The 57,671-nt window shown below is 37.2% G+C and carries 53 protein-coding genes and 3 pseudogenes (2 of these 56 cut by a window edge); 37 read left to right on the forward strand and 19 right to left on the reverse strand.

Annotated elements, in window-relative coordinates:
- The 3 genes and pseudogenes from CVS97_RS06660 to CVS97_RS09655 form a co-directional block, all read left to right on the forward strand.
- Positions 1-1,205, forward strand: partial view of a saccharopine dehydrogenase family protein gene (locus CVS97_RS06660; protein WP_107785529.1) — the 3' portion only. The gene continues 10 nt to the left of window position 1, outside the view; only the last 1,205 of its 1,215 coding nucleotides appear in the window; its start codon lies off the left edge, out of view; its stop codon occupies positions 1,203-1,205.
- Positions 1,206-1,376: 171 nt separating this feature from the next.
- A complete protein-coding gene (locus tag CVS97_RS06665; protein ID WP_107785530.1) occupies positions 1,377-2,195 on the forward strand; it encodes a hypothetical protein in 819 nt (272 codons plus the stop codon).
- 187 nt (positions 2,196-2,382) lie between these two features.
- A pseudogene (locus CVS97_RS09655) lies at positions 2,383-3,439 on the forward strand (multidrug effflux MFS transporter).
- 99 nt (positions 3,440-3,538) lie between these two features.
- On the opposite strand, the gene CVS97_RS09420 reads toward CVS97_RS09655, so the two are convergent.
- The 10 genes from CVS97_RS09420 to CVS97_RS06720 form a co-directional block, all read right to left on the reverse strand.
- A complete protein-coding gene (locus CVS97_RS09420; RefSeq protein ID WP_234401389.1) occupies positions 3,539-3,718 on the reverse strand; it encodes a hypothetical protein in 180 nt (59 codons plus the stop codon).
- 200 nt (positions 3,719-3,918) lie between these two features.
- Positions 3,919-4,464 (reverse strand): hypothetical protein, encoded by a 546-nt coding sequence (locus CVS97_RS06680; RefSeq protein WP_107785531.1) that lies wholly within the window; start codon positions 4,462-4,464, stop codon positions 3,919-3,921.
- 111 nt (positions 4,465-4,575) lie between these two features.
- Positions 4,576-5,682 carry an NnrS family protein gene (locus CVS97_RS06685; protein ID WP_107785578.1) on the reverse strand — a complete coding sequence of 369 codons (1,107 nt, stop codon included), beginning with the start codon at positions 5,680-5,682 and terminating at the stop codon, positions 4,576-4,578.
- Positions 5,675-6,364, reverse strand: a complete 690-nt coding sequence (locus CVS97_RS06690) for an ABC transporter ATP-binding protein (protein ID WP_107785577.1) — start codon at positions 6,362-6,364, stop codon at positions 5,675-5,677. The genes CVS97_RS06685 and CVS97_RS06690 overlap by 8 nt, the downstream gene beginning before the upstream one ends.
- Positions 6,364-7,161 (reverse strand): ABC transporter permease, encoded by a 798-nt coding sequence (locus CVS97_RS06695; protein ID WP_054196111.1) that lies wholly within the window; start codon positions 7,159-7,161, stop codon positions 6,364-6,366. The genes CVS97_RS06690 and CVS97_RS06695 overlap by 1 nt, the downstream gene beginning before the upstream one ends.
- Positions 7,158-8,123: an ABC transporter substrate-binding protein gene (locus tag CVS97_RS06700; RefSeq protein WP_103629035.1), complete on the reverse strand. Its 966-nt coding sequence runs from the start codon at positions 8,121-8,123 to the stop codon at positions 7,158-7,160. Before CVS97_RS06700 ends, CVS97_RS06695 begins: the two co-directional genes overlap by 4 nt.
- Before the next feature lie 11 nt (positions 8,124-8,134).
- Positions 8,135-9,988: a TonB-dependent receptor domain-containing protein gene (locus CVS97_RS06705; RefSeq protein ID WP_107785532.1), complete on the reverse strand. Its 1,854-nt coding sequence runs from the start codon at positions 9,986-9,988 to the stop codon at positions 8,135-8,137.
- 238 nt (positions 9,989-10,226) lie between these two features.
- The gene (locus CVS97_RS06710; RefSeq protein ID WP_107785533.1) at positions 10,227-10,688 is read right to left on the reverse strand and encodes a molybdate transport repressor; all 462 of its coding nucleotides are present in this window, start codon (positions 10,686-10,688) and stop codon (positions 10,227-10,229) included.
- An 11-nt stretch (positions 10,689-10,699) separates the two neighbouring features.
- Positions 10,700-11,134: a molybdopterin synthase catalytic subunit gene (locus CVS97_RS06715; protein WP_103579706.1), complete on the reverse strand. Its 435-nt coding sequence runs from the start codon at positions 11,132-11,134 to the stop codon at positions 10,700-10,702.
- Between the two features lies 1 nt (position 11,135).
- A complete protein-coding gene (locus CVS97_RS06720; protein WP_107785534.1) occupies positions 11,136-11,357 on the reverse strand; it encodes a MoaD/ThiS family protein in 222 nt (73 codons plus the stop codon).
- Between the two features lie 83 nt (positions 11,358-11,440).
- Here CVS97_RS06720 and nspC point away from each other — a divergent pair, with 83 nt between their 5' ends.
- Complete coding sequence (gene nspC / locus CVS97_RS06725) at positions 11,441-12,580, forward strand: carboxynorspermidine decarboxylase (protein ID WP_107785535.1); 1,140 nt, start codon at positions 11,441-11,443, stop codon at positions 12,578-12,580.
- Between the two features lie 84 nt (positions 12,581-12,664).
- Here nspC and CVS97_RS09425 read toward each other — a convergent pair whose 3' ends face one another.
- Complete coding sequence (locus CVS97_RS09425) at positions 12,665-12,802, reverse strand: hypothetical protein (RefSeq protein ID WP_234401391.1); 138 nt, start codon at positions 12,800-12,802, stop codon at positions 12,665-12,667.
- Between the two features lie 138 nt (positions 12,803-12,940).
- Positions 12,941-13,072 (reverse strand): hypothetical protein, encoded by a 132-nt coding sequence (locus CVS97_RS09525; RefSeq protein ID WP_265094249.1) that lies wholly within the window; start codon positions 13,070-13,072, stop codon positions 12,941-12,943.
- A gap of 290 nt (positions 13,073-13,362) precedes the next feature.
- Here CVS97_RS09525 and CVS97_RS06735 point away from each other — a divergent pair, with 290 nt between their 5' ends.
- From CVS97_RS06735 to CVS97_RS06775, 9 genes are all read left to right on the forward strand, one after another.
- Entirely contained in the window at positions 13,363-14,310 is a 948-nt protein-coding gene (locus tag CVS97_RS06735) for a formate dehydrogenase subunit gamma (RefSeq protein ID WP_021090567.1), read from the forward strand.
- Between the two features lie 151 nt (positions 14,311-14,461).
- Positions 14,462-15,061, forward strand: coding sequence for a sulfurtransferase-like selenium metabolism protein YedF (gene yedF, locus CVS97_RS06740; protein ID WP_107785536.1), 600 nt, complete (start codon positions 14,462-14,464; stop codon positions 15,059-15,061).
- A complete protein-coding gene (gene selD, locus CVS97_RS06745) occupies positions 15,058-16,080 on the forward strand; it encodes a selenide, water dikinase SelD (RefSeq protein WP_413784188.1) in 1,023 nt (340 codons plus the stop codon). Before yedF ends, selD begins: the two co-directional genes overlap by 4 nt.
- Before the next feature lie 92 nt (positions 16,081-16,172).
- Positions 16,173-16,802: an NAD(P)H-dependent oxidoreductase gene (locus CVS97_RS06750; protein ID WP_107785537.1), complete on the forward strand. Its 630-nt coding sequence runs from the start codon at positions 16,173-16,175 to the stop codon at positions 16,800-16,802.
- Positions 16,803-16,948: 146 nt separating this feature from the next.
- Entirely contained in the window at positions 16,949-21,043 is a 4,095-nt protein-coding gene (locus CVS97_RS06755) for a diguanylate cyclase domain-containing protein (protein WP_107785538.1), read from the forward strand.
- Positions 21,043-21,909: an ATP phosphoribosyltransferase regulatory subunit gene (locus CVS97_RS06760; protein WP_107785539.1), complete on the forward strand. Its 867-nt coding sequence runs from the start codon at positions 21,043-21,045 to the stop codon at positions 21,907-21,909. The genes CVS97_RS06755 and CVS97_RS06760 overlap by 1 nt, the downstream gene beginning before the upstream one ends.
- A 2-nt stretch (positions 21,910-21,911) precedes the next feature.
- Positions 21,912-23,162 carry an adenylosuccinate synthase gene (locus tag CVS97_RS06765; RefSeq protein WP_107695555.1) on the forward strand — a complete coding sequence of 417 codons (1,251 nt, stop codon included), beginning with the start codon at positions 21,912-21,914 and terminating at the stop codon, positions 23,160-23,162.
- Positions 23,159-23,581, forward strand: a complete 423-nt coding sequence (locus tag CVS97_RS06770; protein WP_107785540.1) for a flagellar export protein FliJ — start codon at positions 23,159-23,161, stop codon at positions 23,579-23,581. Before CVS97_RS06765 ends, CVS97_RS06770 begins: the two co-directional genes overlap by 4 nt.
- A complete protein-coding gene (locus tag CVS97_RS06775; RefSeq protein WP_107785541.1) occupies positions 23,581-24,144 on the forward strand; it encodes a MotE family protein in 564 nt (187 codons plus the stop codon). The genes CVS97_RS06770 and CVS97_RS06775 overlap by 1 nt, the downstream gene beginning before the upstream one ends.
- 119 nt (positions 24,145-24,263) lie before the next feature.
- Here CVS97_RS06775 and CVS97_RS06780 read toward each other — a convergent pair whose 3' ends face one another.
- Both CVS97_RS06780 and CVS97_RS06785 read right to left on the reverse strand, forming a co-directional pair.
- Entirely contained in the window at positions 24,264-25,265 is a 1,002-nt protein-coding gene (locus CVS97_RS06780) for a TerC/Alx family metal homeostasis membrane protein (protein ID WP_107785542.1), read from the reverse strand.
- Positions 25,266-25,280: 15 nt separating this feature from the next.
- Entirely contained in the window at positions 25,281-26,468 is a 1,188-nt protein-coding gene (locus tag CVS97_RS06785; RefSeq protein WP_234401394.1) for a molybdopterin molybdotransferase MoeA, read from the reverse strand.
- Between the two features lie 145 nt (positions 26,469-26,613).
- Between CVS97_RS06785 and yedE the strand changes: the two genes are divergently transcribed.
- The gene (yedE, locus tag CVS97_RS06790; protein ID WP_103600221.1) at positions 26,614-27,672 is read left to right on the forward strand and encodes a YedE family putative selenium transporter; all 1,059 of its coding nucleotides are present in this window, start codon (positions 26,614-26,616) and stop codon (positions 27,670-27,672) included.
- Between the two features lie 288 nt (positions 27,673-27,960).
- A complete protein-coding gene (locus tag CVS97_RS06795) occupies positions 27,961-30,057 on the forward strand; it encodes a TonB-dependent receptor (protein WP_107785544.1) in 2,097 nt (698 codons plus the stop codon).
- A gap of 92 nt (positions 30,058-30,149) precedes the next feature.
- On the opposite strand, the gene CVS97_RS06800 is transcribed toward CVS97_RS06795, so the two are convergent.
- On the reverse strand, positions 30,150-30,980 hold the full coding sequence (locus tag CVS97_RS06800) for a peptidylprolyl isomerase (protein WP_107785545.1): 831 nt from the start codon (positions 30,978-30,980) through the stop codon (positions 30,150-30,152).
- Positions 30,981-31,050: 70 nt separating this feature from the next.
- Between CVS97_RS06800 and gltX the strand changes: the two genes are divergently transcribed.
- From gltX to CVS97_RS06830, 6 genes are all read left to right on the forward strand, one after another.
- Positions 31,051-32,430 carry a glutamate--tRNA ligase gene (gene gltX, locus CVS97_RS06805; protein WP_107785580.1) on the forward strand — a complete coding sequence of 460 codons (1,380 nt, stop codon included), beginning with the start codon at positions 31,051-31,053 and terminating at the stop codon, positions 32,428-32,430.
- Entirely contained in the window at positions 32,427-33,680 is a 1,254-nt protein-coding gene (locus CVS97_RS06810) for a malic enzyme-like NAD(P)-binding protein (RefSeq protein WP_107785546.1), read from the forward strand. Before gltX ends, CVS97_RS06810 begins: the two co-directional genes overlap by 4 nt.
- Positions 33,681-33,763: 83 nt before the next feature.
- Positions 33,764-34,390, forward strand: a complete 627-nt coding sequence (gene upp / locus CVS97_RS06815; protein ID WP_004317747.1) for a uracil phosphoribosyltransferase — start codon at positions 33,764-33,766, stop codon at positions 34,388-34,390.
- A gap of 9 nt (positions 34,391-34,399) precedes the next feature.
- Complete coding sequence (locus CVS97_RS06820; protein ID WP_107785547.1) at positions 34,400-34,906, forward strand: ribonuclease domain-containing protein; 507 nt, start codon at positions 34,400-34,402, stop codon at positions 34,904-34,906.
- Positions 34,903-35,175: a barstar family protein gene (locus CVS97_RS06825; protein ID WP_107785548.1), complete on the forward strand. Its 273-nt coding sequence runs from the start codon at positions 34,903-34,905 to the stop codon at positions 35,173-35,175. The genes CVS97_RS06820 and CVS97_RS06825 overlap by 4 nt, the downstream gene beginning before the upstream one ends.
- On the forward strand, positions 35,172-35,852 hold the full coding sequence (locus CVS97_RS06830; protein ID WP_107785549.1) for an MqnA/MqnD/SBP family protein: 681 nt from the start codon (positions 35,172-35,174) through the stop codon (positions 35,850-35,852). Before CVS97_RS06825 ends, CVS97_RS06830 begins: the two co-directional genes overlap by 4 nt.
- Positions 35,853-35,893: 41 nt before the next feature.
- Here CVS97_RS06830 and CVS97_RS09545 read toward each other — a convergent pair whose 3' ends face one another.
- The 3 genes from CVS97_RS09545 to CVS97_RS06845 all read right to left on the reverse strand — a co-directional run bounded on the left by CVS97_RS09545 (position 35,894) and on the right by CVS97_RS06845 (position 38,804).
- Positions 35,894-36,325 carry a DUF6803 family protein gene (locus CVS97_RS09545; protein WP_320205001.1) on the reverse strand — a complete coding sequence of 144 codons (432 nt, stop codon included), beginning with the start codon at positions 36,323-36,325 and terminating at the stop codon, positions 35,894-35,896.
- 99 nt (positions 36,326-36,424) lie between these two features.
- Positions 36,425-37,138 carry a molecular chaperone gene (locus tag CVS97_RS06840; RefSeq protein WP_107785550.1) on the reverse strand — a complete coding sequence of 238 codons (714 nt, stop codon included), beginning with the start codon at positions 37,136-37,138 and terminating at the stop codon, positions 36,425-36,427.
- Positions 37,131-38,804, reverse strand: a complete 1,674-nt coding sequence (locus CVS97_RS06845; protein WP_107785551.1) for a 4Fe-4S binding protein — start codon at positions 38,802-38,804, stop codon at positions 37,131-37,133. Before CVS97_RS06845 ends, CVS97_RS06840 begins: the two co-directional genes overlap by 8 nt.
- A 154-nt stretch (positions 38,805-38,958) precedes the next feature.
- Here CVS97_RS06845 and selA point away from each other — a divergent pair, with 154 nt between their 5' ends.
- The 16 genes and pseudogenes from selA to CVS97_RS06925 all read left to right on the forward strand — a co-directional run bounded on the left by selA (position 38,959) and on the right by CVS97_RS06925 (position 56,604).
- On the forward strand, positions 38,959-40,284 hold the full coding sequence (gene selA / locus CVS97_RS06850) for an L-seryl-tRNA(Sec) selenium transferase (protein ID WP_107785552.1): 1,326 nt from the start codon (positions 38,959-38,961) through the stop codon (positions 40,282-40,284).
- The gene (gene selB / locus CVS97_RS06855) at positions 40,281-42,101 is read left to right on the forward strand and encodes a selenocysteine-specific translation elongation factor (protein ID WP_107785553.1); all 1,821 of its coding nucleotides are present in this window, start codon (positions 40,281-40,283) and stop codon (positions 42,099-42,101) included. The genes selA and selB overlap by 4 nt, the downstream gene beginning before the upstream one ends.
- A 53-nt stretch (positions 42,102-42,154) precedes the next feature.
- Positions 42,155-42,895, forward strand: coding sequence for a thioredoxin domain-containing protein (locus tag CVS97_RS06860; RefSeq protein WP_107785554.1), 741 nt, complete (start codon positions 42,155-42,157; stop codon positions 42,893-42,895).
- 303 nt (positions 42,896-43,198) lie between these two features.
- Positions 43,199-43,405 carry a twin-arginine translocation signal domain-containing protein gene (locus tag CVS97_RS06865; protein ID WP_009294906.1) on the forward strand — a complete coding sequence of 69 codons (207 nt, stop codon included), beginning with the start codon at positions 43,199-43,201 and terminating at the stop codon, positions 43,403-43,405.
- Positions 43,406-43,482: 77 nt separating this feature from the next.
- Positions 43,483-43,677 (forward strand): annotated as a pseudogene (locus CVS97_RS09660) (hypothetical protein); the annotation flags it as partial.
- A 60-nt stretch (positions 43,678-43,737) separates the two neighbouring features.
- Positions 43,738-46,392, forward strand: coding sequence for a formate dehydrogenase subunit alpha (locus CVS97_RS06875; protein WP_234401395.1), 2,655 nt, complete (start codon positions 43,738-43,740; stop codon positions 46,390-46,392).
- Between the two features lie 11 nt (positions 46,393-46,403).
- Entirely contained in the window at positions 46,404-46,964 is a 561-nt protein-coding gene (gene fdh3B / locus CVS97_RS06880; protein ID WP_021090689.1) for a formate dehydrogenase FDH3 subunit beta, read from the forward strand.
- A 269-nt stretch (positions 46,965-47,233) separates the two neighbouring features.
- Positions 47,234-49,174 (forward strand): FTR1 family iron permease, encoded by a 1,941-nt coding sequence (locus tag CVS97_RS06885; RefSeq protein ID WP_107785556.1) that lies wholly within the window; start codon positions 47,234-47,236, stop codon positions 49,172-49,174.
- 20 nt (positions 49,175-49,194) lie between these two features.
- The gene (locus tag CVS97_RS06890; RefSeq protein WP_084041674.1) at positions 49,195-49,716 is read left to right on the forward strand and encodes an iron transporter; all 522 of its coding nucleotides are present in this window, start codon (positions 49,195-49,197) and stop codon (positions 49,714-49,716) included.
- Between the two features lie 50 nt (positions 49,717-49,766).
- Positions 49,767-51,146, forward strand: a complete 1,380-nt coding sequence (locus CVS97_RS06895; RefSeq protein ID WP_107785557.1) for a Fe-S-containing protein — start codon at positions 49,767-49,769, stop codon at positions 51,144-51,146.
- Positions 51,143-52,435: an ABC transporter permease gene (locus CVS97_RS06900; RefSeq protein ID WP_107785558.1), complete on the forward strand. Its 1,293-nt coding sequence runs from the start codon at positions 51,143-51,145 to the stop codon at positions 52,433-52,435. Before CVS97_RS06895 ends, CVS97_RS06900 begins: the two co-directional genes overlap by 4 nt.
- Positions 52,422-53,564 (forward strand): ABC transporter permease, encoded by a 1,143-nt coding sequence (locus tag CVS97_RS06905; protein WP_072593884.1) that lies wholly within the window; start codon positions 52,422-52,424, stop codon positions 53,562-53,564. Before CVS97_RS06900 ends, CVS97_RS06905 begins: the two co-directional genes overlap by 14 nt.
- Before the next feature lies 1 nt (position 53,565).
- Complete coding sequence (locus CVS97_RS06910; protein ID WP_054196145.1) at positions 53,566-54,255, forward strand: ABC transporter ATP-binding protein; 690 nt, start codon at positions 53,566-53,568, stop codon at positions 54,253-54,255.
- Positions 54,245-54,739: a TlpA family protein disulfide reductase gene (locus tag CVS97_RS06915; protein ID WP_021090806.1), complete on the forward strand. Its 495-nt coding sequence runs from the start codon at positions 54,245-54,247 to the stop codon at positions 54,737-54,739. Before CVS97_RS06910 ends, CVS97_RS06915 begins: the two co-directional genes overlap by 11 nt.
- An 8-nt stretch (positions 54,740-54,747) precedes the next feature.
- Positions 54,748-55,326 (forward strand): hypothetical protein, encoded by a 579-nt coding sequence (locus tag CVS97_RS06920; RefSeq protein ID WP_107785559.1) that lies wholly within the window; start codon positions 54,748-54,750, stop codon positions 55,324-55,326.
- A gap of 29 nt (positions 55,327-55,355) precedes the next feature.
- A pseudogene (locus CVS97_RS06925) lies at positions 55,356-56,604 on the forward strand (DUF2920 family protein).
- Positions 56,605-56,637: 33 nt separating this feature from the next.
- On the opposite strand, the gene CVS97_RS06930 reads toward CVS97_RS06925, so the two are convergent.
- A protein-coding gene (locus tag CVS97_RS06930; protein ID WP_107785560.1) for a tetratricopeptide repeat protein crosses the window boundary here: on the reverse strand, positions 56,638-57,671 show its end. The gene runs 1,339 nt beyond the window's last position; only the last 1,034 of its 2,373 coding nucleotides appear in the window; its start codon lies beyond the right edge, outside the window; its stop codon occupies positions 56,638-56,640.

Consider the following 57,671-nt stretch of genomic DNA (forward strand, 5'->3'; position numbering starts at 1 on the left):
TCTTAATCATAGGCGCGGGCGGCGTGAGCCAAGTTGCGACCGTAAAATGCGCGATGAACGCGGACGTTTTTAGCAAGATCACCCTTGCAAGCCGCACCAAAAGCAAGTGCGACGCGATCGCTAAATTTATAAAAGACCGCCTAGGCGTCGCTATCAACACCGCCCAGATCGACGCGGACGATACCGATGCCGTGGTTGCGCTCATCAAAAAAACGGGCGCCGATTTGCTTTTAAACGTCGCACTGCCGTATCAGGACCTAACCCTCATGGACGCGTGCTCTCGCGCCGGCATCCCATATATTGACACCGCAAACTACGAGCACCCGGATACCGCTAAATTTGAATACAAGCTACAATGGGCGAAGGACGAGGATTTTAAAAAGGCGGGCACCATGGCGCTGCTGGGAAGCGGCTTTGATCCGGGAGTGACGAACGTATTTTGCGCCTACGCGCAGCAAAATCTCTTTGACGAGATTCATGAGATCGACATCCTAGACTGCAACGCTGGCGATCACGGATATCCGTTTGCGACGAATTTCAACCCAGAAATCAACCTGCGCGAAGTGAGCGCAAAGGGCCGCTACTGGGAGCGCGGCGAGTGGAAAGAGACTGAGCCGATGGAGATAATGTTCAAATGGGACTACCCGAAAGTAGGCGTCAAGGACAGCTACCTGCTCTACCACGAGGAGCTTGAAAGCTTAGTAAAAAACATCAAAGGGCTAAAGCGAATCCGCTTTTTCATGACCTTTGGACAAAGCTACCTCACGCATATGAAGTGCCTAGAAAACGTCGGTATGCTGCGCATCGACGAGGTCGAGCATAACGGCGTCAAGATCGTGCCGATACAGTTTCTAAAGACCTTGCTGCCTGATCCTGCGTCGCTAGGCCCCCGCACGAAGGGCAAAACCAACATCGGCTGCGTGATCCGCGGCTTAAAAGACGGCAAAGAGCGCCAGGTCTACATCTACAATGTCTGCGACCACGAGGCTTGCTACGCCGAAACGGGCGCGCAGGCAGTGAGCTACACGACGGGCGTGCCTGCGATGATCGGCTCGATGATGGTCGCAAAGGGCATCTGGAGTGGTAAGGGCGTCTTTAACATGGAAAATTTCGACGCCAAACCTTTCATGGATGAGCTAAATAAGCAGGGCTTGCCGTGGGAGATGATAGAGATGAAACCCGGCGAGAGGTATGAGGTAAAATAGCAAGGCTTGTCTTTTTCTACTTATACCTCGTTGAAATTTGATTTTTAATGCTCATGTATTACATATACGCTCCGCTTAAAAATCAAATTTCGCCTCGTCTAAGCGAAAAATACATTCACGGAATATATATTTTCAGATGTGACAAAATAACTTATACATAAAAGGTAGCAAATGATATATAAAATTTTAAAAAACTTAGAAGCATTTTTTGTAAGAATTAAAAATAATTTTTTAAATATGAATAAAGAGAAAAAATTTTACTCCATAGCTTTGATTTTTTTTATATTATTTTTTATTATTGGTCTTTTTCCTTTGCCTAATGCGACAAAAGTAACCATTATGTCTTTTTGCAATATTATCGCTGTTGTATTGGTATGTTTGGGTTTTGTGTTTTGGATGGCTTTAATTATAAAAAAATTATGGAATCGTTGGATTGGAAAGATTATAATTGCGTTATTAAATTTTACAACTTTTTTTATTTCCAGAACTTTTTCTAAAATTTTGATTGCAGATACTTTTGGACTCCCCGTTAAAGATTTTGGTATGACATCGGAAATATTAACTCTCGTGCTTTATCTGCCTATATTATTTTTACTACTAAGCATTGTATGTATTCTTGTATATGTACTACAAATGGTATGTATATTTTTATTGGAAATACCGTCAGTAAAAAGTATTTTAGTAAAATTTTTTCCCAATTCAAATTTATCTTCAATGGTCACATTAGCAAGAACTATTGCTCTTGGTATAATGTCTGGCATATTGTGGTATGTTGGTCTTGCTTTTCTTTTTGTAGTCCAAGATGAGAAAGGTTTTGTGAAAGCTAAGATGATGCCATTTTTAGCTTATTGGTGTGATTATCAGATTATGCCAAAATATCCAAATTTGAAAGAAAATCAAAGAGTTATTTTACATGACAACGGAGTTGTATCATATATAAAATATAATGATCAAGATAAAATAGAAATTTTTGTTGAAAAATACAAATAGTTTATTTTTGGTAAAATTATCATTCTCTGAAAGCAGTTTTATCTTGTGGTATAAAATAATATAAAAAAACAAAAAAGAGGAAATCTTGCAATCAACAAAAACATCTATCTGGTTCTTAATCATCCTAAGCGGTCTAATGGCCTGCACCTCGCTATCTACGGACGTATATTTGCCCGCTATGCCTACGATGGAGCGGCAGCTGCACGGAGACTCGGAGCTCACGATAACGGGCTTTTTGATCGGCTTTGCTATAGCGCAGCTCGTCTGGGGGCCTATCAGCGATAGGATCGGGCGTAAAATCCCGCTTTTATTGGTATGGCGCTCTTTGCGATCGGATCAGTAGGATGCGCGATGTCGGACACTATGGCTAGCGTCGTGTTCTGGCGCGTGCTTCAGGCTTTGGGCGCATGCGTAGGACCGATGCTAAGCAGGGCGATGATTAGCGATCTTTTCGGTAGCTCGCAGGCCGCACAGATGCTCTCTACGCTAGTTATTATCATGGTGATAGCGCCAATAGTGGGTCCGTTATTGGGCGGCGCGATACTGGAGTTTGGCTCTTGGCACGGGATATTTTGGCTGATGGCGCTAGCTAGCGCGATTATGTTTGCGATGATTTTTCTCTGCCGGAGACCTTGCTGCCGCAAAAGCGCTCCACAAAGCCCATCGTATCGTCTTTTAGAAACTATCTAAAATTATTACAAGACGCCAAATTTATGCGCTACACTCTTAGCGTGACGTTTTTCTACGTAGCCGCCTATGCCTTTATCACGGGCTCATCGTTTGTATATATCGATTATTTCGGCATTCCTAGCAAATACTACGGATTTTTATTCGACATAAACATCGTGGGCGTCATGGCGCTAAGTTTCGTAAACAAAAAGCTGGTAAAGCGCTATGCGCTAAACCGCCTGCTCATAGTCTCTGCGCTCGTTGCCGCACTTGCTGCCAGCGTGCTGTTTGCGTTTTTCAAAACAGGCGGCGTTCTTGGCGTGATAATCCCGATGTTTTTCGTTTTTAGCATGAACGGCATCATCGCTTCTTGCTCCAATGCCGCCGCTCTTGATAGCGTACCGCAGGAGATGAAGGGCTCGGCCGCTGCGCTCATAGGCTCGCTGCAATACGGTAGCGGCATCCTCTCATCGGCGATGCTTGCGGCGTTTTCTGCGGGTACGCCGTGGACGATGTCTTGGATAATAGCTCTGTTTGTTTGGCTAAGCGCGCTCGCGGCGTATTTTAATAAATAAATTTAGCCTTGCGGGTTTGACTCAAATTTCGGTCAAATTCGCAAATTTTAGGTCACCAAAGACAAAATCAAATTTGAAGCCGACGGGCCTAGCCAAATTTTACTTTTTCTTATTTTCGCTTTTTTGCGCGCTTAGCGCCTCAAATTTCTGCTTTAAAATTTTAAAAATCTCGTGCTTTGGGAGTTCGTATTTGTCGTATATCACGGCGTCATCGTCGCCGATAGGCTGCATGAGCCCATCAGCCGCGTCGCGGTCTAGTTTGCCTCGTTTAAACCTCACGTTTAAAACGTCAATTTTGAGCTTGGCGTCTATCTCGGGGATGCCGATTTCATCGATATCTTTAAAATAAAATTTCGCATTCTTGCCACCTTTTTGTATAAAAAATCCGTCGTCTTCGATTTTTCGGCATCACAGAATAAGAAATGAGGATAAAGAGGTAACTTCGGCGCAAGCTAACTTACTGGCGCCGAAATTGAAAGTTATTTTATCACTGCTTCAAAGCCAACATCTACATCTGGATAGCTCTTTCCGCCGTGAAATGGTTTGGCGGCAGCGGCAAATTTATCAAAGCTCTCATTTAGCTTCAAATCATTTACAAGATCAACTGAAAATTTTGCCATTAGCTTACCATTTTGCACTTCATATTTTGTTTTAAAAATTTTTGAATTGCCATTTATGCTAAGCTCAACATCCATTTCTCCAGCCTTATCGTCGCCATTTACTGCTACGATCTTGCCATCTACTGCCTTGCCATCGAAAATAATGCCAATCCTTTTATCGCGGTCAGGTAGCTTTGTGTCGATATCTTTTGGCTCTAGCTTAAATTCAAAGCTCTTTAAAAAATCAGCAAAATTTGCATTTTCTTGACTTTTAAAATTTATCGTCTTGAAAGTACCTGGTACGGCTGTTTTATTTGCCAGCTTGTAACCAGTAAATGTTACCTTTGGTTCACCTTCTACGCTAAATGCAAGAGCTGAAACTGCAAAAAATGAAGCTACTAAAGCAACAGAAGTAAGTTTGTTCATAAAGTATCCTTTTTATAATATTGATAATAAATATCGCAAATTATATACCCACTTACTTCAAAAAAGACTTAAAAACTCTTTTTAATTAATGAATAAATTTTTAATAGCTTCTTACTCTGGATCATCACTAAAATCGTTATCTCTAAAGATCACATAAAAATTTATGAGCCAAAAAACAAAAGCGACTGCTATGAGTGTTGCTGGTAAATGAATATAAAAGCCACTCCAAAAATAAGCCAAAATTCCTCTACTAATGCCAGCTAAAAGAACTAAAATAAAAGCAATTTTGCTAAGGCGTAAAAACTCAAGTTCTTGTCCGCTGTGACGAAGTCCTGCGACATTAAATATAAGCATTACGCTAAAAATCACTGCATTTATCGCTATTAGATGCATAAAATTTGTTTCAAGATGGAGCTCAAAAATACCGCTAAAGCCGATCCCTAAAAATCCAACCGCTAAAAATAGTTGCATAAAATAGTATAAAAGCACAAAACTATGCCTAAAAAGCTCTTTATAATGCCATTCTTTAAGCTTTGCAAGTACCGCACTTCCGCAAGCTATCGCGGCATAATAGACACCCATGCTTTCTTCAAAAAATATATTTAAAAGCAAAAAAGCACAAACGCAGCAAATAGCGATATTTTTATAGATAAAATTTGGCACAAAAACAGCTTCATCCATACCTTTTTCTCTTTTTAGTGCTTCTTTCCCAAGTACGACACTAACGCGGTAAGAGATGAGTAAGATAGCGATCACGTGGATAAAAACTTGTAAATTTAGAAATTTTTCATTGCCACTTATTAGATAATAAATTTCAAAGCTTAAAATGCCAAACAAAAAGCCAAGTACGCCAAATTGATCATCATTTTTATCTCGCCAGATCATATAAAGGCAAAGCAAAACCAAGTAAAGCCAAAAAAGAGCGATAAAGCAGTGTGCTAAAAATAGGCTAAAAAATGCCAAGATAAAGCTTGTAAAAAAGAGTGAAAATAATATATAGGCGTGTATTTTTAGAGATGCTTGAAAATTTGTCCAATCAGTTAGTCCAGTTAGCAAAAATCCAGCATAAGCAAGCGCTAAGAAAAGTTGCAAAAATATAAATTTATGCAAACTCACAAAATCAGTTGGAGTAAAAAACACACTAGCACCAAGCACCGCACAGGCGGCACTCATTAAGAAAAATATCCTCATAGGATGAGTAAAAAAGTTATTAATCATAATAAATTTGCCCTTTGAAATTTTCATCTATCATCTTGCTAATAAACGTAAAATCGCGCTCTTTGAAATCTTTGTCTATTTCAAGTTCTCTTTGTATGACTGCACCTTTACTTGATAAGAAATAAATTCTATTTGACATCTTTACAGCTTCCATTCTATCGTGTGTGACAAGAATCACACTCATACCTTCACTTACTCTTTGGCTGATAATCTCAATCAAAATTTCTTTCATATCATAATCAAGCCCAGAAAAAGGCTCATCCATTAAAAGTAGATCAGGCTTTGTTACGACCGCTCTTACGAAAGCTACCCTTTGTCTCATGCCGCCACTTAGCTCGCTTGGGTATTTTAAAGTGTCCTTTTGGCTTAATCCAACCTTTTTAAAAAGCTCTAAAACAGCGTTAACATCTGGTTTATCCATAACCAAAAGCACATTTTCAAGAGCATTTTTCCATGTAAGTAGGCGATTTTCTTGAAAAAAATATGTAGTCTTTTTAAAGCTATTAAAAATTTTTCCTTTTCTAGGCTCATTTAGTCCGCTAATAAGCCGAAGTATCGTCGTTTTGCCACATCCAGATGGCCCAAAAAGCGTCACTACCTCGCCACCTTTTACATTTAGGCTAAAATTCCTTACGACCTTATCTCTTAAAATTTCATACTCTACATTTTTAAGCTCAAGCATCATCTTCTCCAAGGCATCAAAGCTATTTTTAGTGGCTCGATGATGAGGTATTCAAAGAGCATGATAAGAGTGATACTTAAAAGAACATACGCCATTACCTCGGTTGTTTCAAGCATTGCCCTTGCATTTGCTATCTTTGCTCCCATACCGTTATTTGCACCCAGTAGCTCAGCCATTATGACTATCTTTACACCCATTGCGACAGCTACGCTAATAGAGCTTATTATGTAGCTTGTAAGATGCGGGATATAAAGGTGTCTTATCTTTTTTAAAATTCCTAGATTATAAGCGTCAAACATCTCTTTTAGCTCCTCATCTACGCTACTCATAGCAACTGCTGAGCTTGCAAAAGTAAGCGGTAAAACGGTTATAAAGATAGTAAAAACGGTGCTAAAATTTCCAAATCCAAACCAAAAAATAGCAAGCACTATCCAAATAATCGGCGGCATTGACAAAAGCAAGGTTATAACAGGCTTTAAAAAGGCTGCAAAACTTTTAAAACTACCTGCTATTAGCCCTAAAAATATACCAAAAAATGTTGCCGAGCAAACTCCAATCAGTGATCTGCAAAGCGTTATATTTATCTCGCTGTTTTTATAATCTTTTAAAATTTCACAGGCTTTTAAAAATACATCTTTTGGTGGCGGAAGCAAGAGTGGGGAGCTAAACTCGCTTCCCACTTGCCAAATGGCTAAGATCAAAAAAACTACGGCAAATCCGCTAAATCCGCCCCAAAAATAGTCAATTATTTTTAAAAAGCTTGAGCGATCTTTTTTGATGCCATCAATTAGTATCATAAAAATAGACCTTTATCTGGCATCTTGCCGCCTAGAAATTTTGGATTAAACTGATAAATTTCTTCAAAAAATGCCATGATCTCATTTTGTAGTTCATTTGCTTTTGTTACTGTTAAATTTGCCTTATCAAAAGCATTTGCAAGTGCTACTTCTGGAGCTGGCAAGTAGCTTGAGCCTATCTTTGCTGCACTTTGTTTGTTTTCAAGTATCCATGAAAGTGCATTTTTAAGATCGCTATGAAGCGTGTCAAATAGACTTAAGTTTTTCTCGTAAAAGCCTCTTTCTACGATAATGCCAGCCATTGGGATTATCGGTTTTGTACCAAAGCTCTCGCCCCAAATTTTTGGAAAATCAACTGAGTAATGCACGCTAACGCCTGCTTTTTTACCGCGCAAAATAGTCGCTTCGCCAAGAGGTTGTGGAACTATTAAAATGTCAAAATCTTTTTGTAAAAATAAAAGCAAAGCCTCAGGTGGCGTTGCTGTGTAGGTGATGTCTATTTTGCTAACGTCTATGCCTCTCTTCTTGCAAAGCGCTCTTAGGACAAGATCAGGCATGTCGCCTCTAAATGGCATGATAAGCTTTTTGCCTACAAAATCCTCTAAATTTTTGATCTTTTCATCCTTAACCATAGCGTTCATAACGCCAAGTGTTAGTAAATTTAACATCGCAAAATCAAGCCCTTGATTTCTTAAATTTGCAGCGACATTTGAAGGCGACATTGTGACTTTAATATCTCCACTAGCGACGCCTGCACGAAGCTGATCTGGTGTTTTCCAGATATTTAGGCTTACATCGTAAGTTTTATTTAACTCGCCTTGCAGCGCAGCAACCGCCATGATAACGCTTGGGATCGCTGGTGCGCCCCACATAGTAAAGCTCTCTTTTGCAAATAAATTTGGTGCAAATGCGCTAACGCCTAAAGCCGTGCTAAGTCCTAAGAATTTTCTTCTATCTAACATCTTTTTCTCCTTTAAAAACTGCTGTGAAAGCTAATGAAAAATGTCCTGCCAGGGGCATGAACGACTACCGGATCAAGTGCTGCTACGTGATCACCGCTGATAAATTCTGCATAATCTTTGTCAAATAAATTTGCTACGCCAAATCTTATGCCAACTTTATTTTTAAACTCTATGCCACCATAAAGATCAAGCAAACCAAATCCTTTTGCGGCCTCTTTTTTGTCGATACCTAGACCATTTTGCTTGCTAAAATCGCCTCTAGTTTGCTTTGAAACTAGTCTTAGTGCAGTGCCAAGATTATAGCTACCAAAGCTTGCATAGTCTTTGTAGTCAAATGCAAAATTTGCCTCAAAAGGCCTTATCTGATAAAGTGGCCTGCCATTGGTTTTATTTTGTCCGTAGTTGTAGTAAAGTGAGCTTTTTAAGCCAAAGTGCCTTGCAAAGCTATATTCTGTATTGAAATTTACACTATAAAGCGTTGCATCAACGTTTCTTGAGATGACAGCATTTTTATTTATTAGTGGCATCGCAGCCTTTGAGTGGCGTCTATCAAAAATGATCAAATTTTTAACGCTATCAGCGATGAAATGTCCTCCAAAGCTAAATGCATCTTTGCTTTGAAGCGAGTTTAGGTATTCTTTATAAAACTCGCTACCAAATTTAAAGCCAAGAACCGCTCTATTGTGTCTTTCTGGCTCTAAATTCGGATTTGCTATCCAGCCGTTATCGCCTGCACCATAAAGTGTATTAAAACGCTCCATATTGCTTGGCAAGCGAGATAAACTCTCAAGTTTTGCAAAGTAGCTATCCTTGTCGTTTGGTGTAAATTTATATTTTAAACTTGCACTAAAAGCGTCTTTTTTGATCTTATCGCTTACGTCCTCACCATAAATTTGGCGAAGTAGTCCGCGAGTCGTGCTAATGTCTAGATTTGGTGCAGAATATTTAGTATCAAGTCCATTAAGCTTACTTTTTTGCTCCTCATATCTTAAGGCAAGAGAGGCTTCGTTTGCTTCATTAAATTTATAAGCAAGTGTATCAAAGAGCATAAATTTATCATTTCTAACATTAGCAAATCTGTATCCGTTAAAGACCCAGTTGTTGCCTTGCTTCATGTATCTTTTGCCGTCATGTTTATCTTTTTCAAAGCCAGCGCCTATTTGATTGTGAAAGCTTGAAAAATCAACATCATACTTTAAATTTGCCTCAAATATATTCCTCTTTAAATCCACTTTTACATTTGGAGTAGCATCTCTTAGATGAAAATTATCAGCTTTTCGCTCAACTTTTTTTAGGATAAATTCGAAATTTAGCGTATTTGAAAGATCTTCCTCGCCTAATCTAATATTTAGCTTGCCGACTTTTCTTGTCGTTTTAAAGGCATCCATCACGTGCTCTGGTTGCTTGTCTTTATCGATATTATCCCTTAAAAACGTAAGCCTAAGCTCGCTAAGATCATTTGGCACGAAGCCTAAGATAGCGCTTTGACCTTGCCTATTGTAGCCATAGTCCCATCTTTTGCCACTTCCATCTTTATAATTATTTGCTTTGGTGAAATTTGCATTTAAAATGGTATAAAAATTTGCGCCGCGATATTTAAAAAGCGATGAATTGTAAAAGCTTTTGCCATACATTCCAGCTGAGATATGAAACATATCAGCTGAGTTATCAAGCAAATTTGTAACAAATGGGTATTCGCCTCTTTGAGTGCGGTCAAATTGATTTTCCACAAAGGCACTTTGTGCAACGTTTGGCGTAATGACTGGTGGCGGAGCAAATTCTCTAATAGGCTTTATAATGTCTAAATTTGCTTCATTTGCTAGAAGCAGTGATGAAAGAACTGCTAGGCTTAAAATGGACCTCATGTAAACTCCTTTTTAAAGATATAATTATGATTTCTTTTATCAGAATTGTAGTAGCAAAACTCTTTATAAAAGTTGATGTAAGTCATCCTTTAAATTTTTAATCCATAATTACGAGCTTATTGTAGATAAAATGCTTGATTTTATTTTTGTAAGAGTAGCTAAATGGTGTAAATTTAATGTGAAAAATGTAAAATTTTGATAATTGTTATATAAAATTTTAAATCGTAGGTCGATTTAATTAGGCTCTAAAATTATTAAGCCTATCTCTTAGCTCTTTTGAAATGGTAAATTTTGAGAGTTCATATTTATCAAAAATGATGATCAAATCATCACCTAGTGGTTGCACTAATCCAAAGCAAGCATCTCTATCAAGACGGTTTTTCTTAAATTTTACGCTTAATGTTTCAACTTTTTTCTTATCACCAAAGCTCTTAATGGCGATCTCTTCGATATCCTTAAAGTAAAATTTTATGCTTTTTGAGCCTTTTGTAATGATAAATCCATCATCTTCAATACGTAAAAAGTTGTTTTGAAAAATTTTTCTAACACAAAAGAACGCTGAGAGAGCGCCAATGATGATGCCAAAGAGAGACACTGCACCAAGAGCTAGATAAAAGTAGCCAACGATGCTAAAGGCAAAAAGCCCAAGCCCAAACGCAAGCGCCCAAAAAACATCTTTTTTACTCTCTTTTGTTATCATCATTTTTCCTTTTAAGCTAAAATTCCAGCACCATTTATCGCTTGGCTGCGCTCTTTTGCATAAATTCTCTCGCCATTTATTACATCGTATTTCCAGATCGGCGCATTGGCCTTAAAGTCCTCGACAAACTCGTTTATAAGCCTTAGCGCGACCTTTCTTTGAGGGCTCACAACGCCTGCTACATAAGAGCTCGTATGCACCGCCACGTCGCCTTTTGAGTGAGCAAAGAGCACGTAGGCATTTTCTTTTTTGGCTCGCTCTTCCCAAGCTTCTAGCCATTTTTTAAGGATCGGCTCATAGATATCAAAGCTAAGCGCCGAAATACCACCTTCTTCTCTTACGATCCCAACAAAAGTGATGAGTGCACCGCAGTTTTTATCCTTAAAGCGTTCATACCACTCGTTTGTGATGCTTTGAACATCCAAGCTTCCATTGTAAATTTGCATCTTAGCCCCCACAAACTGGCGGTAATATAGAAATTTTGTCACCCTCGTTTAGAGCAAAATTTATATCGCTTACGATCTCGTCATTTACGGCAACTGCACAGATATTTAGCCATTTTTTAAGCTCTTCTTTATCGCTTAAAGCCTCTTTTACTTCACCTAAATTTTTTGCTTCTACTTTTATATTTTCAAGCCCGATAGGCCCAAGAAATTCGATCTCTATCACGTTTTATCCTTTGAGATTTTTGCTGATTTTACTTAAAAATAAATTTAGATATACTTATTTAAAAATTTAAAAAGTGAGTAAAAATGAACGAAATTTTAAAAAGTATAAAAACCCCAGCCTACGTCTGCGAAGAGGCAAAAGTACGTAAAAATTTAGAGCTTTTAAAATATGTCAAAGAGCAAAGCGGAGCTAAAATTTTAGTAGCACTTAAGGGCTTTGCATTTAGCGGAGTGATGGATATGGTTGGCTCTTATCTTGACGGTGCGACTTGTAGTGGGCTTCATGAGGCAAAATTTGCAAGTGAATACGTAAAAGGCGAGATCCACACGTATAGCCCAGCGTTTAAAGAGGAGGATTTTGATGAAATTTTAAAAATTTCAAAGCACATTACATTTAACTCTTTTGCGCAGTGGAAAAAATTCAAGGGTATTGCCCTGCAAAACGGCATTATCTGCGGTCTGCGCATAAATCCAGAGGTCTCGCTAGCCCCAACTGACAGTTACAATCCATGCGGTAAATTTAGCAGGCTTGGCATTACAAGGGCAAATTTTAAGTCTGAGCTTCTTGATGGTATTAGTGGGCTTCATTTTCACGCACTTTGCGAGGAGAGTGCGAGCAGCTTGCAGGTCGTGCTGGAGGCGCTTGAGGAGAAATTTGGCGAGTTTATACCAAAGATGAAGTGGATAAATATGGGCGGAGGACATCACATCACGAGGGCTGATTACGATGTGGAGCTGCTTATAAATATCATTAGGCGCTTTCGCGAGAAATATGGCGTAGAGGTCTATCTGGAGCCTGGTGAGGCTGTGGGCTGGCAGACTGGCTTTTTGATAAGTAGTGTGCTTGACATCGTGCACAACGAGAAAGATATCGCCATACTTGACACATCAGCCGAGGCGCACATGCCCGATACTGTGCTTATGCCTTACCGTCCAGCCGTTAGAGGCGAGAGTAAAAATGGCAAATTTGCTTATAGATTTGGCGGGAATACCTGCTTAGCTGGCGATATAGTGGGTCTTGAAGCGGACGATGCGGAGTATAAATTTGATAGTGAGCTAAAAATCGGCGACCGCGTCATCTTTGAAGATCAGATTCACTACACCATCGTGAAAAACACGACATTTAATGGCATTAAGTTGCCTAATTTAGTGCTTTTAAAAGAAAATGGTGAGATAAAGATGATCCGTGAATTCGGATATGAAGAGTATAAACGCAGAAATTAATCACTGGTGTTTTGACTAGCTTTTGGCTGCTAAATGCTAAAAGTTCGTTTTATTTATATCTAAAAATTTTTTACAGATTAGTATCTATAAAATTTTGGCAAATTTATCTATCTTTGAGCTTTTTTGCCTGTTGTATTCGGTCTCGTTTGCGATATTTTGGGCTAGCTCCTTGCCAAAATGATCGCTGATAAAGCCAAGCGCCATGTCCATGCCAGCAGCCACGCCTGAAGCCGTGTAAAATTTATCATCTTTTACCTAGTTGGCGTGGAATTGTCACTATAGCTTTGCCGCAATTTTTTACCCGCTCAAATGATCTTTTATTTGATGTAGCTTTTAGTCCGTCAGGCACTCCAGTGTGAGCTAGCAAGGCTGAGCTAGTACAGACACTAAGGCAAAAATTTGAAGCCAGAATATACTTTTTAAGATACGATATAAACTCGTTGCCATTAGATCAAGCGCCTCATAATCATTAAAAAGATAAAAGAGGTTCATTTCTCTGCCTTTTGGATAGAAATTTTTAAAATTATTGGTGTTCTCGTTTAAATTTTAAAAGCAAAATCTGAAATAATTTTTAACTATAAAATAGGATGAATTTAGATTTAATATTCTTATAAAAATTAACAAAACTTAAATGTTTTTTATAAAATTTTTAGTAATCTTTTTTGCTAAGGTTTGCTTGTGATTAGCTCTGATATAATAGCGACCAAAATAGCGTAGCTATGCGATTTAACGTATTTAACCAATACTTAAATTGTTTAAGCTCAAACTTATAAAGGACTACAATGACGAGAATTCTTACTCTGCTTTTTACATTATTTGTAACAGCAATGGCAACTCAAGGACCAACTGGCGTCAATCAATATAATAGTGCCATTTGGGCGGCTGAAAGGATAGAAAATATCAAGCCATACGAACAAGGTTTGGGGCCGATATTTACTTTTATCCAAGGTAATGATTACTTCGCAATAGCAGCACTTTCTATCATTTTGGCTGTTATTGGAGCATTTGCATTACACTTTTTAATCATTGGACCAAAACATTTTAGTCATGATGGTAAAAAGGTGTTTGCTTTTTCATTGATCATACGTATAGCTCATGGTTTGGCGGCGATCTCATGGATCATTTTAGTGCCAACTGGTATCATCATTATGTGGGGTGCGGAGCTTGGCGGTGGAACATTTGTGCGTTTCTGTAGATACTTGCACGATACAGCAACTGTGATCTTTGCTGTTTCTGTGCTTCCTATGTTATTTACTTGGACAAAGAGAATGCTTCCAGCAATTTATGATATCAGATGGATGATGATAGTTGGTGGCTATTTATCAAAGAAAAAGAGACCTGTTCCAGCTGGTAAATTTAATGCTGGTCAAAAAGCATGGTACTGGATCGCTATCCCTGGTGGTATCGTTATGATAATTACTGGCGCGATTATGTATTTTACGGACTTCAAAGAGCCAGCGGTTGCTTCTTGGTTTGGTCTTACACAAATTGATCTTTTAAGATACAGTGTAATTATCCATAATTGTCTTGGCATTGCATGTGCAGTATTTTTCTTAGTTCATATTTATATGGCAGCTATTGCTATTCATGGTGCTATTTGGTCGATGATTACTGGATATAAAGAGGAAGAAGAAGTTTATGTTCTTCACCACTACTGGTATCAAGAGCTCGTTAGAGAGAATAAAATTCCAGTATCTGATTATGAAAAGTCTTATACAAATTTAAAATAATTAACTTTACTTTGATCTTGCTAGTAAGCGAGGTCAAAGCTCTCTTTTATCTCAAATTTATACATTAAAATTTTTAAAATAATTAATATTTTTTTGGCTATAATCCAAACTAGTTTCAAGGTTTGAAATACTAATTGCAAAAGGAAAAATCATGACAACAATTGATTGTAGAAATTTAGAGTGTCCAAAACCAGTCATAATGGCAAAAAATGCACTTGATAGTTTAAGTGAAGGCGAAAGTTTAGAAATTTTGGTAAATGCACTAGCCCCAAAAGAAAATATTTCAAGATTTTTAAAAAATCAAAATATAAACTTTAGCCTCGAAAGCAATGGCAACGAAACTAAAATTTTAGCTACAAAAGGCAAAAATGCGCTTGAGCTTACAAATTTTGACGAATTTGTCTGCGATATCACACCAAAAAATGAAAAAGTACTCTATCTGAATGAAGAGCGCGCGGGAAGTGGCGAAGTAGGAATAAATTTACTATCAAAATTCTTAGGAGCATTTCTTCAAGTTGAGAAAAAACCAAAGATAATAATCTGCGTAAATAACGCTGTAAAGATGACTACAAACCGCTCACACCCAAGCTTTAAGCCGCTTAAAGATCTTGAAGCTGCTGGTGTTAAAATTTTAAGCTGCGGAAGCTGTTTGGAGGCTTATAAGCTAGTAAGCGATCTTGCGATTGGCGAAATTTCAAATGCTTATGAGATCATCGACATACTCTCAACTCACGAGCAAATCAAATTATGATCTATCACGACAAAAAGCTTACGCAGTTCGTTAGAGCCGCTGGTTGAGCTGCTAAGCTTGACCCGTCGGGTCTAAACAAAACGATTAGTAGTTTAAATTTATCTCATCCAAATCTGCTCTCAAGCACAAATTCTAACGAAGACGCGAGTGTCTTTAGAATTTCAAGTGATCTTGCACTTGTTCAAACGCTTGACTTTATAACGCCTGTGGTAAACGATCCATTTATCTACGGACAAATCGCTGCTGCAAATAGCCTAAGCGACGTCTTTGCAATGGGTGGTGAGGTGATGAATGCACTAAATATCGTAGGTTTTGACAGCTGCAACCTTGCGCCTGAAATTTTGGGCGAAATTTTACAAGGTGGAGCCGATAAAGTAAAAGAGTGTGGCGGTATAATCGTTGGCGGGCATACGATCGAGACACAGCAGATGTATTATGGGCTTAGCGTCACTGGAAGGGTGCATCCTGATAAATTTTGGGCAAATAATACAGCCATAAATGGCAATGTTTTGATACTTACAAAGCCCCTTGGAAGCGGTATTTTAAGTACAGCAATAAAGGCTGATTTATTAAGCATGGAGCAAATAAAAGAGGCTGCAACTATCATGGCACAGCTAAATTTTTATGCATTAAAAGCACTTGATGGCATCAAAGTTTACGGTGCTACTGATGTGACTGGATTTGGCTTTTTGGGGCATTTAAGCGAAATGCTAAATGAAAAGATCAGTTTTGAAATTTATGAAAAAAACGTGCCAATCATTGCAAGCGCAAAGGAATTTGCCGATATGGGTATCATTCCAGAAGGAAGCTATAAAAACCGCGAATTTGCAAAGCATTTTGTAGACAAAGAAGCTGACATTTTGCTATTTGACGCACAAACTTCTGGTGGACTTTTGCTCGCAGTTGGTGAAAAGGATGCAATGCTTGCAGTAAAACGCTTAAAAGAAGTAGGCTATGAGCACTCAGCTATCGTTGGCTCTGCGGTGCCAAAGAGCGAGTTTGGTATATTTTTAAGATAAATTTTTAAAAATAGCATGCTATCCATTGCGTTAGTGAAATCTTTTAATTTACTTAACCATTCTATAATTTCAAAAACTACAAAGGAGAGATGATGAACTATCTTGAAATTTTAAAATTTCGTCATGCTTGCAAGGTTTTTGACGAAAGCAAAAAAATCGGTGCTGGAGAGTTTGATTTTATACTAGAAGCTGGTAGGTTAAGCCCTAGTTCAACTGGCCTTGAGCAGTGGGATATCTTAGTCGTTCAGAATAAAGAGCTTAGAGAAAAAATAAAAGCTCTTTCATGGAATCAAGCACAAATCACATCTTGCTCGCATTTAGTTGTCGTTTTAGCTAAGATCAAAGAGGTGAAATTTGGAAGCGCATACGTTAATAAAATGATCGCTAGAAATACCAATAAAGATCCTGAAGCCATTGCTGCAAGGCAAAAATTTTACCATGACTTTTTGCTAGCAAATTTTAAAAATGATGATGAGCTAACATTTCAGTGGTCACATGAACAATGCATGATAATCGCCACAAATATGATGAATGCAGCTGCAAGTTTGGGCATTGATAGTTGCCCAATAGAAGGCTTTGACAGACACGCTTTAAATGAACTTTTGGGGCTTGATGAGAGTTTTCAAAGAGTGGCTATCATGGTATCATTTGGCTACCGCCTAAATCCACAACCAAAAAAACTTCGCAGAGAAATTTCTGATATCGTTACTTGGATCTATTAAGATATTTGAGCCAAATTTTAAATAAATTTTTGGCTCAATTTTAAATAAATCAATAAATTCTAAATAAATACTTATCTTTATAAACCCAAATCAAGTAAAAATGGGATAAAATCAAAGCCAAAACCTAAACTAACGAGGTGTCTATCGTGCTTGAGAAACAAAAAACCAGCCTTCAGATAGTAAAAATGTTTTATACAAAGGCTATTTTACTTCTACTCTCATTTATATTTTTAGCATTATTTGTAGTTTGTGCCGGTACGAACGATATGAAGTATGATCTTAGCTCAACAAATTCAAATATAAAATCATCAATCTCAAATAGCTTTTTTATAATAAAAAACGATCTATTTTTAAAGTCAAAAATGGTTGAAGCAGGTCTTAGTGATATGTTATTTGATAAAAATTCAACAAAAAACGATCTTTATATAGCTTTTTATGTTTTTGATAAAAATAGAAATTTACTCTATTCAAAGAGATTTTTAGGTGCTGATGACATAGCCGAAAAGGATCTATCTCAGCTTAGTTTAAACGAGATAGATGCCGGGAAATTTACAGTATCAGATCGTGTCTATAAAAATAATCGTTTTAGAGACATTTATGCATCTTATGGACTAAAAAATGGAGGCAGTATTTTAGTTCAAATTGATATAAAATTTTTGCAAAACTACACTAATGTAGATTACGATGAGAAAACCAAAACTTATGCTTATCTGGTAGATAAATATGGAAATTTATCAAGAGATGAGTTTTATAAAAAATTTGATGAATCGATGTTTTTGCCTTATGTGAGTCTTGGCGACGAGTTTAAAGAGGATAAAATAATATTTTCTTTAAGCCATATGGGCTTTTATCTCATAAGCTATATGCCAGAGTATAAAATTTTTGTTATTACTGCCTCAACGAAGCATTTTCATATCTTTATGCAGTTTGTGTTATTTTGGCTATCGATCTTTTGTTTTACATCTTCTTTAATATTATGGGTTAGAGATGTAAAATTTATAAAAAATAGAATAATGCCAGCTTTAAAAGAGGTAAGAGATACTTTAGATGGCGATGAATACGAGATAAAACGAAGCCTTAATGTAACAGAATTTGAAGATATAAAAAATGGAATAAACAAGCTAAAGATAGAAACCAAAAAAGCAACTGATGGGCTAGAAGAATACAAAAGTAGATTTGGCTATATTTTTGAGCAAAGCTTTTTGAAAATAGTAGTTTATGATGCTTATAGCGGCGATATTATTGATGCTAGTAATGCATTTTTATCTTCTGTTGGCTACACAAAAGATGAGATTATAGAGCTAAATTTAAATGATTTAATAGATGACGATTTTGCATTGTTTATGCAAATGAAACAAGATGCTCAAAATAGCGATATGAGTTTTAAAATCAAGCTAAAAACAAAAGATGGCGGCACTAAAGAGGGATTTTTACAAGAGTCGCAGATTGAACTAAGGGATTCTAGGCTAAATTTTATGCTTATACACGAGCTTGATGATGGAAAATTTACGAAAAAGGATAACGAAGCAATAAATGATTATTCGTTTTTATCGCCAAATGTAATAGCAGAAGCTTTAAGCAGCGATCCATTTTCTATCGTAAGAAGTACGCAAAATATTGATAGTATCTTTAAAGTCCCGCAAGATAAGAAGCTTATAAATTTAAAAGATCTAATAAGCCCTGAAAGTTTAGATGAGTTTGCTGTAAATGTTTCTAATGAATCTAAAAAATTCTTTGAAAAAGGTAGCAAAAATAGCGAAATAAATCTCGTAGCCAATATGCAAACAAATGAAAACAACAAAACGCCATTTAAAATAAAGGTAAAATTTATAGATAATGGTGCTGACAAAGAGCAAAAAATCATCTACTTTTTTAATGACCTAAGCGATATAGCAAAGTTGCAAGAAAAATATGATGCTGAATTAAAATATTTTCAAAGCATACTTTGGGCAAGCCAAGCGCTTGTCTTTTCGTGGGATAAAAAAAGCGATACCCTTTATATCCCAAATGCTATTGCTAAGTCGCTCGGATATGCATTAAATGGGGATATGAGTATAAATTTTGAACGTGCGAAAACTATATTTGTAGATGAATTTGTAAGCTTTAAGGACTTTTTTGACCTTATAAAAAAAGGTGAAGTATATGATGGCGAAGTGCGTTTTTATAGGGCTGATAAAGAGATTATTTATGTAAGGATTAGAGCAAAAGCAATAGCTTTTTATGATGGTGAAGCAAGCGTTATAAAGGGCACAATGCAAGATCTTAGTGTGCAAAATAGCTTTTTTTCTTATCAAGATCTTTTAGCAAAAATTTTCTCATACGCAAAAGAGCAAATTATTATGCTTGATGATGAGTTTAGAATCATAGATGCTAATGACGCTTTTTTCGATACGCTTAACATTTCTAGAGATAAAAATTTTATAGAGAAAATTTACTCAAAAGATATAATTAATTTTAAAAACGGACTAAAAGATATTAAAGATGAAATTTTAAATTCACTTAAAATAACTGGCTTTTGGCAAGGTCTTATTCATGATGTTCGAAGCAAAAATAGACTCGAAGTCATAAGTATAAGTAAGCTTTTAAACGCGTTTGGCGATCAAGAGGGATATATTTTGTTAGCTTCAAGCGCAAATGATGATTGCTACAATAAAGAGTACCTTGAATTTATCGCGTATCACGATACGCTGACTGGGTTACCAAATAGATTTTTACTTTTCAATAAGCTAGAAAATCTGCTAAAACAAGCGAAAAAAAGCTTAAAAATAGCAGCTTTTTATGTTGATTTTGATAATTTTAAATCAATAAATGACGGATACGGACATCAAGTAGGTGATAAAATCCTAATAGAAATTTCAAAAAAAATAGATGAAATTTTTCCAAAACAAGGAATATTTGCGAGAATAGGCGGGGACGAGTTTATAGGCGCTATGCCTTATGAAAATTTGGGAGAAATTTACGAAACTGCTGAAAACATCTTAAGAGTGGGTCAGAGTAAAATTTCTATTGATGATGACGAGAAAAAACTTAGCGTAAGTATTGGTATTAGTTTAAGTAGCGATGCACTTAGTGTTGATGATCTAATTGAAAGAGCTGATTGGGCTATGTATCAAGCAAAGCTTAATGGAAAAAATAAATATTATGTATTTAATTCGAAAAAAGATACGTATTTTAAAAATGAATATAGAGATGACTCAAAGATCATTGAAGCTATCGATGCTGGCGAGATGTTCTTGCTTTATCAGCCTGAGATTGATATAAAAAGTGGAGAAGTTAGTAGCTTTGAGGCATTTATTAGATGGAAAAATGGCGATAAGATATTAAGGCCATCAGACTTCTTGCCACTTGCAAAAGGCTCAAAAGCAGTTGTTGCTATCGCATTATTTACACTAAAAGATGCTTTAAAGGCTAGGGCTGTATGGCTAAAAGATGGAATAAATGCAAAAGTTAGAGTAAATTTATGCATTAAAAAGCTAATGACTTCTGAGTTTTTTGAGAAATTTAAAAAGCTTTTAAAAGATGAGCAACTAGACGCTAATGGGCTAATCATAGATATCGTTGACTCTGCAAGTGGCGTAAATTTAGATGATGTTGTTAGATATATCGATGCTTATAAGGAACTAGGCATTAGCTTTTCGCTTGATGATTTTGCATCTTATTCAGGCTCGGTAGAAGCTTTAGGCATGTTAAAAACAAACAGATTCAATATAGATAAAAGATTTTGCAAACAAATTTTTGATTCAGTAGAAGCGCTAAAGACCATACGCATGATAAAGTATGTATCAGATACATTTAATTTTGATGTCATGATAAAAAATTTAGAAGATAAAAGTATGCTTGAAATTTTTGTTGGATTTGGCTTTAGTAGATTTCAAGGACGGCTTTTTGCGCCAGAGCTTAGCTTGGATGATGTGCTCAAATTTAAATTCACTCTATCATCTCCGTTAAATGTAAGAAATTTTCAAGATGATGAGAACTACAATATGCTTTGCAAAATAGTAGGTGCAAAAGAGCTTATGATTCGTTTGATAAATTTGCTTAAATGCGATGAAAAAGTAAGCGAAAAATTAAAAATCGAAATAGCAAATCAAATAGATGATATCAGAATAATAAATGAAAAATTAGCTGAAATTTTAGATACGATCCTTGTAAAAATAGACAAAGAGAACGTAATAAATTTAGCTAATGAGGTAATTTTGTTATGCGATAATGATCTAAATTTGAGTGGAGCGAATAAATAATGAATGAAAATGCTTTAAATGTTTATGAGCATGAAATCCCAAATGGAAGCAAGCTATACTTTGCCAGCAGTGCAAAGCTAAAGAGGCAGATTGAGCAAAAAGCTAGTGAAATTTTAGAAAATGAAGGCTTTAGCGAGATCGTAACGCCATTTTTCTCATATCACCAGCATTTAAGTGTAGATGCTACAAATCTTTTACGTTTTAGCGATAGTCTAAATCACGAAATAAGCCTAAGAGCTGATAGTACGGTAGATACTGTAAGGATCGTGCTTAGAAGGCTAAAAGCAAATGAATCAAAAAGATGGTTTTATATCCAGCCAGTCTTTCGCTATCCAAGCCAAGAAATTTATCAAATCGGAGCCGAACTAATCGGTGAAAATGATGTTTTAAAAAGCATAAATATTGTAGCAAAGCTTATTGATGAGCTAAAAATGGATACATTTTTGCAAGTGAGCAATATACAAATCCCAAGAGTGATTTGTGAAATTTTAAGCGTGCCTATTGAAATTTTTGAAAATGGGCAAATGGAAAAAATTTTATCTCAAAATGTTCCATGGCTAAGCGCTCTTGCTCTTTTAAAGTCAGTTGATGAGTTGGATGAAGTGATTAAAATTTCTCCAAGCAAACTAAAAGAACCGCTTGAAAATTTGAGAAATTTAGCCAGCGCTTTAGAATATAAAAATTTAAGAATAGTTCCGCTATATTACTCGAAAATGAGATATTACAATAGTTTATTTTTTAGATTTTTAAGAAATAACAGCATAATAGCAAGTGGCGGCAGCTACGAAATAGACGGAAAAATAAATAGTGGTTTTGCTGTTTATACAGATGCATTGATAGAAGAAAAAATTAATTTAAGGAAGTAAGAATGAGAAAGGCTGATTTAGTAGTTGGAGTTCAATGGGGTGATGAGGGTAAAGGCAAGATAGTTGATATGCTAGGACTAAACTATGACATGATCTGTCGCTCACAGGGCGGCCATAATGCCGGCCATACGATCTGGGTTGATGGCGTTAGATACGCGCTTCACCTTGTTCCAAGCGGAATTTTGCATAAAAATATCATAAACATCATTGGCAATGGTGTTGTTGTTTGCCCAGAAGTATTAATCACTGAAATGGCTCAGTTTGAAAATTTAGAGGGAAGGCTTTATATTAGTGATAAGGCACATTTAAATCTAAGCTACCATAGTCAAATCGATCAAGCAAAAGAGAGACTAAAGGGCGAAAAAGCAATCGGTACTACTGGCAAAGGCATAGGACCAACTTATGCTGATAAAATAAGTAGAAGTGGCCACAGAGTAGGCGAGTTACTTGAGCCAGAGCGTTTGTGCGATGCTTTGATGCATGATTTTGAGACAAACAAATGCGTATTTGACGCACTTGGTGTAAAAATTCCTAATGAGAGCGAATTGCTTGAAGAGCTAAAAAGATATAAAGAGGTTTTGGCTCCATTTATCGCAAACACTACAAATTTAGTTTGGAAAGCGCTAGATGAAGATAAAAAAGTCCTACTTGAAGGTGCTCAGGGCACGCTTTTAGATATCGACCATGGCACATATCCATACGTAACTAGCTCAAATACCATAAGTGCAGGTGCTTGCACAGGTCTTGGACTAAATCCAAAAGAAATAGGTGAAGTAATAGGCGTCATAAAGGCCTATACGACTCGTGTTGGCTTTGGTCCTTTCCCAACAGAAGATAAAGGTACGAGTGGCGATAAGATGTGTGATATCGGTAAGGAATTTGGCACAACAACAGGCCGCCGCAGACGTTGTGGCTGGTTTGATGCTGTGAGTGTAAAATATGCTTCAAGACTCGATGGTGTCGATACTTATGCGCTCATGAAGCTTGATGTACTTGATGGATTTGAGGTGGTAAAAATTTGCAAAGCTTATCAATATAATGGTGAAACTATCGATTATATGCCGACAGATCTTGAAAATGCAACTCCTATTTACGAGGAACTTGCAGGCTGGGATAGCGTAAAAGGTATAAGCAAATATGAAGATCTGCCAGCAAATGCAAGAGCTTATATCGAGAGAATAGAAGAGCTAACTGGCGTAAAGATCGGCTACATCTCAACAAGCCCTGAAAGAAGCGATACGATCATTAGATGAAAAGCAAATTTACCTCTATCGTCCGCGTAAAAAAACAAGAGATGGATAAGGTAGAGGCAAAGCTCGCCGTTGCCAGGCTTAATGTAAGAAATTTTGAAGAAAATTTAGTTCATTTAAGAGCAAGGCTTGAGGAGTTTTGCTTGCCAAAAAGTGGCAATATAGGCGAACTAAAGGAAAATTTAGAGTTTATAAAGATAGCAAGGCAAGAGTTAAATGCCTGCAAAGAGGGCCTTGAGATAGCTAAAAAAGAGGTTTCGCATTACGAACATAAATATAAAAATGCAAATTTAGAGTACGAAAAGATGAAATATCTAGAAAAAGAAGAGTTTAAAAAAGAGATAAAACGCATACAAAAGGCTGAAGCACTTGCACTTGATGAGTTTGCAGTGATGAAATTTACAGCTAAGAGCGAGTTGTGATGAGAGCGGTTTTATTATTCTTAACTATTTTAAATTTTGCATTTTGTTTTGAAGTGCCAGTTGACTGTACGCAAATTTTTGAAGCTAGAAAAGAAGAAATTTCAAAGGAACTTGAGATCATAGATGAACAGCGCCAAGCTTTAGAAGTATTTCGTGCAAGCTCGGCAGCAGCCTATGAAGAAAATAATAAAAAGCTTGCCAAAAAAGAAGCTGACCTAAATGCGACAATGAAAGTGATCGAGCAAAAACGCAAAGAGATCGATGAAGTGGTCGCCAAAAATGAGAAAATTTTAAAAGAACTTCGCACAATGACTAGCGATAAAGTAAATGAGTCATATTCTAAGATGAAAGATGGCGCGGCAGCTGAAGTGCTCTCTAAAATGCCTAGATCAAACGCAGCCACCATACTTTATGCTCTTGATGCCAAAAAGATATCAACTATAATGGCAAAAATGGATCCAAAAGTAGCATCTGAGATCACCATTTTGCTTCAAAAAGGGCCACCATTTGCTGATGAAAAAGGCGATATGCCAACCCCAGCTGGTAGCATAAATATTCAGTAATAAATTTTTGCACAAGCAAGCAAAATTTTAAAAAATTTAGACATCAAAATATAAAGCGCTTGCTTATAAATTTTTAATTTTAAGCTTGCCTAACTTTAGCTTGTATACTTTTGTGGTAGCTATTTTTTAACCAAACTTGCTAGGACCCCAACTCCAAGGATGACTAGAATGATAAAAAGGCTAATTTGTGCAGAAATTTCAAAAGCATGATGAAAGATATGAGCAGTCGCATTTACAGCTAGCTTTGCTGCGATAAAAAATAAAAGCACGATCACAGAAATTTCTAGATATTTTAAAAAATTTTTGAGTGCTTCAAGCACAAAATAAAGCGTTCTTAGCCCAAGTATCGCAAATATCATCGCTGAATAAACAATTACAGGATCTTTGCTCACAGCAATGACAGCTGGAACGCTATCAAAAGCAAATATCACATCGCTTAGCTCAATCACGCAAAGGCACAAGAATAATGGTGTTGCTATCCAAGTGGCTTTTAGTCTTAAAATTTGATCGTTAAGAGCAGTTTTTTGACTATCTGAAATTTGCTTAGAAATTTCGCTAAATCTAACAAAAAAGCTATGTCCAAAAAGCTGTGGTAAAATCGGAAAGAAGCGATAAACTGCCCTATAAGCTATGTGGTTTGAATAATCTTTTATATCCTCATCACACTTATCTTTTTTTATCATCATTACGGCACTATATGCGACTATTGCCACAAATATTAGCTCCATCCAAGGAGAGATGGCAAAAAGCATTGTACCTACGGCTACAAAGATGAGCCTAAATATCATAGCTCCTATAACGCCAAAATAAAGCACTCTGTGGCGGTAAATTTCAGGTATCTTAAACCATGAAAAAATCGCCATCATCACAAAAAGATTATCTACCGAGAGCGACTTTTCTAGCGCATATCCTGCAAAATAAAGACTTGCTATTTCACTGCCTCGCTCAAAATATAAATATATGCCAAAAAGTACCGAAAGTCCTATCCAAAAAATAGACCAAATACCAGCTTGTTTTAGTGAAATTTTCTCATCATGTTTATGAGCAAAAAGATCTATTCCAAAGGCAACCGATACCATTATAAGAAAAACTATAATTGTTTGAATTTCTAACGTGTTCAACTTTTATCCTTAAATTTAACAAGGCATCATAAAGACTTCTACTATCTCGCCTTTTTTAAGAATTTCTTTATCTATCGGAATCATTAAAAGTGCGGCTTTGTTTGTTAAATTATTTACGATCGCTGAACTGCCAAGCTTTTTGCCATTTAGATTTACAAAATTTTTTCCTTCACGATTTTCTAGATTTACAGCCGTAAATTCTAAAAATGGCGAACGCTTTTTATAGTCTTCGTCCATTATCGCCGTGATCTTTGGCTCATCATTGCCTAGCCATAAATTTATCAAGACTCTAACGTAAAGTACGCACATAACCATCGCCGAATACGGAAATCCAGGCAGTGCAAATATATATTTTTCGCCCGATTTTGCTATCTTGATATGGCGGCCCGGCTTAACAGCAGCTTTGTCTATGATGACGCTAAAATTTTCTTTTAAAGTATCTTTTACAAAGTCATAATCTCCCATGCTAACGCCACCAGTTGTTATTAAGATATCAGCTGATTTTAGTGCATTTATGATAGCTTTTTTAACAAGCGTAGCCTCATCTTTTACGATCTCGCAAAGGATTGGCTCAGCTCCCATTTTACGTATTTGCATCGCTATACCTATGTGATTTGAGCTATGAATTTGTGCAGCGTTTTCTAGTGGCTCGCCAAGGTCTTTGATCTCGCTACCAGTTGCAATTATTGCTACTCTAGGACGGATGAAAACGCTTACGTGAAAGATGCCAAGCTCAGCAAGAAGTGCGATTTCTGCGTAACTAAGCTTGGTGCCTTTTTTTATTAAAATTTCTCCCTTTTTGTAGCTCTCGCCCACCGCACGCACAGCAAAGCCCTTTGATACACCTTTTTTGATAGTGATCTTTGAGTCATTAACTTCGACATTTTCAACTGGCACTAGCGTATCTGAGCCCTCACTCATGAGTGAGCCAGTAAAGGTTTTAACGCATTTGTTCCCGCTTATTTTTATTTCCTTGTCACTTCCTGCGGGAAGATCGGTGATGAGCTCAAGCTCGCTTAAGCTATCACCATATGCAAATGCGTAGCCATCCATCGCTGAAACTGGCTTTGCTGGATAGTTTTTGTCCGCTATCACATCGTGTGCGATATTTCTATCAAGAGCATCTGTGATGGCGATCTTTTCTACTTTATCCCAAATTTCAACTGCATCTTTTAAAATCTTTAAACTATCCTCATAACTCATAATATCTCGCACTTTGTGTCCTTTTTTCGTAAAATTTTATTATTTTAGCTATTTGGCTCTTAAATTTTATACTTTCTTTATTTATGCTCTATTAAAATGCCATTTAAGAAATCAGTTTGATTTTACCCTATACACAGGAAAATTCATGAATAAAACAGTCCTTTACATCATCGCAGGTGCAAGTCTTGGCATTCTTGGCCCAGTGCTTGTTTATTTTGGCAATCCAGCAAACATGGGCGTTTGTGCGGCTTGCTTTTTAAGGGATAGCGTAGGTGCTCTTGGCTTTCACCAAGCTAAGGTCGTGCAGTATCTAAGGCCAGAAATTTTAGGTCTTATCATCGGAGGCTTTCTAGCAAGTATGCTTTGGAGTAGAAATTTCACTCCAGTATCTGGCAGTGCAGCATTTTCTAGATTTTTCTTAGGCGTGTTTGCTATGATTGGTTGCCTTATCTTTTTGGGCTGCCCATGGAGAGCATTTTTGCGCCTTGGCGGCGGAGATATGACTGCTATTGCTGGCCTTGTCGGTCTATTTGCTGGTGTTTTTGTTGGACGATTTTTCAAGAAAAATGGTTACGTCATACCTGAAAATGATGCCACTACAAAACCGGTTGCGTTTTTGCCATTAATCATTGCTATTTTGCTTTTAATAGCCCTTGTCTTTGGTTTAAAACTTGGCGATAATGGTGCATTATTTAGCTCAGAAAAAGGCCCAGGCTCACAGCACGCAAATATCTTTATCTCGCTTATTTGTGCCATTGTTATTGGCATTTTTATGCAAAGAAGTAAATTTTGTTCGGTTGGAGCGATTAGCAAAGTTTTTGAGCGTGATCTTTCAATGTTTTATGGCATTGTATCTATCATCGTTTTTGCAAGTATCACAAATTTAGCTCTTGGACAATATAAATTTGGCTTTGAAGCTCAACCTATCGCTCATAATGACGTCCTTTGGAATTTCCTTGGCATGAGCTTGGCTGGTCTTTGCTTTAGCCTAAGTTATGGCTGCCCAGGCAAACATTTAGTGCAAATGGGAGCTGGAAATTTAAGCTCAGCTGTATTTGTTTTAGGTATGGGAGCAGGTGCTGCGATAAGCCATAACTTCATACTTGCAAGCTCTGGAGCTGGCATCACTCCTTACGCTCCATATGCCGTAGCAATCGGCTTTATCTATGCTATTTATGTTGGAGTTTTTACTAAAAAAGCATAATATAAATTTGGCTGCCTTTGCAGTCAAATTTACTCACTTTTTATATTTATCACCTCATCAAAAAGTTTAAAAAGCTCACATTGATGTGTGATCATTAAAATACTAGCCCTAATCTAAAATTTTTTAGTGGCAATAGTAATGCATTTTTTAAGATGGCAAATGATAATTTCAAATCGAACTAAAATTTTAACAATGGATTGGTAAAAATTAATAAACATCAATATAACGTAAATATTTTAAGCTATTTTGATATAGAATATCGATTTTAATTTTATCTAAAGGAATTCTATGAAGTTTAGTATACTTGCTTCATCACTGATCTTTAGCTCGCTGTGGGCTTTAGATACAAATAACAGTGATTATTCAGTTATTTTACCAACTATCGAGGTGGAAGGTATCTCTGAGCAAAATACCCTAAAAGGTTATATCGCGTATGATAGTGCGGATATCAATAGAAATGGACTCAGTAACAAAGAGACGCCACAAACTATCGAAAATATAGATATACAAAAGAATAGAAACTACGGCACAAACGATCTCTCAAGTATCCTAGAAGGAAATGCTGGTATTGATGCAGGCTATGATATGAGAGGCGAGAGCATCAAGATAAGAGGCTTTAGTGTTGATGGTGGCGATATATATAGAGATGGTGTTAGAGACTCTGGCCAGATAAGACGCAGTACAGCAAATGTTGAGAGAGTTGAAATTTTAAAAGGACCAGCTTCGATCTTATATGGAAGAAGCGATGGCGGTGCGGTTGTAAATCTAGTTAGTAAGAAGGCAAATTTTATGCCTGTTTATAAGCTCTCAGGAAGAGTTGGCAGCTGGAGTAGATATGGTGGTGGTATCGATATAAATCACGTAGTAAATAATCAATTAGCTGCAAGATTAACGACTGATATGGAGCGTGGAAAATCATGGAGAGATGGTATAAAATATAAAAATTTTATGATAAGTCCAAGTATTATTGTGACAAATGATGGTGGAACGGTGAGTTTTGAGGCGCAATACACATATGATAATGCTTGGCGTGTACCTGATAGAATGCCAACAAAAAGTGTCTATGACAAGCTTGGTATCGACTATACAAAGGGATTTTCTCATGATGGAGACTTTGTTGAAGATAAGCTTCATTTCTTCCGTACCGAGCTAAATGCAGAGTTGGTAAAGGACATGAATTTAAAATGGGTTTTTGGTTATAGAAAAGCTAGTCAAAATTTTGACCATTATTTTAGTGGTACCATCATGCCTGGAAATAGACTAAAGCAAAACTATGCTAAACAACAAACTGATAATGACACACTATCAAATGCTATAACACTTACAAAGGAGCTTGAATTTACAAGATTTAAGCATAATCTTACTTTTGGATATGACAACAGCGTAGAAACTCGCCATCCAAGGCTTTGGTTTGATAGTGCAAAAAATGTAACTATAAATCCATATGCATCAAGATCAAGTTGGGGTAGTGTGGGCTATATACCACTTAATACTGATAATAAGCATAAAGCCATAAATAATGGAGTATTTTTAGAAGATCTAATAAGCTTAGACGACAAATATAGGCTACTGATTGGTGGAAGGCTTGACTTTTATAAATTTAAAACAAGAAATATTGCTGATATGACAAATAGCTACAAAGGGCACTCTTTTAGTCCAAGAGTTGGCGTGCTTTGGGATTTTTTACCAGAGCATACCGCGTATGCTTCATACTCAAAGAGTTTTGCTCCATATGGTGGTCGCGGGAATATAGGTATAAGTATAGGCGATACAACGATGCTTGATCTAAAACCACAAAATAATGAGCAATATGAAATCGGCTTAAAAAGCACATGGGCTGATAATAGATTTAGCTCAAACTTAGCGATATTTCAGATCGAGCATAACAATATAAGATATAGACCAGATCCTATAAATGATCCATATACTTGGGCACAGCGTGGTAAAGAGCGAAGTCGTGGTATAGAGCTAAATATCTTGGGTAAAATTTATGAAAATTTATATCTAAGAAGCTCTCTTGGATATATGAGGGCTATTATCGCAAGTGATAAATCAAATCCATTAAATGAAAGACTTAGTCTAAACAATACAACCAACTGGCAGGGCAATGTTTTTTTAAGATATGCTAAAAACGATAAATGGTATGTCGAAAGTGGCGTAACAGGATACTCTAAGCGATATAGCTACCGCACAAGTAATGGTAGAGTCATAGACGAACATCTCCCTGGTTTTGCTAGATTTGATGCAAGTGCTGGATATAACTTTAACGAACACGCTCAAATAACACTAGCGATAAATAATATCTTAAATAAAAAATACTGGCGTTCTGATTCAAGACCTGGCGATGAGAGATCGTTTATGCTAAATATGCACTACACTTTTTAACTAAAATTTACACCGCCTTCTCTTTGGCGGTGTAATCTTTTGTTATGTGAAATTTGGAGAAAATTAGCCACCAAAGATGGCTAAATTTGAAGTTATCTTAAAATTTGAATCTTTGCTTTTGCACGGAGTTTATCAAAATAATCAGCCATAAGTTTTTCTTGCTCGCCTTGATAAAGCTCGTTTATAACATTATCCTTAACATCTGCAAAGCTTGGAGTGTATGAGCCTATTTTCTCTTTTACATAAAACATATCAAAACTATCAGCGCCTTTTAGTATTTGGGTAAATTCGCCATTATTTGTGCCAGCTATGATAGCTGCTAGTCTTGGATCTATGCTTTGATAGTCTAAACTTAGCTCTTGTGTTTGTATGCTGCTAAGTAGTGATGGACTTGTTTTTTGAGCTTCTAGTTCTTCAGGATTTTTTGCCCTATAAAGGACCACTTTAGCAGTGCTAAAGACCTTAAATTTATCGGGATTAGCATCAAAATACATCTTTGCTTTTTGCTCATTTACATTTTTGCCAGCTTCAGCCAAGATGCTTTTATAAAGCTTTTCTTGAAGCATCTTTTTTTCTATGTTGTTTTTAAACTCCAAAAAGTCCATGCCTTGAGCTTGGATAGAGCTTCTAAACTGAGAATTTGTCATGCCATTTTGCTTTGCGATTGATTCGATTCTGTCGTTTAGCTCAAATGGTGTTACGCTAATGTTTAAATTTTTTATTTGAGCATCTTCGAGTCTATCTCTTATGAGTAAATTTAAGGCATCTTGTTCACTAGCTCTTAGCTGCTCTTTTAAGCTATAAACTTCATAAAGCGTGATTGGTTCGTTCTCTACAATAGCTGCGATACCGTTTATCATCTGAGCCGAATATAAATTTAAAGCACTTAGCATGCCAGCAGCCAAAAAGAGCAATTTTTTCATAATAAAACCTTTATTTAAGTATTTAGTAAATATAATTTTGAGCAATTATAACATAAAAATAAGGCACAAAATGATAGTTACTAGATTTGCTCCGTCGCCTACTGGATACCTACATATAGGCGGACTTAGGACAGCCCTTTATAATTATTTATATGCAAGAGCTAATAATGGAAAATTTTTACTTCGCATCGAAGATACTGACTTAAAACGAAACTCAGAAGAAGCCACGCAGGCCATAAAAGAGGCATTTGCTTGGTGCAAGCTTGATCACGATGGCGAAGTGACATATCAGTCAAAAAGATTTGATCTTTACAAAGAGTATGTTAAAAAGCTTCTTGATGAGGGTAAAGCCTATAAATGCTACATGAGCAAGGACGAACTTGAAGAGCTTAGAGCTAGCCAAGAGGCAAGAAAAGAGCGTCCAAAATATGATAATAGATATAGAGATTTTACTGGCACGCCTCCAGCTGGCATCGAGCCAGTCATCCGTATAAAAGCCCCGCTTAGCGGCGAGATCGTCATACATGATGGCATAAAAGGCGAGGTTAAATTTAAGGTTGAAGACATATTAGATGACTTCATCATCGCTAGAAGTGACGGCACACCGACTTATAACTTCACGGTCGTAATAGATGACGCATTAATGGGCGTAACAGACGTTATCCGTGGTGATGATCACCTCTCAAATACCCCAAAACAGATCGTTCTTTACGAGGCACTTGGCTTTAAGGTTCCAAAATTTTATCACGTCGCTATGATAAACGGCGAGGATGGCAAAAAGCTTAGTAAAAGGCATGGCGCAACTGATGTTATGGAGTATAAAAAGATGGGCTACTTGCCTGAAGCGCTCTTAAATTTTCTCGTTCGTCTTGGCTGGAGCCACGGCGATGATGAGATTTTTACTATTGAGGATATGCTTAAATACTTCAATCCAAACGATATCAACAAAAGCTCAAGCACCTACAACGCTCAAAAGCTTGACTGGCTAAATTCTCACTACATTAAGACTTTACCTTACGAGAGGCTAGCGCACGATATGCTTGAGTTTGGCGTAGATTTTAAGGCTTTGGTAAAGGGCGAGCTACTGCTAAATTCGCTCCGTGAGAGATCAAAGACACTAATAGAAATGGCAAATAGCGCAAATGCGATCATCAACGCTCCAAAAAGCTACGATGAGAAAGCATGGGCCAAATTTATAAATGAAAATAGCAAAGAAATTTTGGCTAAATTTGCTCAAATTTTAGACCGCGACCTTGACGCGAAGGGCTATGAGGAGCTAACTAATAAATTTTTAGAGCAAAATGGCTTAAAGCTAAAAGACCTAGCTCAGGCTCTAAGAATAGCGCTAACTGGCTCAAGCGTGAGCCCAAGCATCTTTGAAGTGCTTGAAGTAGTGGGCAGTAGCGAGACGAAAAATAGAATACAAAATTTATTAAAGGAAGAAAAATGACACATGTAACTAAAGAAGAAGCATTAAACTACCATATAGGCGGTAAGATCGAGATAAAGGTAAAGACGCCTTGCGAGACCTCAAGAGACCTTTCAATGGCCTATACACCAGGCGTTGCAGAACCTTGCAAAGAGATAGAAGCTGATAATGAACTAGCTTATAAATATACAAATAAAGCAAATCTGGTAGCTGTTATTACCGATGGCACAGCTGTTCTTGGGCTTGGCGACATCGGTGCGATCGCTGGCAAGCCAGTTATGGAAGGAAAGTCAGTTTTATTTAAAAAATTTGCAAACGTAGATGCCTTTGACATCGAGCTAGACGAGCATGATCCAGATAAGATCGTTGAGATTTGCAAGGCCCTTGCTCCGACATTTGGTGGTATAAATTTAGAAGATATCCGTGCTCCAAAGTGCTTTGAGATCGAGAGAAAGCTTCAAGAAGCAGTCGATATCCCAGTCATGCATGACGATCAGCACGGCACGGCGATGATAACAAGTGCTGGCATGATAAACGCGATGGAAATTTCTGGCAAAGATATATCTAAGATAAAAATCGTAGTTAGCGGCGCAGGCGCAGCTGGCATTGCATGCGCGAAGATGTATAAAGCGCTTGGTGCAAAACACATCGTGATGATAGATAGTAAAGGCGTAATTCACTCAAAAAGAATAGACCTAACGCCTGAAAAGATAGAGTTTGCACTTGAGACAGAGGATAGAACTCTAGCTGATGCGATGAGGGGTGCTGATATGTTTTTAGGTCTTTCTAAGCCTGGTGTGCTTACAAAAGAGATGGTTGCGTCAATGAATAAAGAGCCTATCATCTTTGCTTTGGCAAACCCAGTGCCTGAAATTTATCCAGAGGATGTTGAGGCTGTAAGAAGTGACGTTATGATGGGCACAGGCAGAAGCGACTATCCTAACCAAGTAAATAATGTTTTAGGTTTCCCTTTTATCTTTAGAGGTGCGCTTGACGTTAGAGCTAAAAAGATCACTGAAAATATGAAAATGGCTGCGGCTAGAGCGCTTGCACAGCTTGCAAAAGAGCCAGTACCAGCTGAAGTTTTAAAAGCAAGTGGCGTTAGCGAGCTAAAATTTGGCAAAGAGTATATCATCCCAAAACCATTTGACAAGCGCGTATTAACAGCAGTCGCTCCAGCAGTTGCGAAAGCTGCAGTTGAAGATGGCGTAGCGAGAGTAAAAGATTTTGATGTTGAGGCTTATAGAGCCAAACTTGCAAAAGGATTTTAAAATTTAGCCCAATTTTTGGGCTAAACTCTTTTGGCATTTTGTAAAGATAAACCCTGTAAAAATAGTAAATTTAAGGATAAAAAATGCAAAACGTGAAGCTCATCTCGCACCCACTGATCGAGCATAAATTAACCATTCTACGTGATAAAAATACCCAGCCTTTTCAGTTTCGCATGCTAGTTGATGAGATCAGTTATCTTATGATCTTTGAGGCGACTAGAAATTTAAAGGTAAAAGATGTAAAAGTCCAAACACCAGTTGCGGTGGCAGATGCAAAGAGGCTTACTACAAAGGTGATGATATGCCCTATTTTAAGGGCTGCGCTTGGTATGCTTGATAGCGTTTTTACCATCATTCCAGATGCGAGCGTGGGCTTTTTGGGCTTTCAGCGAAACGAAGAGACAGCACAGGCTGAGTTCTTCTACGCAAAGCTTCCAAAAGATGCAAAAGAGCGCATGGCGATCATCATCGATCCTATGTTTGCGACTGGTGGCACAGCGATAGATGCGGTTAAGTTCTTGCGTGAAAAGGGTGTTAAAGAGATCAAATTTATCTCTATCATCGCTGCTCCTGAGGGGCTAAAGAGATTTAGCGAAATTTACCCAGATGTCGAGGTCTATACGGCATCGATTGATGAGAAGCTAAATGAGAAAAACTATATCGTCCCAGGTCTTGGTGACGCTGGCGATAGAGTTTTTAACACGCTTTAAGGGCTAAATTTGAATAAAAGACTTTTGCCAGCCTTAGTTGCCTTCGTCATTGCTATTATTGTTGGCACTTTCTTTTTCTCAAATAATGGTAGTGAGGCAAATAAAAACGCTCAGATTTTACTTGAGCAGCTAAACAAAGAGGGACAAAAGAGCCAGAGCCTTGCAGAAAATGGCTCATACACCTCAAAAGATGAGCTCGCACTTTATATCTATAAATTTAACAAACTGCCAAAGAATTTCATAACCAAAAAAGAGGCACTTGATCTTGGCTGGGACGCAAAAAGCGGAAATTTATGGCAGATAAGCGGCGGCAAAAGCATCGGCGGGGATAGGTTTTCAAACAGAGAAAAGAAGCTACCTGAAGCTGATGGCAGAAAGTGGTTTGAGTGCGATGTAAATTACAATGGCGGCAGGCGCGGCGCTGAGAGAATTTTATACTCAAACGACGGACTTATCTACTACACGCCCGATCACTACGAGCATTTTTACCTGCTTTATGAAAAGAGGATGCAATGAAAATCGTGATCTTAGATGCCAAAAAGATGCTCGAAAAAGAAAAAATGCATGAGTATTTTGCCAAGAAATTTGACCTGCCAGAGTACTACGGCAAAAATTTAGACGCGCTCTTTGACTGCCTTTGCGAGATAAATGAACCAACGCTTATAAAGCTAAAAAATGAAAGTGCTTTGGATAGTGACACAAAAGAGAGCTTGGCTCAGTTATTTTGCGATGTTTGCAGCGAAAACGAGATGGTTAAATTTGAGCTTGTAAAAGATGAAAAATGATATTTGGAAAGATTGATTATCTAAATTTACTCCCATTTCACGTATTTTTAAAATCAGCCCCACTAAGCTCTCAGATAAAAAAGGCGATCGAGTTTAAAAAGGGTGTGCCAAGCAAGCTAAATAGGGCGCTAAATGCCAGAAAAATCGATGCTGCGGTGATCTCAAGCATAGCTAGCAAAAAGGCAAATTTAAAGAAGCTAAATTTTGGAATAGTCGCCAAAAAAGATGTAAAAAGCGTGCTTGTGCGCAAAAACTCAGTCCCAAAACCAGATCCTGCCTCAGCTAGCTCAAACGCCCTAGCCAAGGTGCTTCGTCTAAATGGCGAAGTGATCATAGGCGACAGGGCGCTAAAGGCATACTTAAGAGAGGGCAAAGAGTGCTTTTACGACCTTGGTAAAATTTGGCACGAAAAGACAAATTTGCCATTTGTTTTTGGCAGATTTTCATATGTAAAAAATGGCTCATTTTATAAAAGATTGGTCGCAAAATTTTTACAAAAAAATGTAAAAATTCCAAACTATATCTTAGCCCAGTATGCTAAAAGTCGCGACATAAGCGAGCAAGATATCAAGTGGTATTTGAAATTTATAAGCTACAAAATAGGCCCAAAAGAGCAAAAATCACTCAGAAAATTTTTTAAAGAAAATAGATTATTAAAAGCAGCAAAAAAGAATTAAATTTTTATAGCTTCTTAGCAGATGCCAAGAAGCTATAAAATTTAGTGGTGCATATGCATATTAGTTGAGTTATCATCACTCATATTTTGCATCATCATCTTGTGATGATCATGCATCGGCATATCTGCAGGCATGTTCATTGGCATATTCATCTGCATATCCATCGCGCTATTTTCGGCCTTGTAGCCAGTTATAGTAGGATCAACCATGCCAAATATCATCGCGACGTGTCCTACGATCAAAAAGAAGATGAGCAGGCAAAAGTGAAGCTTTAGTTTTGCTCTTTCGCTTGCGTTTTTATAGATCAAATTTAGCTCTAAAAGCGCGATGCCAAGAAGTGGGATGACGCCGATTAGATATGAGTAGATAGCGATGACATTTGCATATCCGCGCCATTTTATACTTGGATAAATTTTGCTATAAAGTAGATCACAAGAGCTGTAAAATAGACCCCAAACACTATACCAACAAATTTACATATTGATAGCCAGAATAGTTAAAAACGCCAAAAATAGCTACAAAATTTAAGAAGATATAAATCTACTCCTAGCCAGGCTAAGAGTAGATTTAAGCTAGTCTTTAAACTCGTGTGAGATGACTGGAGAAAATTCTTCCCAATGAAGCTTTGTTTTAAATGTTGGCATCTTGCTTTGAAATGGCTCTTTTTTAAGTGCCGCCATAGCGACACTATCGCCTTTTGGCTTAGCCGGTGCTTCTACGTTTAGTATAGAGCGTTCAAGGTCGATGAAATCTTTTAAAATAATAGTATATGATTTAAAAAAATTTGCCTCTTTGTGAGCCAAAAGTAGCGAGCCAAACTCGTCTACAAATAAATTTAAGGTTTCAGAAAATAGCTTATTGCTAATATTTTTTGCATCATCAAACTCATCTTTTAAAAATGTAGCCATCGCTAAAAATATAAATCCAACGTAGTCCTCGCTATCTTTGCAAAGCTCGCTATCACGTCTATATGGGCTTAGTTTTAAACATTCAATAACCCTAAGCCTAGCTGCTCCGTTATCTCTGCCCTCTTCATAAAATGAAGCGCTTAAGGGGATATTTGTAAAGCCAAAAAGAACGTCATTTTGTTCTTTTGAAAATTCTTCAAAGCTAAATTTATCTAAATTTTTAAACGCAGCATCACTATCCTCGCTTAAAGGATTTGCGCTTAAGTATCTTAACTGCTCTTTCCACCTTGAAAATTTCTCATCATTTGTGTAAAAAAACATAGGATATGCTAGAAATTCGTAAAAATATGATCTTGCTTTTATGATGTTTTTATCCATTTAATAAATCCTCTTTCATCGCGTTTATTTGGGCTTGAACCATTAGTTTGGCCTTACAGTCAGCACAGCAGTAAAGCGCTTTTATCTTGACCCTATCGTTGCCAAATCTTGGTTGCATTATAGTTGCGATCTTTTCGACCGCTTTTTTAGTCGCAAACTCTTTTCCGCACTCAACACAGGCAAAAAGCTCATCTCGTGCTAGCTCATTATATGTAAAAAACTCAGGCTTAAGAGAAATTTTTCCAACTTCAAGGCTTATGGTATCTTTTTCAGCACAGCTTAGTTCGCAGTATCCGCAAGCTGTACAGACGCTTGGATTAAATAAAATAGAATTTGTCTTTTTATCAGCCACTAGCGCACTTACGTTACAAGCGCCAACGCAACTTAGACAAAGCGTACAGCTATCAGTATTTATCTTGACATCACCGTATCTTATCATCTCACCGCTTTTTACCACGCCAAGATCTTCGCTGCCTACTAAAAACTCAAGCCTTTTTGCAAAAATTTCTCTTTTTGGCAAGGCATATTCGTTTATAGTGTGTTGTGAGTCAGCTATAAATTTTGCTTTTTTGAGCGCATCTTCAAGCTCATTTTTATCTTTAGCGTGATAGATCGCCGTCTCTTTAAATTTAAGCTCATAAATTTGATTTAAGATGCTAATGGCGTCTTTTTCGCCTTTGCCAAGAGTTTTGCTAAATAAAATCACACTCGCACCACTTTCTTGAAGCAATGTAAGAAGATGCGCTTGATTTAACATATGCGGTGCTGATATAAAAAAAGGCAAGACATTTTCAGGTAGGCTTATATTTAGCTCGTCTAAATTTGTTTCATTAGAGATTATTAGTGGAATTTTACCTTTGTAAAGTTTGGCAATAGTAGCAAATGAGTTTTGTGGCATAAGTGTAGAGTCAAGAGATCCGCTAGGGCAGACGCTAATGCAGTTACCACAATTTACACAATCGATTTGTGAGAAAACAAGATGCTTTGTCTCGTCTTCTTTTAAAATGGCCACAGTTGGACAAACATCGACACAGCGTCCACAAATTTCATTTCGTCGCTCATGGTATTGACAGATCGAAGAGTCATATTGAGTTAGGCTTTTGTACTTAAATTTTGGAGTTTTTTCATTTAACATTTTAAGCACAGCTTCATCTTCTAGCCCAGCTATTTCATAACAGCCGCTTTGCTTTAGCATATAATCCCTTGCATTTTCAACCAAGAAAAAGTCGCAATCGACCTCAAATTCGTCATTTGCTCTAAGTATCAAAACACTAAGTTCGCCAGCTGCGCCATAAATAAATTTCACTTCAAAATGCGTTAATTCAATGACTTTATAGCCATTTTCTTTTAATAAATTTGCTAACTCCTCACGGCCTGAGTTGCTTACTATTACGACATTTTTTCCGACTTCCTTTTCATAATCAACATCCTTTGCCATGTCAAAGGCAGTTGCTCTTGCTTCATAAAGCAAAAGTGTATTTTTAGCCTTTTCTAATACGCTTGCAGTTGTATTTTTTAGATAAAAATTTATCTCAGGTGCGGTAATGTTTGCTTTAAGCTTTGGCGAGTTAGAAACTAAATATTCTTCCTTTTCGTTATTTATTTCTATCTGCTCATTTAACATCAAAGTATCGTCAAAATCGTTATAAAAGCCAAATTCTTTCATAATTTCTCCTATTATCAAAAACAGGCTTATTTTAATATTAATGGGATTAATGGACTCTGAATTTTATATGTTCCTTTTTGCTCTAAGGTTTAATTTATAATATTTTTTATGTTAAAATCACGGCTTGGTAAAACTAACTTACTAGGAGCACGAATTGAGCGATTTAAGAAATATTCCACAAGTTGATAAGATCATAAAAAACGAAGCATTTTCAGGACTTGACACGAGTTTAGTCACTATGCTTGCAAGGCAAATTTTAGATGAGGTTAGAGCTAAAATTTTAAATGAAAACGCAAGCTTTAGTGGCGAAGAGATAATAAATTTGATCCTAGATGAGTATGATAAATTTAATGAAGCCAGCCTTCAAAGGGTACTAAATTTAACCGGCGTTGCCATACATACAAACCTCGCTAGAAGCGTTATAGATAAAGAAATTTTAAGCCGAGCGACGCCTGTTATCACAGGATACTCAAACCTTGAATACAACCTAAAAACAGGCAGTCGTGGCAATAGATACGACTATATCGGTGAGATGATCGCAAGAGCATTTGGTTTTGAAGACGCTATCGTTGTAAATAATAACGCAAGTGCTGTATTTTTGGTGCTAAATACCTTTGCAAAAGGCAGAGAAGTCGTCGTTAGCAGAGGCGAACTAGTCGAGATCGGCGGTAGTTTTAGAGTGCCAGAAGTTATGGCAAATGCGGGCTGCTTTTTGAAAGAGGTCGGCACTACGAACAAAACTAGGCCAAGAGACTACGAAGAGGCGATCAGCGATGAGACAGCGATGCTTGTAAAGGTTCATCGCTCAAATTTTGACATCGTTGGCTTTAGCGAAGAGACCACGGCAAATGAGCTAAGCGAGCTAGCAAGCAGGCAAAATTTGATAGATTATTTTGATCTTGGCAGTGGATTTTACGGAAATTTACCATTTAACTTAGACAAAAACGAGCCAGATCTAAAAAATTTAAAAGATGTTTCGCTAGTTAGTTTTAGCGGCGATAAGCTGCTTGGCGCGGTGCAGTGTGGTATCATCGTTGGCAAAAAAGAGCTCATCGCAAAACTTAGAAAAAACCAGCTTTTAAGGATGCTTCGCGTCGATAAAGTGATCATCTCGCTTTTGGCTGAGAGCATGAAAGCTTATCTAAACAAAGAATTTGAGCTAATCACAACGCAAAAACTACTTCACAAGAGCGTAAAAGAGCTTGAAAATTTAGCAAATTTTATAAATAAAAATTTAAAAACCCCGCTTGAGATAGTGCGCACACAAACCTTTGTAGGAGGCGGTGCGATGCCAAATAAAAAGATCCCAAGCGTGGCTTTGGCATTTGGCGGTGACGCAAATTTAAACGAGCTAAAATTTAGGCAAAAAAAGGTGATCGGCCGCATAGAAAATGATAAATTTTTACTTGATTTAAGAACACTTTTAGATGACGATGTAAATGAACTAATAAAAATAATAAATGAAACGGAAGAAAAATGAGTCTAATAATAGGAACAGCAGGGCATATCGACCACGGAAAAACCGCGCTTATAAAGGAACTAAACGGCTTTGAGGGGGACAATCTTGAAGAGGAGAAAAAGCGTGGCATAACGATCGATCTAAGCTTTTCAAATTTAAGTAAAAATGATGAAAATATCGCCTTTATCGATGTACCTGGGCATGAAAATCTCATAAAAACGATGATAAGTGGCGCGTATGGCTTTGACGCGTGTTTATTTGTAGTGGCAGCAAATGACGGCCTTATGCCTCAAAGCTTGGAGCACCTTGAAATTTTAAATCTCCTTGGCGTAAAATCCGTGATCGTGGCGCTTACAAAGTGTGACCTCGTAGATGAAGCGACTATAAATTTAAGAAAAAAAGAGATAAGAGATGAAATTTCTAAATTTAAAAACCTACAAATTTTAGAAATTTTTGCCGTTAGTATAAAGGATAAGGCAAGCATTGACGAGCTTAGAAACTACCTCTTTACATTAAGAGCTAAAAAGCGCGATGAAGATGGCGTTTTTAGATACTACATCGATAGGGTTTTTAGCCTAAAAGGTATCGGAAATGTCGTAACTGGCACCGTTATAGAGGGAAGCGTTAGTAAAAATGAGAAGCTTTTTAACTATGACGCCGGCAAAGAGGTGCTAGTAAGAAGTGTGCAAAGCCATGATAAATTCGTAGATAGCGCAGGGGTTAGCAGCCGTGTGGCGCTAAATCTAACTGGCACCCAGCTTAGCGAGTTAAAAAAAGGGCAGTTACTTAGTAAAAAAGGCTATTTTAGGGGATTTAGAGAGGTTGATGCGGTCGTAACTGCTAAAAATTTGATTCACTCGCAAAGCGTAACCTTTTGCGTAGGAGCTAAAAATGTGCCTGCAAAGGTGCTAATCCTTAGCCAAAAAGATGATAGCTACTTTGTTACCTTTAAATTTCAAAGCGATATGTTTTTGAAATTTGACGAGGCATTTGTGCTCATCTCAGATGCACGTGTGATAGGAGGTGGCAGAGTGCTAAATCCTGTGCTTGAGCCACTGAAGAAAGCTGGCAAAATTCTCTTTTTGGCTGCACTTTTAAAGCATGATTTCATTGGGGCATTTTCTATACTTAAAGAAGCCCACAAAAATGGTTTTGGCATCATCTCTTCTTATCAAAGGTTTGGACTAAGTCACGAAGAGGCCGTAAATGTGGCTAAAAAAGTCTCAAACGTCTTTGTTGATGAAAAAGCTTTAAATATCTACGATCTAAGCGCGGTTGAGCGGATAAAATCAGCCATTAAATTTATGATAGAAAAGAATGAATTTGCTGTCTTTTCAGCTCAAAGTATAAGCTTAAAGCTTGCTTGGGCTAGTCAAAATTTGGCTCAAAAAGCACTTGATGAGCTTGAAAGTATAAATTTAATCTCTAAAAATGATGGCGTCTATACAAAAAGGGGCGTTGATATAAGCAAACTAAAAGTAAGGCTTGAAGAGAAAATTTATGAAATTTTAGAAAGCGGAAAGCTAGCTCCTACGGCACCTTATAATATATATGATGAGCTGGAAATAGATAGGCTAAGTGGCGATAATGCACTTAAAAAACTAACTGCAATGGGCAGAGTTGTAAGGCTGGAGCATAATCTTTTTATCACTAGAAATTCGCTAAAAATGGCACTTGATAAGCTAAGAGAGATCATCAAAAATCAAGGCTTTGTAAATGTCACAAACGCCAAGGATGCACTAAATTTAAGCAGAAAATATGTAATCGCTTATCTTGAGCAACTTGACCTTGAGAGTGACATAATGAAGCAAGGAAATGATAGAGTCTTTCGTGGTTAGTATTCATTTACAAAAAGTAAATATAATCCGCCAAATTTTTAAAAAGGAAAAAAATGAAAAAAGTGGTTTTAGCCTCAATAATAGCGGCAACTAGCCTAATGGCAGCAAGCGATAAGCAAATAGAAGATTTTTACTCAGAAGTTTTTAAAAATCAAAATATCGATGGTGTTAATGTAAAAGTCGTAGAACGCACTAAAATTTTAGATGATATAGAAAAAGTAAGCTTAAAATTTAGCAAAGGAGATATGTCTCAAGAAGATGTGACTTTTGTTAAGGGCGATCTTATGTTTCCTGATGTTGTAAATTTAAAGGAGCAGAAGTCTTATTTGGCTGAAGAAAAAAAGGTAATCGCAGAAAAAGCAGCACTTGATTTAGTAAAATCACTAGCTAAAATTTATAAAAATGAAGACAAGGCAAATGTTGTAACTCTTGGTAATGATAGCAAAAAGCCAACTCTTATCATGTTTTCAGATCCTGAATGCCCATATTGTAGAGCCGAGCTAGCAAAGATCGAAACGACATTAAAAGACAATAATGTTGAAATCATCCTAACTCCCGTGCATGAACTATCATCTTTGCAAAAAAGTGCTTTGATCTATAAAGATATAAAAAATGCAAAAAGTGATAGCGATAAGGTTAAAATTTTAAGAAAGTATTTTTCTGAAGATTATAACGTAGATGAAAAAAATGTTAGTAAAGAAGAGAGCAACAAGATCGATACTCTACGAAAAAAATATTTCTCGGCTGGCGTTAGATCAGTGCCATTTATCATAAACAAAAGTGATCTAAAATAATCTTTTCTAGGGAGCTCTCCCTAGAATTTATACTTTAATTAGCCTTTCTCTCAAAATTCATAAAAGTTAAAATATTAAATATATTTTCTTATATTTTTAACAATAACTTAACATATTTAATTAAAGCTTTATATTTACTTTGATTATCTTGCAATTATGCTAAATTTACCGAGTTTAAATCTAGGCTATAAAAAGCCCTGAAATAGGCCTTGCAATATTTTAGAAATTCTAAAATATTGCAAATCATGAAGACCAATCAAACCAAATTCTCAAATTTTTAAGTTTGAGAGCTAAGGAGAAAAAATGCAAGGATCAAGAAGAGATTTTCTAAAAAAATCTCTAAAAGTCGGTGCTGCCGGCGGTGTACTCGCAGTCTCAGCCGTAGCAAAAGTGACTAGTGACGACTTAGCTCCTGATGACAATGGTGTCGTCGTTGGCAAGTCAAACAAAAAAGAGGTGCTTTATAAAAAAAGCAAGAACTGGGAAACCTACTATAAAATCGCTTACTAAGGGAGAAAACCATGAGTGATGCACGTATAGGAAGACGTTCATTTTTAAAGCTAGCCGCACTTGGTGCTGGAAGCACAATGGCTTTTGGAGAAAATGAAACGATAAGAAAAGCAAGTGATGAGGAGATAAAAAATCCTTTCCCTGGCTCAAAAAAGGTTAGAACGATTTGTTCTATTTGCTCAGCAGGCTGTGGTATCGAGGCTGAGGTAAAAGATGGTGTTTGGGTTCGTCAAGATATGGCGATGCATCATCCGATATCTCAGGGCTCACACTGCTCAAAAGGTATCGATCAGATCGACCTTACACACAGCAAACAACGTATCAAATATCCTATGAAAAAAGTTGATGGTAAATGGCAAAGAATTTCATGGGATCAAGCTGTAAATGAGATCGGCGATAAGATGCTTCAGATCCGCAAAGAAGATGGTCCTGATAGTGTTGTTTTCTTAGGATCTGCGAAATTTAACAATGAGCAAGCATATTACTTTAGAAAATTTTGTGCATTTTGGGGTACAAACAGTAACGATCACGTAGCAAGAATTTGACATAGCGCAACAGTCGCCGGTGTGGCGAATACTTGGGGTTATGGCGCGATGACAAACCACTTTGGAGATATGGCTGCAAACTCAAAATGTATATTTATCATTGGAGCAAACCCAGCTGTGGCAAACCCAGTTGGTGGCATGAAGCACACTTTACAAGCAAAAGATAGAAACAATGCAAAAGTAATTGTAGCTGATCCAAATTTTACAAAGACAGCTGCACATGCTGATCTTTATTTGAGACAAAGATCAGGAACTGATATTGCACTTGTTTATGGTCTTATTCACATTATTCTCAAAAATGGCTGGGAAGATAAAGAATTTATAGAAAATAGAACTTACGGTATTGATGAGATAAGAAAAGAGGCTGAGCACTGGACACCAGAGGTTACATCTGATGTTACTGGAGTACCAGTTGATAAGCTACTAAAAGCTGCAGAAATCCTAGCTCATACAAAACCGGGTACTGTTGTTTGGGCACTTGGCATTACTCAACACTCAGTTGGTACATCAAATACAAGAATTTTACCTATCCTTCAACTAATTCTAGGAAATATGGGTAAAGCAGGCGGTGGCTGTAATATCATTCGTGGTCACGACAATGTTCAAGGCTCAACTGATATGTGCAACCTTTCAGATAGCTTGCCAATGTATTATGGCTTAACTGATGCAGCATGGAAATATTACTGCAAAGGCTGGGGCGTTGATTATGATGAATTTATTAAACGCTTTGCAGTCTCAACAAAAGAGCCAAAACAAGGTGGCGCTCCTGTTAAAAACACAGTCTTTGAAGAGTATTATTACCACGATCCTAAACATCCAGAAGATAGAAACTGGAGAAACGAAAAAGGCTGGTCACTTTCAAAATGGTGGCAAGGCGTCTTGAAAGAGGAAAATACATTTAGTAGTGGTGCATTAAGAGTTCTTTGGGTTCAAGGAACTGGTCTAACATCTATGGCGCACCTAGCTAAAATTCAAGAAGCAGCTTCAAAACTAGATATGATCGTTGTGGCTGAGCCATTTGTAAATGAAATTTCTATCCTTTCAGATAGAAAAGATGGCGTTTATATCTTGCCAGTAGCGACTGCATTTGAAAATGAAGGTCACTTAAGTGCTACAAACCGCTCAGGACAATGGAGAACAAAAGTTGTTGATCCACTTTATGAGAGCAAGGGCGATCACGAAGTGATGTTCTTGTTTGCTAAGAAATTTGGCTTTTACGATGAATACGTAAAAGGCATGAAAATGGGTATCGTAGATCGTGAAATAAAACAAGTAAAAGATGACTTTGTATGGCCTGATGATGCGACAAATGAGATAGCAAGAATTGGAAATTCTATAGGTTATGGTGGTAGAACAGCCGAGATGTTTAGACGCCATCAAGCAAACTGGGATAAATTTGATCCAGATACGCTAATAGGTATTGGCGGTGAAGTCAAAGGCGAATACTACGGTAAACCATGGCCAGCATGGGATGAAAAACACCCTGGAACACCAATACTATATGATATGAGCAAGCCTTATGTTGAAGGTGGTTCAGGCTTTAGAAATCGCTTTGGTCTAGAGCATAATGGCGTTAGTCAGCTAGCTAGCGAAGAGACAACACTTGTTGGCTCAGCTATAAAAGGTGGCTATCCACAAATCACAAAAGAGAATATAGAAAAAGTCTTAGGTATAACTCTAACTGAAGAAGAGAAAGCTAAGATGGGACCAAGCTGGAGCATGGATTATAGTGGTATTATCTTTGAAAAATGCCGTGAAAAAGGTGTTGTGCCTTATGGTAATGCAAGGGCAAGAGCTATCGTTTGGGAATTCCTCGATCCTATTCCAAAACATAGAGAGCCTGTTCACTCACCACGCTGGGATCTTGTTCAAAAGTATCCGACATTTGAAGATCAAGCTAGAAATTTCCGTGTTTCTACTAAGTTTAAGTCAGAGCAACAAGCAAAAGATTGGTCGAAAGAATTTCCTATCGTATTTAGTACGCAACGCGTCGTAAACCTAAGTGGTGCTGGTATGATCGAAAGAACTAGTAAATATCTATCAGCTATCACGCCAGAGATGTTTGCTAATGTTAATCCAGAGCTAGCTTTAAAATACGGCATAAAAGACCGCGATATGATGTGGATCCATAGTCCACAAGGCACAAAGATCAAAGTAAGATGCTATCACAGCCAGATGGTAACTCCAGATAGAATTTGTATGCCATACAACTTCGCTGGTATTATGCAAGGCGTTGATCTTTCAGCTCGCTATCCAGAGGGTACTAAGCCTTATGTTATCGGTGAGAGCTTTAACACAGTTACTAACTACGGATTTGACCCAGTTACTCAAATTTCAGAGTTTAACGCAGGTCTTTGCCGTATAGAAAAAGCTGAGGAAAATACATTTAAAACATCGTTTTTCCATGAATATGGCGAGAGAGACGCCATGGGTAAAGAGTAAGGAGGAATAAAATGGCAAGAATGAAATTTTTCGTAGATACTGATAGATGTATTAGTTGTTATGGTTGCCAAGTTGCTTGCTCTTCTGCTCATGAACTTCCAGTGGGAATTTACAGAAGAAAGGTCATTACACTTCACGATGGTATCGAAGGTAAAGAGGTCTCAACTACTATTGCATGCCAACACTGTACTGATGCACCTTGTGAGCAAGTTTGCCCGGTTGATTGTTTCTACATTAGAGCCGATGGCATCGTGCTTCATGATAAAAATATATGCATAGGCTGTGGTTACTGCTTATATGCTTGTCCGTTTGGTGCACCACAGTTCCCTAAAGATGGAGCATTTGGTGTAAAGGGCGTTATGGATAAATGTACAATGTGTGCAGGCGGTCCAGAGCCAACAAACTCACACGAGGAGAGAGAGCTTTACGGTCAAAATAGAATGGCCGAAGGAAAAGTGCCTATGTGTGCGGCTGTTTGTGCTACAAATGCACTTTTAGTTGGAGATGCGGCTGAAGTATCAAATGTATATCGCAAACGCGTTATGCTAAGAAATACTGGGCTAAATGCCTAACAAGAAGGAGAGCATTTGCTCTCCTTTAAATTCTAAATTTTAAACTTAAAAACCTTTTCAGTATTTTATAAAGCTACTATTTTTTATTCAAAAGATAAATTTTAAATTTAAATTAGAAAATTTCTAAAACTATTTAAAATTGGCTATTTGAAGACAAATTTCTCTTTATTATCTCAATTTGCTCTATTTTATGATAATCGTTTTTATTTTAATCAAAGTAAAGCCTTGGTAATATTCGCTTCAAAAAAATCTCACAGGTGGTTTATTTAATGAATAAATTCTTAAAATTTATGCTAATTATGTTGTTGCCTATTTGGCTTATAGCAAAAAATGAGGATTACGAGCAGGTAGCAGCTCAGATAAAAGAGTCGCTACAAAAAGTAATAACAGAGTATAGAGCGGGCAATGTTGAACAAGCGGTCAGTGATACTCAAAATGCTTATTTTGGTTTGTTTGAAGATGTCGAAGCTGGCATCAGAATAAATTTAGGTCAGAAAAAAGCTTACTCAATGGAGAAGCAATTTGGCGAGATCAGAAAAGCGATAAAAGCTGGCGAAGCACCAGATGACGTGCAAAAAAGAATAGATCAGATAAATAGCGAGATCGCTGAAGTTCTACCGGTTATTTTAAAAGGACATAGACTAGTTGGTGAGTATTCAGACAGCCCAGCTCAAGCTGCTACAACTGACTATGATACTTCTAAATTTATCCCTGAGTGGAAGGTGGCATTTACAAATTTATCAGCCGATATAGATAAAGCAATAGCAAGCTATGAGAGTGATAAACAAGATGATGCTAAAAGTGCTATCCAAGATGCTAAATTTACAGACTACAGAAATACTCAACTTGAAATCGCTATTCGCCAGCATATAGAAAATGGTAAAAGCATAGATGCTGATATCCAAAGAAAGATGGGCGAAGCGATCAGCGGCATTACAAATGGCATAAGCAAAGATGACTTTAAAACTAAGCTAGATGAGATCAAAAAGCTAGCGTATGACGCTGTCTCAAAACTACCAGCTGATACTGCAAAACTTGCAAAAGTTGATATGAGCGATGTAGAAGCAGCTTCTGAAGAAGATAGTGGTGTAGATTATGCCAAAGTCGTTCAAAACATAAACGATAAAATTCAAGCTGCTATCACACTTTATAAAAATGGTGATGCAAAAAAAGCCATGGGCGATATCCAAGACATCTACTTTGATGAGTTTGAAGGCAGCGGCATGGAGAATAAAGTAGGTGCAATAGATGTAAATTTAAAAACAGCTATTGAAGCTACATTTGGTAATCTTGTAGCCCTTATGAAGTCAGGCGCAGATGAAAAAACTCTTCAAGAAAGTGCAAACAAGATGTCGTCTCAGCTAGCAACTGCACTTGAGAAAACTAGCAGTTCAAGCTCACCTTGGTCTTTATTCGTTTGGGCTTTGACTATTATTTTAAGAGAAGGCTTTGAAGCACTTATCATTGTTGCTGCTGTTGTTGCATATCTTGTAAAAACTGGTAATGCTAAAGCGATGGGCAAAGTTGTTTATAGCTCAGTTGGCGTGGCTGTTATCTTAAGCTTTGTCATGGCGTGGCTAATGAATGTCATTTTTGGCGAGGCAGCAGGTCAAAAAAGAGAGCTTATGGAAGGTATCACGATGCTTGTTGCAGTGGGACTTCTATTTTATGTTGGCTTTTGGCTTCTTTCAAATGCAGGTGCTAAAAAATGGAATGACTACATCAAATCACACGTCTCTGACTCTATCTCAAGTGGCTCAACTACAACGCTTTGGTGGACTGTATTTTTAGCAGTATTTAGAGAGGGTGCTGAAACTGTATTATTTTATCAGGCACTTATTTTTGGAGCTAAAGATTCAGCTGGTTACTCAATGATAGCAGCTGGCTTTGTGATAGGACTTGTCGTTCTTTTAATAGTCTATTTCTTATTTAAAATTTTTGCTGTTAAAATTCCTATTAAACCATTTTTTATATTTACGTCAGCGATCATCTTTTATATGTCGATCGTCTTTGTTGGTAAGGGTGTCGGCGAGCTAGTTGAGGGTAAAATTTTCATCCCAACTATCATAAATGGACTTAGCTTCCCTGACTGGATGAGGGACTGGCTAGGACTTCAGCCATATTATGAGAGTTTAGTGCCTCAAATCATTATGGTACTTGCCCTAGTTATAGGCATCGTTATTATGAAATCAAAACAAAATAAAAATTAATCTTATTTAAAGGAGAGAATATGAATAAAATTCTTAGTTCAGCCCTAGCACTTAGCCTAGCAGCTGGTTTTGCACTTGCTGGAGAGCATCCAATCGGTGAGCCTGTAGAGGCTAATGGCATGGAGATAGCTGCAGTTTATTTGCAACCAATCGACATGGAACCAAAGGGTATTGACCTAGCTCCAAGCCTAGCTGATTTTCACCTAGAAGCTGACATACACGCTATTGCTGGTAATAAAAACGGCTTTGGCGAAGGTGAGTGGATCCCATACCTAAAGATTAACTACGAGCTAAAAAACCTTGATAACGGCAAAGTTAAAAAAGGTACCTTTATGCCAATGGTTGCAAGCGATGGCCCACACTACGGTGCTAACGTAAAAATGGATACAGGTGTTGGTAACTATGAGCTTAAATTCCACATTGATAATCCAGAAAAACAAGGTTTTGGTCGTCACGCTGACAAAGAGAGCGGTGTTGGTAAATGGTTTGAGCCTTTCACAACAACTTATAAATTTCAATGGACAGGTGGTCCTGTTAAATAATCACCAGGGGCGTTCTCGCCCCTTTTAAAAAATTCTCACAGGGTTTAGTTATGTCAATTTATTTCTATCAGGTCTTTTTAGCCCTCCTTGGATTTACGCTTTTTGCTGCCTTAAATAACAAGGATAAAAGTTTAAAAACACTCTTTTTACCGTCACTTTTTGGAGTCGTAGCTGGCGTATTTATTTTTAAAGTCGTTCGTCACGCACTTATAGATGATCAGTTTAAAATTTTCATCGATTTAGTGACGCTAGTTTTTCTACTAGTTAGCATTTTATGGATATTTCTTGAGCTTAAGATAGCAAAAATTGTAACGTTTTTTATTTTAGGCATCGGCTTTGGCTTTGGCTATAGTTCAAGCAGTGTGTTATTTCCACTATTTGGTGGTGAGCTACTAGATACGCTTTCTGTCATTAGCTTCTTTCTAATGATATTTGCAATGATTTTGCTCGTATTTTTATTCTTTTTTATTTCGAATTTAAAATCTAGCATTTCTCCATTAATAGCTAAAATTTTAGCCCTTATCACTTTAGTTTTCTTGCTAATTGATAGAAGTTCTCAGACAGCACTTGAGCTTTTGCGTGCTGGGGCTTTAAAAATAAGTAGTGAGTTAAACTCTCAGATTCTATCTGTTAGTGCAAAAGGTATTTACGTATCAGAATTTGGTACTTATTTTTATATCTTTGTGATCTTACTTTTATGCATCACCGCGCTTTTCTTTATGCCAAAAAGTATTGATAAAAATAAATTTGGTTCTATCAAATACCGCTTTACAAAAGCCATTAGAGAAAATATTTCTGATAATGCAAAATTTGCATTTTGTAGTATTTTGATAGCACTTGGATTTTCGCTCTATTATGATCTTTACGCATCTCGTCCACCTGAAATTTCAGAGCCAGTGCTAGTTGAACCAGTGGGAGATAAATTTATATTTGATGTTGATATGCTAAAAGATAATGAACTTCACAGATTTGCTTATATTACAGATGAGGGCAAGCAGATAAGATTTTTCTTGCTAAACCGCTTTAGTGACCGCGTCTCGCCTGTCATCGTCTTTGACTCGTGCATGATTTGCGGCGATATGGGCTATATAAAAAGAGGAAATGACCTTATTTGTATCTCTTGTAATGTTAGAATTTTCTTGCCATCAGTTGGCAAAGAAGGTGGTTGCAATCCGATACCAATGCCATTTATCTTCGATGGCAAAAATATCATAGTTGATTATAAAACTATTACAGATGGAGCAAATTTCTTTAGTAAGGTTGTCGAAAAAATGGTGCTTGATCCAGTTAGTCGCAAAAAGGTGAGCAACCTTGAGTCAAGATCATATTTATACTATGGACGCACATATTTCTTTGAAAATAACGAAACTCAAGCGAAATTTGAAGCAAATCCAGAAAAATATGTAGAAACAAATGGAACGTTAAAATGAAAAATATGCAACTAAGAATGATAAAAAGCTCGATCACGGGCTCAAAGGTGCAAAAGACGATGGCCTTTATCACCATCTTGCTAGCTGCTCTTTTGATAGCTTGCATGCTAAATATCACGCTAAAAATCGGTGATCAAGTAGCAACTGAGCTTAGAGGTTATGGCTCAAATATCGTTGTTTTGCCACGAGGTGAGAGCCTAAGCATCGAGATCGAGGGTAAAAATTTCACTCCGTTAAAATCACAAAATTTACTTCCAGAGGCTGATATCTATAAGATAAAAGAGATCTTTTGGAGAAACAATATCGTTGCTTTTGCGCCGTTTTTAGAGGCAAAGGTTAAAGATGAAAAAGGAATTGAATTTGCCTTTGAAGGAACCTATTTTGATAAAAAAATCGGTCTAAAAGATGAGCCAGAATTTAGCACAGGCGTTAAGAGCTTGTATGGATTTTGGGGTGTTGAGGGCGCTTGGCCAAAAGATGAAAGCATGGATGAAATTTTAGTAGGAGATGAGCTTGCTAAGGCTAAAAATTTAAAGGTTGGCGACAAGCTTAGCCTTGTGGGCAAAAACGGCACAAAAGAGGTTAGGATAGTTGGAATTTTAAAAGGAGCTAGTGACGAGACACATAAGCTAGTTGGCTCACTAAAGCTTGCTGGAGATCTTTCTGGGCATGCAAACTCATACACAAAGGCTGAAGTCTCAGCCATGACGATCCCAGAAAATGACCTATCGCTAAAAGCAAGAAGAAATTTAGACAATCTTGATAGCGCAGAGTACGATAAATGGTACTGCTCAGCCTATGCTGGCTCGATCGCATTTCAGATAGAAGAAAATTTACCAAACGTTAGCGCAAAGGCAAGCCTTCAAGTAAGCGATGCAGAGAGTAATATCGTAAAGAAAATCCAAAGCCTAATGGGCATCGTTAGTATTATCGCTCTTGTGGTTTCAGCTATTGGTATAACGTCACTAATGACAAGTGAAATTTACCGCCGTAAAAAAGAGATCGGCCTTTTAAAGGCCATAGGCGCAAGTAACTTTGAAATTTACGCCCTTTTTGCTAGCGAGAGCCTTGTGGTAGCCTTTTTTGCGGGCATCACTGGAGCATTTTTGGGTTACGCTCTAAGCTACGTGATGTCTTACATTATCTTCTCTCACGGCATAGGCATAGCTTGGATCGTACTACCAATTAGCGTGGCATTTGCCCTACTTATTTCAGTCGTTGGCTCGCTAATGCCAATGAGAAACGTCATAAATTTACTACCTGCGGAGGTGCTATATGACCGCAAATAGCAAATTCTTTTACAATACAATTTATAAAAGTTTAAAAAATGGCTCATCAAGAGTCATGGTCATCGTGATCTCTATCTTGCTTGGAGCATGCGTGTGTGCTGCGTTTGTTAATGTCTATCTAGACATCGACTCTAAAGTCTCACGTGAGCTAAAAACTTATGGTGCAAATATGATCTTTGCTCCAAAAGATATGGCTACAAGCGATGATATGAGTGAAAAAACTTACAATGAAATGATCGCTAAAGTGCCAAAAGATAAGCTTCTTGGTGAGAGCGGTTATCTCTTTGCTCAGGCAAATATCGGCCCGACAAATGCCATCGTCATGGGGACAAAATTTAGCAATCTAAAAAAGGTTAAGCCGTTTTTAGATGTTAGAGATGGAACTATGATAAATGTTGATTTTGACGATAAAAATGTGCTAATAGGCGTCGATCTAGCTCGTCAGGCTGGCTTTAAAGCAGGCGATGATATAGAAATTCGCGCCATTGGCTCAAATGAGAGCATAAATGTAAAGATAAAAGGTGTAGTCGCAAGCGGCGATAAAGAGGATGCACTTTTGATCACGTCACTATCTTTGGCTCAAAAAATTTCAAATAAAGCTGGCAAAATAAACTATGCTGAAGCTGTTGTGCTTGGTAACTTTGACGAGATAACATCGCTTGCAAAGACTATAAGCAATGATGAAATAGCTGCAAAACCAGTGGCAAAGGTCTCAAAGTCTGAGGGCTATATTTTGGAGAAAATAAAGCTATTAATGGCACTTGTTAGCCTTGTTATTTTGCTCATTACTTCAATGTGCGTAAATACAACGCTTAGTGCTATCTTGCTCTCTCGCTCAAAGGAGATCGCACTTCTTAGAGCCATAGGCGCAAGCAAAAAAGATGTATTAAAGCTATTTGGCTTTGAAACATTTGTGACAGCGCTCATCTCAGCATTAGTTGGTGCATTTTTAGGATATTTACTAGCTCAAATTTTAGGTTATGCAATATTTGATTCTAGTATTGATTTTAGAATTTTAAGCATCCCAGTAGCTGTGATAATATCGCTTTTATTTGCAGCGATCGCAGCATTTTATCCGATCAAACGGGCACTTAATAATAAAATGGCAGATACATTAAGAGGAGAATGATATGCAAAATGCACTAGAATTAAAAAATATTTGTAAAATTTTTGGCGATGTTAAAGCACTTGATGATATAAATTTTGAGGTTAAAAAAGGTGAGTGGGTCAGCGTAATGGGGCCAAGTGGTAGTGGTAAGAGTACGCTTGTAAATATCCTTTCTCTAATGGATACTCCAAGCAGTGGTACTTATATGCTCGGTGGCGATGATGCGAGCAATCTAAATGCTGATGATACACTTAAATTTAGACGCGAGAAGATCGGTCTTATTTTTCAGCAGTTTCACTTAGTGCCATATCTTAGCGCACTTGAAAATGTGATGATCGCTCAGTACTATCACAGCTCAGTTGATGAAGAGGATGCTAAAAAGGCGCTTGAGGCAGTTGGTCTTTCTCACAGGCTAACACACAGACCAAGTCAGCTAAGTGGTGGTGAGCAACAACGCCTTTGTATCGCACGCTCGCTCATTAACGACCCTGAAATTTTAATAGCAGATGAGCCAACTGGTAACCTTGATGAAGCAAATGAAAGAGTTATACTTGATCTATTTTGCAAGCTAAGGAAAGATGGCAAGACGATACTTCTAGTCACTCACAACCCTGATCTTGGCGAGTATGGTGATAAGATCGTCTATCTAAGACACGGTAAGCTAGAGAAAATTCGCACTATTGAAAACCCAAAGGTGCCAAATGAGATATAAAATTTTATTTTTATGTCTAGTCTCAGCCCTAGTTATGGGCTGCGTCAAGCAGTATGAGAAGCATCACATTACGCTAAATGACTCAAGCGGCATTGATACGCAGTTTTTTCCAACAGAAAAGCGCCTAAAGATAGGTGATAAGCCATATATGCTATTTTTCTTTGGCACTGACTGTGGAGTATGCAAGGCCGCTATACCTGATCTAAATACTCTTGAAAAAGAGTATGGTAAAGAGGTTCAATTCATTGGTGTTTTAGGACCTAGTAAAGGCTTTGATAAAGATATTGAGCTTTTAAAAGAGCACAACATCACCTTTAAAACTACGAGCGATAAGGTTTCGGTTGATTACTTTAGTAAGGCAGTTGGTGGTGTCATGGGCGTGCCAGTTATCTATTTTTTTGATAAAGATGGTAAGATGCGATCAAAATTTATCGGTCTTACACCAAAAAGTGTACTTGAAAGTGCTATAAGATCGCTCTTGTAGGAGTGAATATGAAAAATTTCTTTTTATTTGTCTTAGCGGTATTTTTTGTTGGATGTGCTAACAGCACTCCAAATATCTCGGTCAAAACGAGCGAGCCTATATTTTTTACGCTTAATGAAGCAAATAAAAGCGTCTATGTAAATTTTAAAAATAGTGCGACCGGGCAAGATGTAAATGCTGAAATTTTAAGCGAGTTTGCAAAGGCTGGCTTTAGAAACGAGCCAAATATCAAAAATGCCGACTTCATCATCCTTGGCGATGTGCAAAGCTTTTCTAAGATAATAAAAAGAGATCCTAGATTTTCGATGGGCATGGGGTATGGCTTTGGCAGACCAAGCTTTGGCTTTGGCTACTCGATGTTTTTCCCATTTGGCTATTACGATGATGATGACTTTAGCACGAATAGCTACACTTATCACATGCAAGTAAGCGTGCTAGTGCGTCCAAAAAATGGTGGCGAAAAGGCGACAAATATATCGCTTATGCAAGCTGGTAATGTCTATTCGCCAAGCTACATCTGGCCGTTTTTTAAAGAACGTCTAGCAAAACAGATCGTTAGCTTTTTTTATAACGTCTCGCAAAAATAGGAGAAATTAGCAAATTTAAAAGGATTTAAATGCTAGTTGATGGAAGCTATGAAATTTCATCTTGTGATGATATTGAACTTGGTATAAAAAGAAGCTCTCCTCTCTCCTTTTATTCCTGTTATGACAATGCCAAGGATGTAAAAGCCCTTTTGGTGATTATCCCTGGGCTTGGAGAAGACTCTGACCTTGGATATAGAGCTAATCTTATTCGGACTATGGCAGAGACTTATGATGTTGCATGCATTAGTGTGGATTATCACTGCATAGGCAACCGCCCACAGCTTGGGGCGAAATTTGGACTTGATGATATAGATCGCGAAATCTTAACAAGAGAACTATCAAGTATAGGTATAAATTTACCAATTGATCTAAAAAGTATCGACTGCCACGAGAAGGTTGATTTGCTGCTTAAATTTCTTAGCAAAGAGATTACTATTCGAAAAGAGAGAGGTATTTTGCCGGCTGATTTTAGACTAAATGCTAGCATTACGATAGTACCAACAAAAAATGAATATCAAAATTTTGGCGTTATGCAAGCATTAGACGTGCTAAATGCTGTGCTTTATACAAAAAAATATATAAATAATGGTAAGTTTGAACATCTGCCAGTGATAATGGTAGGCAGCTCACATGGTGGATATCTGGCACATATGTGTGCTAAGATCGCTCCATGGCTAGTTGATGCCGTGATAGATAATAGCTCTTATGCCATATTTTTATGGCGTCTTATCGGCTTTGGTAAAGAGATAAATTTTACTAACTATTTTTGTTTTGGTACTGGCATTTTGTATCAAAATTTATATCTTTATTTTTTTGATAAGACCTACTGGACACTTAATGAAAAATCACCATACTATTTTATTGACGCAAGAGAAGAGATAAGAAACATCCTAAATTTAGATCATTTAAATGTTCAAAGTAGCTATAAAAAGCCAATTTACGTGAGCTATCACTGTATTTTCGATAAAGAAATAGCTCCAGCAAAGGATAAAATTGAGCTTTACGAGGCTCTTAAGAAGCTTAAATTTAACGCAACATTACATATGATAAAAGATGAGAGTGAGGTCGATGACAAATTTATAAAGTTTTTAGCGCATGGAATGGGGATGTCTTATAAACTACTTTTACAAAAAGAGCTTCCCAGTATGATGGAGAAAATTTTATCTCAAAAAAAACAAGAATAGCTGCAAGAGTATTGAGTATAAATGCGGCGATATGATCTATAAATTTAGTGAAGTCTTAGATCAAATAAATCTTGAAATTTTAGATATTGCTTAGTATTTAACTAGGCTCATAAAGACCTAGTTTTTATCAGTCATTATCTATCTCAAAGTCGTAAAATTCGCTTTCATACTCAACATTTCCTATTTTGCTGTATTGTATAAGAGCTGCTTTTATATTATCTATCTGCTGATACATTAGGCCAAGAGCTATTCTATTTTCGATAGCACTAGCATCATTTAGTTTTGTTAGCTCTAAAAGCGCGATTGCGTTTGATACTTTTCCAGCTCCTGTCGCAGCCACAGATGCTAAAAACAATGTGCTAGCGTCATTTACTTTAAACTCATCGATTGCTTGATTATAAAGTTTATAGCTCTCATCAAAGTCGTTTGTAAAGATATCGACATAGGCTAGAGTTTGGATTAAATTTATATTCTTTGGAGCATTTTTTAGCTCGGCTCTTAACTTATCACGCTCTCTTGTAAGTAAGCCTGAAATTTGAAGTAGCTTGATGTATTGCTTTTTGATGATATCAGCGCCGTGATAGAAAGCGTTTGAATCAAGCTGCTTGCCATTAAAGTGAATTTGTATCGCTTTTGCATACTCTTTGACATTTTGCTCTTTGTTTTTCGAGATGAAATTTAAGATATTTGCAATAATATCATTTGGCAAAATTTTTAGTAGTTCATCAGCTTTCTTTGCCATTAGCTCGTCATTGTTTGAAATTTTAGCGATGATGATATCAAAGGCTAAATTTAGCATTGTCTGCTCTTTTGGCTCTTCAAGCCATCTTATCATCGCACTTTGGTTACCGCTAACTAGGCTTAGAAGCGAGGCATATAAATTTACAGGCTTTAAACTCTTATCGTTTTCTAAATTTTCGCCGATCTCTTCAATGAGTTTTGGGTTTAAATTTCTATTTATATCTAGACAAATCGCCCCAAAAATACCTGCAAGATGGTTATTTACGTCCTGGTGATAGCTTGCTATGAAGTGCTTTGCTGCAAGGCTAAAATTTCCAAGCTGAGCGTAGCTTAAGGCGAGATTGTATTGCAAGATAGAGTGATTTGGATAAGTGCTGGCTAGCTCTTCAAACTCTTTATTTGCTTCCTTTAAGCGGTAGC

The organism is Campylobacter concisus (assembly GCF_003049735.1).
Taxonomy (GTDB): domain Bacteria; phylum Campylobacterota; class Campylobacteria; order Campylobacterales; family Campylobacteraceae; genus Campylobacter_A; species Campylobacter_A concisus_AN.

Bases quoted from the DNA above. Each gene is read 5' to 3' on its own strand.
- CVS97_RS06680 (WP_107785531.1), bottom strand. From the start codon at position 4,464: ATGAACAAACTTACTTCTGTTGCTTTAGTAGCTTCATTTTTTGCAGTT.
- selB (WP_107785553.1), top strand. From the start codon at position 40,281: ATGAGTCTAATAATAGGAACAGCAGGGCATATCGACCACGGAAAAACC.
- CVS97_RS06710 (WP_107785533.1), bottom strand. From the start codon at position 10,688: ATGATAACAAAAGAGAGTAAAAAAGATGTTTTTTGGGCGCTTGCGTTT.
- CVS97_RS06690 (WP_107785577.1), bottom strand. From the start codon at position 6,364: ATGCTTGAGCTTAAAAATGTAGAGTATGAAATTTTAAGAGATAAGGTC.
- CVS97_RS06825 (WP_107785548.1), top strand. From the start codon at position 34,903: ATGAAAATCGTGATCTTAGATGCCAAAAAGATGCTCGAAAAAGAAAAA.
- CVS97_RS06770 (WP_107785540.1), top strand. From the start codon at position 23,159: ATGAAAAGCAAATTTACCTCTATCGTCCGCGTAAAAAAACAAGAGATG.
- yedF (WP_107785536.1), top strand. From the start codon at position 14,462: ATGACAACAATTGATTGTAGAAATTTAGAGTGTCCAAAACCAGTCATA.
- CVS97_RS06700 (WP_103629035.1), bottom strand. From the start codon at position 8,123: ATGTTAGATAGAAGAAAATTCTTAGGACTTAGCACGGCTTTAGGCGTT.
- upp (WP_004317747.1), top strand. From the start codon at position 33,764: ATGCAAAACGTGAAGCTCATCTCGCACCCACTGATCGAGCATAAATTA.
- CVS97_RS06910 (WP_054196145.1), top strand. From the start codon at position 53,566: ATGCAAAATGCACTAGAATTAAAAAATATTTGTAAAATTTTTGGCGAT.
- CVS97_RS06860 (WP_107785554.1), top strand. From the start codon at position 42,155: ATGAAAAAAGTGGTTTTAGCCTCAATAATAGCGGCAACTAGCCTAATG.
- gltX (WP_107785580.1), top strand. From the start codon at position 31,051: ATGATAGTTACTAGATTTGCTCCGTCGCCTACTGGATACCTACATATA.
- CVS97_RS06785 (WP_234401394.1), bottom strand. From the start codon at position 26,468: ATGAGTTATGAGGATAGTTTAAAGATTTTAAAAGATGCAGTTGAAATT.
- CVS97_RS06715 (WP_103579706.1), bottom strand. From the start codon at position 11,134: ATGCAAATTTACAATGGAAGCTTGGATGTTCAAAGCATCACAAACGAG.
- nspC (WP_107785535.1), top strand. From the start codon at position 11,441: ATGAACGAAATTTTAAAAAGTATAAAAACCCCAGCCTACGTCTGCGAA.
- CVS97_RS06750 (WP_107785537.1), top strand. From the start codon at position 16,173: ATGAACTATCTTGAAATTTTAAAATTTCGTCATGCTTGCAAGGTTTTT.
- yedE (WP_103600221.1), top strand. From the start codon at position 26,614: ATGAATAAAACAGTCCTTTACATCATCGCAGGTGCAAGTCTTGGCATT.
- CVS97_RS06795 (WP_107785544.1), top strand. From the start codon at position 27,961: ATGAAGTTTAGTATACTTGCTTCATCACTGATCTTTAGCTCGCTGTGG.
- CVS97_RS06800 (WP_107785545.1), bottom strand. From the start codon at position 30,980: ATGAAAAAATTGCTCTTTTTGGCTGCTGGCATGCTAAGTGCTTTAAAT.
- CVS97_RS06890 (WP_084041674.1), top strand. From the start codon at position 49,195: ATGAATAAAATTCTTAGTTCAGCCCTAGCACTTAGCCTAGCAGCTGGT.
- fdh3B (WP_021090689.1), top strand. From the start codon at position 46,404: ATGGCAAGAATGAAATTTTTCGTAGATACTGATAGATGTATTAGTTGT.
- CVS97_RS06885 (WP_107785556.1), top strand. From the start codon at position 47,234: ATGAATAAATTCTTAAAATTTATGCTAATTATGTTGTTGCCTATTTGG.
- CVS97_RS06920 (WP_107785559.1), top strand. From the start codon at position 54,748: ATGAAAAATTTCTTTTTATTTGTCTTAGCGGTATTTTTTGTTGGATGT.
- CVS97_RS06915 (WP_021090806.1), top strand. From the start codon at position 54,245: ATGAGATATAAAATTTTATTTTTATGTCTAGTCTCAGCCCTAGTTATG.
- CVS97_RS06765 (WP_107695555.1), top strand. From the start codon at position 21,912: ATGAGAAAGGCTGATTTAGTAGTTGGAGTTCAATGGGGTGATGAGGGT.
- CVS97_RS06810 (WP_107785546.1), top strand. From the start codon at position 32,427: ATGACACATGTAACTAAAGAAGAAGCATTAAACTACCATATAGGCGGT.
- CVS97_RS06840 (WP_107785550.1), bottom strand. From the start codon at position 37,138: ATGGATAAAAACATCATAAAAGCAAGATCATATTTTTACGAATTTCTA.
- CVS97_RS06685 (WP_107785578.1), bottom strand. From the start codon at position 5,682: ATGATTAATAACTTTTTTACTCATCCTATGAGGATATTTTTCTTAATG.
- CVS97_RS06760 (WP_107785539.1), top strand. From the start codon at position 21,043: ATGAATGAAAATGCTTTAAATGTTTATGAGCATGAAATCCCAAATGGA.
- CVS97_RS06775 (WP_107785541.1), top strand. From the start codon at position 23,581: ATGAGAGCGGTTTTATTATTCTTAACTATTTTAAATTTTGCATTTTGT.
- CVS97_RS06735 (WP_021090567.1), top strand. From the start codon at position 13,363: ATGACGAGAATTCTTACTCTGCTTTTTACATTATTTGTAACAGCAATG.
- CVS97_RS06695 (WP_054196111.1), bottom strand. From the start codon at position 7,161: ATGATACTAATTGATGGCATCAAAAAAGATCGCTCAAGCTTTTTAAAA.
- CVS97_RS06665 (WP_107785530.1), top strand. From the start codon at position 1,377: ATGATATATAAAATTTTAAAAAACTTAGAAGCATTTTTTGTAAGAATT.
- CVS97_RS06865 (WP_009294906.1), top strand. From the start codon at position 43,199: ATGCAAGGATCAAGAAGAGATTTTCTAAAAAAATCTCTAAAAGTCGGT.
- CVS97_RS09525 (WP_265094249.1), bottom strand. From the start codon at position 13,072: ATGAACCTCTTTTATCTTTTTAATGATTATGAGGCGCTTGATCTAATG.
- CVS97_RS06830 (WP_107785549.1), top strand. From the start codon at position 35,172: ATGATATTTGGAAAGATTGATTATCTAAATTTACTCCCATTTCACGTA.
- CVS97_RS06705 (WP_107785532.1), bottom strand. From the start codon at position 9,988: ATGAGGTCCATTTTAAGCCTAGCAGTTCTTTCATCACTGCTTCTAGCA.
- CVS97_RS06895 (WP_107785557.1), top strand. From the start codon at position 49,767: ATGTCAATTTATTTCTATCAGGTCTTTTTAGCCCTCCTTGGATTTACG.
- CVS97_RS06905 (WP_072593884.1), top strand. From the start codon at position 52,422: ATGACCGCAAATAGCAAATTCTTTTACAATACAATTTATAAAAGTTTA.
- CVS97_RS06900 (WP_107785558.1), top strand. From the start codon at position 51,143: ATGAAAAATATGCAACTAAGAATGATAAAAAGCTCGATCACGGGCTCA.
- CVS97_RS06845 (WP_107785551.1), bottom strand. From the start codon at position 38,804: ATGAAAGAATTTGGCTTTTATAACGATTTTGACGATACTTTGATGTTA.